Origin of the sequence: Rhodococcus sp. NPDC059969, from assembly GCF_042738325.1 — a bacterium.
Classification (GTDB): domain Bacteria; phylum Actinomycetota; class Actinomycetes; order Mycobacteriales; family Mycobacteriaceae; genus Rhodococcus_F.
In genome coordinates this window covers 260,026-316,134 of record NZ_JBHWUF010000004.1, presented here as the reverse complement: position 1 = coordinate 316,134, position 56,109 = coordinate 260,026, and the positions used below count along the sequence as shown (strand labels likewise).

The window sequence follows — 56,109 nt, the reverse complement described above, 5'->3', positions numbered from 1 at the left end:
GATCGAGATTGTGCAGCAGGGTTTTCCAACTCTGCTCGTCCAATTCCGGACGTGAATCGTAGCCGTCGGAACCCGTCGTGGCAGCGAGAACCAAAACCTCGGCACCCGAGGCGACAAAACCGTCGAGGATCGGGGAGATGCCTGGCACCGGATCATGATCGTGATCGTGCAGCAGAACCGGTGCGAACCCGCCGACTGCGCTCAGGTCGTGATCCGCGAGCACCTTGGCCATCTCGGCGGGTGCTGTCGGCAGAAAGCCCTCCGGACCGATTTCCGTTGCCGCGAGGCCGACTTCGCGCATTTCACGGAGAACCTGCGCGGGGTCGAGTTGGTAGCCCCAACCCGGGACTTCACACACACCCCAGGAGATCGGTGCGCCGGCGATGCGGGGAGTGCTCATGTGTGTGCCTCATTCTTGTTGTGTAGGAACAGATCTTTGACTTCGGTGATCGCCACGGGCCTACCCTGGTGCAGCGAGTACGTTGCAGCTTCGGAAATCCAGGCCGACTCGACTGCATCCGCGGGAGTACAGGGTGATTCCCGACGCCCGGCGACAACGCCGAGGAATGCTTCGAGTTCGGCACGGTAGGCGGAAGTGAAACGGTCCATGAAAAACGTGTACGGCTCCTTCGAGGGAAACGAGATTCCGGGGTCGAGCGAGCGGAGTGGCAAACGGTCGTCGAGTCCCGCAGCGACGGAGTCTCTCGAGCCGAGGACTTCGAGCCGGCAGTCGTGGCCACGGCCGTTGTAGCGAGTATTCGACACGACCGCGATGGTCCCGCCTTCGAACGTGAGAACCGTTGCAGCGGTGTCGACGTCACCGGCATCGGCGATCGCGCGATCACCCTGATTCGAGCCGGTGGCAAAGACCGTGGTGACTTCGCGGCCGCTGACCCACCTGACGATGTCGAAATCGTGGATCGAGCAGTCGCGGAAGATGCCGCCGGAGTGTTCGATGTACGAGATCGGTGGGGGAGCAGGATCGAGGGTGGTCGATCGGAGAGTGTGGATCCAACCGAGCTGTCCGGATCGAACTGCGTCGTATGCCGCCACAAATGACGGATCGAAGCGGCGCTGAAATCCGATCTGGACCGGTACCGAGGTCTGCTCGACAGCCTCGAGTACACGAACGGAAGATTCGATGGAGTCGGCGACCGGCTTTTCGCAGAACGTCGGGATACCCCGGCGGACAGCGGCTTCGATCAAGTCGGCGTGCGAACTCGACGACGCGGCGATCAGAACGCCGTCGACTCCCGAGGCGAGAAGAGACTCTGGGTCGGCGGCGGACTCCACGTCGAGTTCGGTTGCCACGTCGGAGGTGCGAGATGCGTCGGCATCGGTGACCACCAGCGAGTCGACGCCGTCCATCGTGAGCAGGTTTCGGGCGTGGAAGCTGCCGATTCTTCCGAGCCCGATGACTCCGATGCGAGCGCCCATCAGTCCAACCCTCCGAAGACGTTCTGGTCCCAGTCGACGATCGAACCCGTCACGACTCCGCTGCGATCGGAGAGCAGGAAGACGACGAAGTCGGCGATTTCGTCGACCTGTCCGAGCTTGCCCATGGGGAGGGTGCTGCCTGCACGTTCCTGCCAATCGTCACCGGCGTCGTGAAAAGCTCTCTGCGTGAGGTCTTCTCCCTCGGTCTGTGTCCACCCGATGTCGAGACCGTTGATCCGGATACGATCCCAGCGATGCGCATGGGCGGCGTTGCGGGTCAGACCCGCCAGCCCGGCCTTCGCTGCCACGTACGGCGCGAGATACGGCTGCCCGCCAAGTTCGGACGTGGAGATGATGTTGACGATGGACCCGGGGACCGCACGCTCGCGCATGTCTTTGACTGCTGCCTGCATCGTGAAGAACGGACCGCGAAGGTTCACCGCGATGTGCTGGTCGAAGAGTTCTTCGGTGGTGTCGAGCAGCGTGCCGCGCGAGGTGAGCCCGGCAGAATTGACGAGGGCATCCACGCGGCCGAAATGCGAGATCGTCTCGGCCACGCTGGCGAGTGCGGAATCCGTCTGTGCCACATCGGCTTCGATGAAATGGGTTCCCGGAAGTTCTGCCTCGAGAGTCTTTCCGACGTCAGGGCGTCGGCCGGTGAAAGCCACCTGAGCGCCCTCACGGACAGCGGCACGTACGACGCCGGCGCCGACGCCTTGCGAGCCGCCACTGACCAGTACAACAGTGTCGGCTAGGAGTGCGGGCCTGATTACGCCCGGCGGAGAAGTCATGGGTTTAGTCTGGCTGTGACGAAGACCTCGAGCAACAGCGAAAAACCATCAAATATCCATCATTGTGAGGTAGTTGTGGCGCATCGATTCAAAGTGCGGGAGATCGCCCAGCAGTCGGGCCTGAGTGAGGCCACCGTCGACCGGGTGCTCAACGACCGTCCCGGAGTTCGCGACGGCACACGATCGGAGGTTCGCCAGGCGATCACGGACCTGGAACGTCAACGCTCGCAACTGAAACTGGTCGGTCGCACGTTCATCGTCGACGTCGTGTTGCAAACTCCTGCAAGGTTTTCCGACGCCGTCCGCGATGCGCTCGAGGCTGAACTGCCGACCCTTGCGCCCGCTGTGGTGCGGTCCCGGTTTCACTTTCGTGAGACCGGTTCGGTAGAAGCGATGACATCGACGCTCGACAAGATTCGCCGACGCGGGTCCCACGGTGTCATCGTCAAGGCTCCCGATACTGCGGAAGTCGTGGCGGCGATCGATCGGCTCGTGGCGGCAAAGATTCCGGTCGTCACGTTGGTGACCGACGTTGCCGGCAGCAGGCGAGCCGCTTACATCGGAATCGACAACCGAGCCGCCGGAGCCACCGCCGCGTATTTGATCGATCAGTGGCTGGGGGATCGGGACGGCAACGTGCTGGTCAGCATGAGCAGCGGATTCTTTCGCGGCGAGGAAGAACGGGAGATGGGATTTCGCTCCGCCATGCGCGTTTCGGCTCCGCATCGACGTTTGATCGACATTCCGAACAGTGACGGTTTGGACCAGACGAGTAGGAAACTGGTGCGGGCAGCGCTCGAATCCGATCCGCAGATCCGTGCTGTGTATTCGATCGGTGGCGGCAACCTGGCCACGGTCGACGCGTTCGAAGAACTGAATCGAGAGTGCTCCGTCTTCGTCGCCCACGATCTCGACGGAGACAATCGAAAGTTGCTGGGGGAGAGGCGAATTTCGGCGGTGCTGCACCACGATCTGCGGGCGGATCTTCGCACTGCCGCTCAGGTGGTCATGAAAGAGCACGGCGCCATGGGCGCCCACTTCGGTTTTACGACGTCACCGGTTCAGGTCGTGACTCCGCTCAACATGCCCCCGACATAGCTGTGCGCGGTCAAGGAGTCCGGAGACTCCCTAACCGCGCACAGGCCGAAGGCCAACTATCGAGCGAAGAGCAGCGCTCGCTTGACTTCCTGAATAGCCTTTGTCACCTGGATGCCGCGGGGGCACGCGTCGGTGCAGTTGAACGTGGTGCGGCAACGCCACACGCCGTCCTTGTCGTTCAGGATGTCGAGACGCTCGGAAGCGGCCTCGTCACGGCTGTCGAAGATGAACCGGTGTGCGTTCACGATGGCAGCGGGACCGAAGTAGCTGCCGTCGCTCCAGTACACGGGGCACGACGTGGTGCAGCATGCACAGAGGATGCACTTGGTGGTGTCGTCGAAACGAGCACGGTCGTGCTGGCTCTGGATGCGCTCACGAGTGGGCTCGTTGCCACTGGTGATGAGGAACGGCTTCACGGCGCGGAATGCGTCGAAGAAGGGCTCCATGTCGACAACCAGGTCCTTCTCGACGGGCAGGCCCTTGATGGGCTCGACCGTGATGGTGACAGGCTTGCCGTCCTTGGGGAGCATGTCCTTCATCAGCAGCTTGCAGGCCAGACGGTTCACACCGTTGATCCGCATGGCGTCCGATCCACAGACTCCGTGTGCGCAGCTGCGACGGAACGTGAGGGTGCCGTCGAGGTAGCCCTTCACGTACAGCAGCAGGTTGAGCAGACGGTCGGTGGGCAGTGCCGGAACCTGGAAACTGTCCCAGTGCTGGCCCTCGCCCGATTCGGGGTTCATCCGCGCGATCTTGAGGGTGACCATGACGGCGCCCTCGGGAACAGCGGGGAGTTTTGGTGCATCTACAGCAGGCGCAGACATCAGTACTTACGCTCCATCGGCTCGTAGCGGGTCTGGATCACCGGCTTGTAGTCCAGACGGATGTCGGAGAGCAGGCCGTCACCCTCCTTGTACGCCATCGTGTGCTTCATGTACTCGGCGTCGTTGCGATCCGGGAAGTCCTCGCGAGCGTGGCCGCCGCGCGATTCCTTGCGGTTGAGGGCACCGACGACGGTGACCTCTGCCATTTCGAGGAGGAAGCCCAGCTCGATGGCCTCGAGCAGGTCGCTGTTGTAGCGCTTGCCCTTGTCCTGGACCGTGATGTGGTTGTAGCGCTCCTTGAGAGCACGCACATCCTTGAGTGCCTGGGTGAGGCGCTCTTCGGTGCGGAAGACGGAGGCGTTGTTGTCCATCGACTGCTGCAGCTCGGTGCGGATGTCCGCAACGCGCTCGTGGCCGTGATCGGACAGGATGACGCCGACCCAGTCTTCGACCATCGCGGCCGGGGTTTCCGGCAGGTCGACGAACTCGGTGGAGTTCGCGTACTCGGCTGCAGCGATGCCGGCGCGGCGGCCGAACACGTTGATGTCGAGGAGCGAGTTGGTGCCGAGGCGGTTTGCGCCGTGCACGGAGACGCAGGCACATTCGCCGGCGGCGTACAGGCCCTTGACGACCTCGTCGTTGTTGCGCAGAACCTCACCGTTGATCTTGGTGGGGATACCGCCCATGACGTAGTGGCACGTCGGGTAGACGGGCACGGGCTCCTTGACGGGGTCCACGCCGAGGTAGGTGCGCGAGAACTCCATGATGTCGGGGAGCTTCTCGTCGAGAACTTCCTCGGGGATGTGCGTCACGTCGATGTAGACGTAGTCCTTGTTCGGGCCGGCGCCGCGGCCTTCGAGAACTTCGAGGACCATCGAACGAGCCACGATGTCACGCGGAGCGAGGTCCTTGATGGTGGGGGCGTAGCGCTCCATGAAGCGCTCACCGTCGGCATTTCGGAGAATGCCACCTTCACCACGGACAGCTTCCGAGATCAGGATGCCGAGACCGGCGAGTCCTGTCGGGTGGAACTGGTGGAACTCCATGTCCTCGAGGGGCAGGCCCTTGCGGAAGATGATGCCCATGCCGTCACCGGTGAGGGTGTGCGCGTTTGACGTCGTCTTGTACATGCGTCCCGAGCCGCCGGTCGCGAAGATGATCGACTTGGCGTGGAAGATGTGCAGCTCGCCGGTCGAGAGCTCGTAGCAGATGACACCGGTGGCAACCGGGCCGTCTTCGGTCTCGGTGATGGCGATGTCGAGCGCGTAGAACTCGTTGAAGAACTCGACATCGTGCTTGACGCAGTTCTGGTAGAGCGTCTGCAGGATCATGTGACCGGTGCGGTCGGCTGCGTAACACGCACGGCGGACGGGTGCCTTGCCGTGGTCACGGGTGTGTCCACCGAATCGACGCTGGTCGATCTTGCCTTCGGGCGTGCGGTTGAACGGCAGGCCCATCTTCTCGAGGTCGAGCACCGCGTCGATGGCCTCTTTGGCCATGATCTCGACGGCGTCCTGGTCGGCGAGGTAGTCGCCGCCCTTGACGGTGTCGAAGGTGTGCCACTCCCAGTTGTCTTCCTCCACGTTCGCCAGTGCGGCACACATGCCGCCCTGGGCCGCGCCGGTGTGGCTGCGGGTGGGGTAGAGCTTGGTCAGTACGGCCGTGCGGGCACGGGGGCCAGCTTCGATTGCCGCACGCATGCCTGCGCCGCCGGCGCCGACGATGACCACGTCATAACGATGTTCCTGCATGAAGTCTGTGCTCCCCTAGCTCGCCGAGATATTGGGGTCGAAGGTGAAGATGACGTACGTGCCCAGGCCCATGATCAGGATCATCGAGAGAACGAGGATCGTGGTCAGCCAGAAGCGCGTGGAGTCCTTGCGGGAGTAGTCCGCGATGACCGTGCGCAGGCCGTTGCCGCCGTGCAGCTGTGCCAGCCACAGCATCGTCAGGTCCCAGAACTGCCAGAACGGGCTGGACCAGCGACCTGCGACGAATGCGAAGTTCAGACGATGAACGCCACCGTCGAGCATCAGCATGATGAACATGTGGCCCAGGACCAGAACGATCAGGGCGACGCCGGAGAAGCGCATGAACAGCCATGCGTACAACTCGAAGTTGTTCCGAGCCTTCGCACGCGGGGACCGCGGGTTGTCCAGGCTTGCGGGACGGTCGTATGAGGTGCCCAGGCTCTTGGCTTCGGGTCCGTGAGTAGTCGCCATGTCAGTGCTCCGCAAACATGTTGATGAGGATGCGTCCGGCGCCTGGGATCATCACCAGGAACCAGATCGTCAGAATGGTCCAGAGCATGACGCGCTGGTACTTCGGGCCCTTCGACCAGAAGTCCACCAACATCACGCGCACGCCGTTGAGGGCGTGGTAGAGGACTACTCCGACGAGGCCGATCTCCATGAGGCCGACGAGGGGGTTCTTGTACGTGTCGATGACGGCGTCGTACGTATCGGGATTGACCCGAACGAGTGCCGTATCGAGAACGTGTACGAATAGGAAGAAGAAAGTAGCGACGCCTGTGATCCGGTGTAGAACCCAGGACCACATTCCGGGGTCGCCCCGGTAAAGCGACCTCGTGCGCTCCTTCTGAGGAGCGGCTTCAGTCGTAGTACTCATCGAGTGCTGTGCCTCCAACGTCATTGGTGGACGCGTCGAGCCTGCAGAGAGCTTCGATGTACCTCAGCCCGGGCTCGACGGGATCCTGAACCGACTTGACTCAGACTCTAAACCTATGTGAAACCGGGAACTAATCAGATGCGGGATTCGTACGCGTACCAAACTCTTTGTAAGGTTTGCCTTTCCAATCTCCGTGAGACGGTTACGGCGTGGTTTCTGCATCCATTCAGTCCGCGTGATTGGATAACGAACCATGGGTGACATCGACTGGAAGTTGTTGCGGCACAACGCGCAAGTGGTCATGCGGCAGGCCTATGCGCCGTACTCGGGGTATGCGGTGGGTGCAGCGGCCCTGGTAGACGATGGTCGAATCGTCTCAGGATGCAATGTGGAAAATGTCTCATACGGTTTGAGCCTGTGTGCCGAATGTGGACTCGTCGGTAACTTGGCCGCCACCGGGGGTGGGCGGCTGGTGGCCTTCACATGCTGCGACGCGAAGGGGTCGATTCTGATGCCCTGCGGCAGGTGTAGACAGCTTCTTCTCGAGCATGGCGGGGGTGAGATGCTTGTCGACACCAGCAGCGGCTTCAGGCCGCTGAGCGAGCTGTTGCCCGATGCTTTCGGGCCGGAACAAGCAGAGGGGCTCCGCCATGTTTGACGCAGTTTCCATCATCGGCGCCAAGCGTGACGGCCGCGAATTGTCGGGGACCGAGATCGACTGGATAGTTCAGGCGTTCACGCAGGGGGTCGTCGGCGACGAACAGATGTCGGCGCTCGCGATGGCGATCTATTTCCGCGGAATGTCGCGGGCGGAGACCGGTCGATGGACCGATGCGATGATCGAATCCGGCGGGAGGATGGACTTTTCGGACTTGCCGCTGCCCACCGTCGACAAACATTCGACCGGTGGAGTGGGGGACAAGATCACCCTTCCGCTCGCGCCCCTCGTCGCTGCGTGCGGTCTTGCAGTCCCGCAGTTGTCGGGACGCGGACTGGGCCACACCGGTGGAACACTCGACAAGCTCGAGGCCATTCCGGGTTGGCGCGCAGACCTCACGGCGGCGGAGATGGTCGACATTCTTTCGGACCCGAAAATCGGTGCCGTGATCTGCGCTGCCGGAGCGAACCTGGCCCCGGCCGACAAGAAGCTCTACGCGCTGCGCGACGTGACCGGAACAGTGGAATCCATTCCGCTGATCGCAAGTTCGATCATGAGCAAGAAGATCGCCGAGGGGACCGGCGCCCTGGTGCTCGACGTCAAAGTCGGTTCCGGAGCGTTCATGAAGGACCTCGGCGACGCGCGCGAGCTGGCTCGCACGATGGTCGAATTGGGCAACGACGCCGGTGTGCGCACTAGCGCCCTCATCACCGGGATGGACACTCCACTGGGACTGACGGCCGGCAACGCTCTCGAAGTACGAGAATCCGTCGAGATGCTGGCCGGCGGGGGTCCGTCGGACGTCGTCGAGCTGACCCTTGTCCTGGCGCGGGAAATGCTGTCCGCGGCCGGGATCGACGGTATCGACCCGGCAGACAAACTTGCCGACGGCACGGCCATGGACCGGTGGCGCGCGATGATCTGCGCACAAGGTGGGGACCCGCACGCAGCGCTGCCGGTGGCTAGGCACAGCGACGTCGTCACCGCGGACCGAGACGGTGTGCTGACCCGACTCGACGCCATGGCGGTGGGCGTCGCAGCCTGGAAACTCGGAGCCGGACGCGAACGGCAAGGTGAAGCCGTGCAGGCCGGTGCCGGCATCGAGATGCACGCAAAGCCGGGCGAAGTGGTTCGCGCCGGGCAGAAGCTGATGACTTTGCACACGGATACCCCCGAGAGATTTGACGCAGCGCGTCGCAGCCTCGGTGGTGGCTGGTCCATCGGGACCGAATCCGACACCGTTTCGCGGCCGCTGCTCATCGAGCGAATTGTGGGTGATTCGCGTTAGCGTTGGCGAATGAACGCACCGGAGTTGACCACGATCCGCAGCGCACCCAAAGTTCTTCTCCACGACCATCTCGACGGAGGACTCCGACCCGAGACCGTTCTCGAACTGGCCGCGCAGTGTGGCTACGACGAGCTGCCGGCGAATTCGGCATCCGAACTGGCACAATGGTTCCGAACTGCCGCTGACAGCGGTTCACTCGAGCTCTACCTCGAAACGTTCGCGCACACAGTCGCCGTGATGCAGACCCCGGAAGGGCTCGCACGGGTGGCACGTGAGTGCGCCGAGGATCTGGCCGACGACAACGTCGTCTATGCCGAAATCCGTTTTGCGCCCGAGCAGCACCTGGAACAGGGCCTGAGTTTGGACGAGGTCGTCGAGCACGTGCTCGAGGGCTTCCGAGCCGGCGAATCCGCCGCCAGGGTCGCGGGACGGGAGATCCGAATCGGGTGTCTCCTGACGGCGATGAGGCATGCCGCCCGGTCGCGCGAGATCGCCGAACTCGCGGTGCGATTCCGGGACCGCGGAGTGGTCGGGTTCGACATCGCCGGCGCCGAGGCCGGAAACCCACCGAGCCGGCATCTCGACGCTTTCGAATACATGCGTGATGCGAACGCTCACTTCACGATCCACGCGGGCGAGGCCTTCGGATTGCCGTCGATCCACGAAGCGATCGCGTTCTGCGGAGCGGACCGGTTGGGACACGGCGTGCGGATCGTCGACGACATCGAGGTAGGCGGCCACGGTGGGGCAGAGCTGGGTCGGCTCGCGAACTACGTCCGTGACATGCGCATTCCCCTGGAACTGTGCCCGAGTTCGAACGTACAGACCGGAGCCGTAGCCGCCCTGGCGGACCATCCGTTCGGACTGTTGGCGGACTTGCGCTTCCGCGTGACCGTCAACACCGACAACAGGCTGATGAGCGACACCAGCATGAGCCGGGAAATGGCGGCGTTGGTCGAGACCTTCGGTTACGGCTGGAGCGATCTGGAACGCTTCACCATCAACGCGATGAAGTCGGCCTTCATCCCGTTCGACGAGCGCCTCGCATTGATCGACGACGTCATCAAGCCGGGTTACGCCGTGCTCATCGGCTAGATGACGTGGACCCGACTACTCAGGTCGCAACCGGGCCTCGAACTCACGCTCGAGTTCACGCCAGGCCTCGGATTCCTTGGTGAACGGCGCACTCGGGGCCATCCGGGACGGATCGGGATTGAGAAGGTAGGAGACGTACCAACCCAGCTCGTTCGACGCGGACAGAACTTCCTCGGTGGAGTCGTCGTCGGCGAAATCCGCTGCATCGGTGAACAATTCGACGGCAAGCTCCAACTGCTCGGCATCGACCACGTCCGGGCCCTGCGCGAGGTCGTCGGCGATGCCGGGCAGAACGTAGACGTTCTCGTCCGTGACTTCGATTTCGAGTGAACCGTCGACGGCAGCATTCTGAATCTCGCCGTACGTGCTGACCTGCGAGAGATCGTGTTCGTGGTTGTCCGCGAGATAACGAGCGAGTGCGCGCTCGCTACGGAAGACGGTGATCAGTCCGTCCTTGCCGAGGAAGATCGCCTGATCTCCCATGTAGCAGCGCAGAGTGTAGAACGTCTCGGCCGAGGTGATGATGCGGATCGGGTCGACGCCGACCTCGCCCCAGAAGGTCTCGACTTCGTCTTCATCCTCGTCGAGGTCGTCCTCGTCGAATTCCTCGTCCTCGCCCTCCTCGGCGACATCGTCGGCGTCGACGGTGTTCTCGGCAGCAGCGAGCAGTTCAGCTTCGGCGACCGCGACGGCGGCAGCGTCGACCTTCGGGGAGGTGACCACCTTGTCGATGGCGTCGAGAACGGCGTCCCAGTCCTTGACGATTGCGGCGCCAACCTGATCCCACAGCTCCAGTCCTTCGCGACCTTCGAAGGTGCCGGCGCCGGTGGCCAGCGCGCCGAGTACCGGATGGCCGCTGAAGAAGCGGATGACCGCGTCGAGTTCGCACACCTCACCGATGTTGCGAGCCATGTTCAGGGTGTCTTCGAGTTCCGAGACCACCAGTGGCTCAGGGTCACCTGCGGCCAGCTCGGGCACGCCGACGAAGTCGAAGGTGAAGTTCTCTTCCGGCTCGAGTTCGGCTGCCGACAGTCCGGAGACGACGGCCCACGCCGGATGCTCGACCAGGTCGTTGTCCGAGTCGGTGCGGATGAATGCCGCGAGCTCCGCGACGGAGGAGAACCCGTAGAGGTCTTCCTCATGGCCGAGAAACGCTTCCCACTCGTCGTCGCCCTCGCGCCAGCGGGGTGCCCACAAAGTGACGAGGTCTCCGTCGGTGAGTCCGATTTCGATAGGGACGATGTCTCCAGCCATGGGCGGAAGCCTATCCACCGCGGAGCGAAAGGCATAGCGGGGGTTGGTCACGTTTGTTTCAGCGACACGCGGAGCTCACCCACCAGCCGTTCTCGTTCATCATTGGACTGCTGAACTGCCTGGTGAATGGTTGCCACCGTCAGTGCGGCTACCGTGCGCGAATCCATGGCGGTGATCGCATCGGTGATCCGCAAGTCGACCAGAGCGCCCAGCCCGTCGACAGTCGCTGTCACTATCCCACCTTCACTCGCGACGACTGCCCGCAGAGCGGTGACCCCGTCGACGGCGTCCTGCAACAGCCCGGTCCGGTGTTTCGCCAGCTCCATGATTCGATCCATCTCGTTCATATCGAACGCATCCAGCTCGACGGCAGGCTCTGGTCCTCTGTGGCGTCGACATCAGCGAGTTCGTCTCGCGTCGCGAGACCGAGTCGATCGAGGATCGCCGCCGGCACGCCGGTCTGATCGAGCTCCACACGATGGCGGACACCGGCTTCGATTGCAGCTTTCGAGGACAGAGCGAGTATCTGCTGCGCCAACCGTGCGCCGCCGTACCGCAGTTCGCCCTGGCTGATCCGCAGGTCCACGGGGACAGCATGCTCCGTGGCGCGGACCGCGATGGTTCCGGCGCGGTTGACGGCGACGGCTGTGATGATCGGCGGCGATTCCCGGAGGTTCTCGGACATGTTTCCTGTCATTCTGTCGGGCGGTAGAAGCCGTGAAAGCCCATGCCGCTGTTCGTGGTTCGGATGGAACTGACTTCGACAGGGTCACCGGCCTCCACCATCTGACCGTTGCCGATCACCATGGCGACGTGTCCGTCCCAGACTGCGAGGTCGCCCGGCATCAGATTGTTCTGATCGACCTGGTTCCCGATTCCTTGTTCCTGGGCCAACCTCGGAATATCGACTCCGGCTTGGCCGTACGCCCATTGCGTCAACCCGCTGCAATCCAGACCGACTCCGGGTGTCGTGCCTCCCCAGGCGTACGGGACTCCCTGTTGAGTGAGCGCGTTGCGTACGGCGGCAGCGGCCTCGGCGTTCGGTGCGGTCGCGATCGAGCCGTCGGGGAGTTCGACCTCTACACCGCCTGCGGAACCGGAACCACCAGCGGAACCCGAACCACCTGCGGAACCGGAAGTACCCGCCGAACCCGAGGCGCCTGGCGCGGGTTCCGGTATCGGGACGGGTGGGATCAGCGCGGACATCTTGTCGGTCGACCCGGCCAGTTCACCGCGTACCCGCTCGACTACCGAGACCGCCCGCCCGAGGTGCTCCAACGCGGCCGACAGCAACATCAATTGCCCCATCGGTGTCGCGAGCGTCGGCCCGGCCTTGACGGCGAGCGTCAGGAAGGACTGAAGAATCTCACCGAGTTCGGTCATTCCCGCGGACACGGACGTTGTGGCTTCGTCCACGACGCCGGCGATGTTGCTCCCACGATCGGCGAGGTTTCGCGTCGACGTCTGCGTCTGCTCGGTTTTGGTCACCGCGGCGGTGAGGGCATTCGACGAACTCTGGGTGGATGCCAGTTCGCTCAGTGCGGCGCTTCCCAATTGGTACGCGATCTCGAGGGCGTCCGAAGCGATGCGGATTCCGACGTCGGGTCCGCCCGGGTCGGCGACACCGGTCCCCACGACGTCGACCAGATCGATGATCGGTCGAGCGAGAGCGTCGACGTCGATCATGATCGTGCGGCTTCGACGAGAGCCGTTCGGACAGATTCTTCGGAGTCGAGATAGACGGCATGAGCGTCGCGGGCGGCCGACCGGACACTGGAAATTACAGCGGACAGTCGATCGATGTCCTCGACATGCGCTTGTTGTGCTCGGCCCGCGACGCGAACGAAGTCTCCGCCGATCAGCCCCAGCACAGCGGACAGAGCGGTGTGATCGCCGCCGGACGCATCCTGTCGGGCTTGCGCGACGTTGTCTGCCACGGTGCCCAACCGCGCGGCGAACTCCGCGATGCTTTCGGTGTGTAGATCCAGATTTGTCAACTTGTCTTCCCCCCGTTGCGCTTACTCCTTCTTGGACGCCGCGCGGGGTGCTTCGGTTCCCGAGGAACTATTCTGATGGTCATGCAAACGCACGTAGTCGACCATCCGCTCGCGGCGGCCCTCTTGACGACAATGCGTGATGCACGCAGTGAGAACGCGACGTTTCGTTCCGCACTTCGCAGGCTCACGCACATGCTGGTCTACGAGGCCATGCGTGACGCGGAGGTAGAGGAGTTCCCGGTCGACACCCCGGTAGCAGCGACGACGGGCATCCGGCTCGCGAAGCCTCCATTGCTGGTTCCGGTGCTGCGCGCGGGTCTGGGCATGGTCGAACAAGCCAGTGCACTGATCCCGTCGGCCGGGGTTGGCTTTGTCGGAATGGCCCGTGACGAAGAGACACATCAGCCGGTTCCGTACCTCGAATCCCTGCCCGCGGATCTGTCCGGTATCCCGGTATTCGTGCTCGATCCGATGCTCGCGACCGGTGGTTCGATGGTGCACACCATCGACTTGCTGGTTGCGCGTGGCGCGACCGATGTCACGGCAGTGTGCGTCGTAGCTGCTCCGGCCGGCGTCGATGCGCTGGCAGCCTCCGGACACCCGGTGCGTCTGGTCATCGCGAGCATCGACGACGGACTCGACGAGAACGCATTCATCGTCCCCGGACTCGGTGACGCCGGCGATCGGCAGTTCGGACCCCGCTAGAGCGAGAGGGCGAAGGTTCGGAGTTCGGCCAGCCGGGCCTTCGCCTGCTCGCGCGCGTTCGCGAGATCGCTGCGGTCGGCTACCGGGACCACGACTTCGAGATAGCACTTGACCTTGGGCTCGGTGCCGGACGGTCGCACAACCACGCGGATCGACGGTCCGTCGAATATCACTGCGTCGGTGCGCATACCGCCGCGAACCAGGGACAAGTCTTCGACGGTCACCGGCTCACCCGCGAGCTGGCCGGGCGGATCGGCGCGTAACCGATTCATCATTTCGGTGATGTCGCTCGAGTCCTCGACGCGGCGGGATACTTGGTCCCCGCAATGCAGTCCGAATTCGACGGCATAGTCGTCGAGAACATCCAAGAGGGTTCTGTTGCTGCCCGCGAGGGTGGCAGCCAGATCGGCCACCAGTACGGCAGCCGAGATTCCGTCCTTGTCGCGCACCACATCCGGATCGACGCAGTGCCCGATCGCTTCTTCGTAGGCGTAGACCAGTCCGTCGCCGGCACGCGTGAGCCACTTGAACCCGGTGAGTGTCTGCGCAAACCTGGCTCCGCGGGCTCTCGCCAACTTCGAGAGCAGGGTCGAGGAGACGATCGTCGTCGCCACCAACGAATCTTCGGGCGCCGTGCTCAGCACGTGGTCGGCCAGAAGCACCCCGGTTTCGTCGCCGCGCAGCATGCGCCACTGATCACCGTCGCGAACTCCGACGGCGCAGCGGTCGGCATCCGGGTCGAGTGCGATCGCCAGATCCGCGTCGACACGTCGGGCGAGTGCGAGAAGCCGGTCTGCGGCGCCGGGCTCTTCGGGATTGGGAAACTCGACGGTCGGAAACGTGGGGTCGGGATCGAACTGCTCCGCCACGACGTGCAGGTCCTCGAATCCAGCTGCTCGCAGAGCAGCTGTCGCAGTCTCGCCGCCGACGCCGTGCATTGCCGTGAGCGCAATCCGGATCGAGCGGGCGTCGCCGTGCGGGAGGGTCGCGATGCGGGCGATGTACTCCTCGACCAGAGAATCGTCGGCCGGAATCACCGATGCTCGCGCGACGTCGGCGGCACTACCGATGCGGGCGATCTCGCTCTCGATTTCACGATCGGCGGGGGAGACGAGTTGCGCTCCGCCCGAGAGATACACCTTGTAACCGTTGTCGGCGGCAGGATTGTGGGAGGCAGTGATCTGGATACCTGCCGCTGCCCCGAGCCTGCGCACCGCGAACGCCACCAGCGGTGTCGGCAGTGGGCGGGGGAGCAGGGTCACCTCGAACCCGGCCGCCGCCATGACTTCAGCGGCGGCGAGAGCAAATTCCTCGGAACCGCGCCGGGCGTCGCGGCCGACGACAACGCGGGAGCCGCCCTGGCAGCGAGCTGTCAGCCAGGCCGCCAGACCGGCCGTGGTCCGGATGACGACCGCGAGGTTCATGCCGTTGGGGCCGCCGCGCACCGGCCCGCGAAGCCCAGCGGTGCCGAACGCCAGTGGCGCGGAAAAGCGTTCGGCCAGTTCATGTTCCGAAAGGACTGTCAGTTCTGCGCGGGTGACTGGGTCCGGATCGGCATCGATCCACTCGGTGACGTGGGTAGGTGTCACAGTTGCTCGACCAGTTGACGCAACAGCACTCCCATCCGGGCTGCCGACGCTTTGCCTGCCACCAGCACCTCCTGATGGTCCAGCGAGGCCCCAGTGATTCCGGCGGCCAGGTTGGTGACCATCGAGATGCCGAGAACGCGGGCGCCGAGCGCGCGGGCCGCAATGGTCTCGTGAACCGTCGACATGCCGACCAGATCGGCGCCGAGTGTACGAAGCATTCGAATCTCGGCCGGAGTCTCGTAGTGCGGACCGGGAAGCCCGGCGTAAACACCCTCGGCAAGGTCCGGGTCGATCGAGCGAGCCAGCGCGCGCAGTTCCGGCGAGTAGGCGTCGACCAGGTCGACGAACTCCGCGCCGACGAGCGGGGACCTGGCCGTCAGGTTCAGATGGTCGCTGATCATTACCGGTTGGCCGACGGCGTAGTTTTCAGCAATACCGCCGGCCGCGTTGGTGAGGATGACCGTGTTGGCGCCGGCAGCGATGGCCGTTCGGACCGGGTGGACGACGGTGGCGAGATCGTGGCCCTCGTACGCATGCGCGCGCCCGAGCAGCAGCAGGACTTCCGTGTTCCCGACGCGCACCGAACGGATGGTGCCCGCGTGCCCGAGCGCCGACGGTGGGGCGAAGCCAGGCAGATCGGCCATCGAGACTTCAGCCGTCACGTCCGCACCGGAATCGCCGAACACGTCTGCGGCGTCGGTCCACCCCGACCCGAGCACGATGGCGACTGACGGTGACGAAGAACCCGTCATAGCGGACAGAGCAGCGGCGGCGGCCTCGGCGATCGTTCCCATGTGAGCAACCCTACTGAGGAGTCGGGTCGGTTCGCCGGGTGAGTTGGCGGGCGTTACTCTCCCATCCATGCCTTATCTCGAACGCGACGGCGACGTATTCATCCTGTACCTCGGCAACGAGGGCGAAACGGACAACGAGAACCGCTTCGGCCCCGAGTGGATCGACGCTGTTCACAGCAAGCTGGACGAGGTCGAAGCGCACGAGGGGCCGGCAGCCCTGGTGACCACGGCGACGGGCAAGTTCTACACGAACGGCCTGGACACGACGTGGATCTTCGGCAATCTCGACGGTCTTCCCGGCTACCTGGACAAGGTCCACACCATCTACAGCCGGCTGCTGACCTTCCCGATGGCCACGGTCGCGGCCGTGCAGGGGCACGCATTCGGCGCCGGTGCCATGCTCGCGTCCTCGCACGATTTCCAGATCATGCGCGCGGACCGCGGCTTCTACTGCCTTCCCGAGGTCGGACTGAACATGCCGTTCACAGTCGGGATGTCTGCATTGCTGAACAGTCGTCTGCCCAAGCCGACGGCGGTCGACGCGATGACGACGGGGCGTCGATTCGGCGGCGCCGACGCGCTTGCTGCCGGCATCGTGCAGGAAACGGTCGACGGCGACGGAGTGCTCGCGGCAGCAGTGGCCAAGGCGTCGGCATTGACGTCGACTCACGGCAAGAACTTGGCGGGAATCAAGGCAGGTATCCACCGCGATGCACTTGCAGACCTCGCTCAGGTGACTGACAAGAGCAACTTCTCCTTCGGGTGAGACAATGATCGCGTGAATCAGAATGTCGACAGTGCAGTCAGGTCTGTAGAGGCCGATCTGATTGCGCTGTCGCATTCGATTCACAGCGACCCGGAACTCGCCTTCGAAGAGTTCCGCAGCGCTGCCAAAGTGTCGGACCTGCTGGCGCAGCACGGTTTCGCGGTCACTCGCGGGATCGTCGATCTGCCGACGGCTTTCGATGCCACCTACGGCAGCGGAGAGTTGGTCATCGCGATCTGCGCCGAGTACGACGCGCTGCCCGAGATCGGTCATGCCTGTGGGCACAACATCATTGCCGCAGCCGCGGTCGGAGCCGGCATCGCGTTGGCTACCGCGGCCGATGAACTGGGGATCACCGTCCGGGTGATCGGTACTCCGGCGGAGGAAACCGGTGGCGGCAAAGTTCTGATGCTCGAGCGTGGTGCATTCGACGGCGTCGGCGCGGCCATGATGGTTCATCCAGGACCGATCGACATCATCGGTGCCACCTCCCTGGCCCTGGCGGACATCGCGGTCAGCTATCACGGTCGCGAGGCGCACGCGTCTGCTGCGCCTGAATTCGGTCGTAATGCCGCCGACGCGGCGACGCTCGCTCAGGTGGCGGTCGGGCTGTTGCGTCAGCACCTGCAGCCAGGCCAGCAGATTCACGGAATCGTCAGTGACGGCGGCACGGCTCCCAACATCGTTCCGGCCCGGTCCGAACTGCTTTACTACCTGCGTGCCGAGACGGCCGCGTCGTTGGCCAATCTGTCCGAGCGTGCCGACGCCTGCTTCGCCTCGGGCGCACTCGGCACCGGATGCACCCACGAAATCCGCACGGTATCGCCCACTTACACCGAGTTGACCCCCGATCCGTGGCTGGCGGCGGCGTACCGTGAACAGATCGTCGATCTCGGACGGGTGCCACTGGCGGTGGAATGGGAGCGCTCCCGTCCGCTGGGTAGTACGGATATGGGTAATGTGACCAATGTGATTCCGGGAATTCACCCGGTCATAGGCTTGGATTCATCGGGGGCAGTGACACATCAGCCGGAGTTCGCGGCGGCGTGTATCACCACCTCCGCAGATCGAGCGGTAGTCGACGGTGCAATTGCGTTGGCCCGCACTGCTGTCCGGGTAGCGTCCGATCCAGAACAACGCGCCCGTCTGTTGGAAGGGGTAGATCGCCGGTGAACGCGGCAATCGATACGTGGATTCACGCGCACACCGACGACCTCGTCGCGTGGCGCCGACACATCCATGCCAACCCGGAGTTGGCTCGCCGCGAATACGCGACCACCGAATTCGTCGCGACCCGCCTCACTGCCGCTGGGCTGTCGCCGAAGATCCTTCCCGGTGGTACCGGCCTCACGTGCGACATCGGACCGGAAGGTCCACGAATCGCACTCCGCGCCGACATGGACGCTTTGCCGATGCAGGAAGCGACAGGGGCGACGTATTCGTCCACGGTCCCCGGTGTGTCCCATGCGTGCGGGCACGACGCCCACACCACCATCCTGCTCGGCGCCGGACTGGCTCTGGCCACGCTGCCCGAACTTCCCGTCGGGGTTCGGCTGATCTTCCAGCCCGCCGAGGAAGTCATGCCAGGCGGAGCGCTCGACGTCATCGCGGCCGGCGCGCTCGACGGTGTGTCCAGAATCTTTGCTCTGCACTGCGATCCGCGACTCGAGGCAGGCCAGGTGGGCATGCGTCTGGGCGCGATCACCTCTGCTGCAGACACCATCGAGGTCGTCCTCGATTCTCCGGGTGGGCACACGTCGAGGCCGCACCTGACCACGGATCTGATCTACGCACTCGGCACAGTCGTGACCGGGCTGCCTGGAATGCTCAGCCGTCGTATCGATCCGCGTACCGGCACCGTCATGGTGTGGGGCGCGGTCAGTGCAGGTCAGGCGCCCAACGCGATTCCGCAGACCGGCATGATGACGGGCACGGTACGTACCGGCGATCACGACACGTGGGAGTTGCTCGAACCGCTCGTGGAAGAAATCGTCCACGGACTGCTCGCACCCACCGGCGTCCGCTACCAACTCAACTATCGTCGCGGAGTGCCACCGGTCGTCAACGACGAGGTGTCCACCCGGATGTTCGAGGACGCCATCGCGACCGTCGGACAAGATGCTCTGGCGGACACCCCGCAATCCGGTGGTGGCGAAGACTTTTCGTGGTACCTCGAAACCGTGCCGGGTGCCATGGCGCGGCTCGGTGTGTGGTCGGGTGAAGGCGATCAGCTCGACATCCACCAACCCACTTTCGATCTCGACGAGCGTGCACTCGGCGTCGGTGTGAAGGTTCTCACGAGCCTGGTTCTGGGATAGTTCCGGTTCCCGTCGGGGGTACCGTTTTTCGTTCGTTCGAGTGAAGGTACGGGCATGTCCATAGGTGTGGGAGTGCGAATCGGCACATTAGTGTCGACGGCTGTCGTTGCGTCGAACGATCCGGGTTCGGCCGATCCGGTGGTGTTGGTTCGGGACACGATCCTCAATCAACGCAAGGACGGAACGACGGTGCTCGGAGGCACCGAGCAACTGGGTGCCGGTCGTGAGTTCGCCGAGAGCTGGTCGGGTTTTGTCGGTCGCGTCGGGGACCCGAGTGGCGTCGCAGGAACGGCCGATACTCGTTACCGCGCCGAGGATTTGGTGGCGACCTCGATTCGCTGTCTGTTGCAGGAATGTGAGCCGCTGCCCGATCGCGGTGGCCGGAGCGGGGGAGCCCCCGACATCGTCGCCACATACCCGTCGCGCTGGGACTCGTCCACTGCCGCCCTCATGCAGGATTCTCTCGTCTACGCGGGCCTCGAACGAGTCACACTCGTCTCGGATGCCGAGGCGGTTTCGGCGTGGTTCGAGTCGGAAATCGCGGCGCTCGCCGGCACGCTCATCGGCATCTATCACGTGGACGACACCGGAGCAGCGGTCACGCTGGTGCGTTCGGGTGTCGCCGCGGGCCGCGCATTCGGCTTTGCCGGCGACGGGAGTTCGCCGAGTTCACGCCTCGCGACGGCACTGGGTGCGTTCGGCTGGATGCCGGAGAACCTGGACGCCGTAGTCGTCACCGGTGACGGAGAACCGGCGACGGACAAAGCGGCAATGATGTCCATAGCTGCCGGGATTGCCGAAAAGCTCGGTGTCAGATGTGAACTCGGCCCCGGACCCGAGCAGTCGGCCGCGCTGGGAGCTGCGATCCTCGCTGCCGGATTCACCTCGACGTCGCACACGATCGTGCCGATCGGGTTGCCGCCTTCACACGACGTGACCGAGGTGTTCGACACTCTGGGACGCGAGAAGGTGGCGGCTGAAACCGCAGCCGGGGTGGCAACAGCCGAGCCGGAAACTGCGGTTGTCGCAGGCGAATCGGCGTCGCGCGGTTCGAAGCGCATTCTCGTCGGAGTCGCGATTGTGATCGTGCTCGCGGCACTCGCGGTGCTCGCGTATTTCCTGCTGCTTTGAGCCGAGCATCCGGCTAGTCGGTAACTCCGTTACCCGGACCAACGTTGCGGCTGTTTCGCGTCCGCAGTTCACGCACGTACTCGGCCGGCGCTCCGGCAATCTCGGCAGCGTCGGCCATCACGCCGATGTAGCGGGCGGACGGCAGTCCACCTTCGTAGGCATCCATGACATAGAGCCACGCGAGGACTGCATCGCCGGCTGTGTCGACCCGCACTCGGATCTTGCGGTGCAGACCCAGTTCGGCGCCTTCCCAGCGGTCCAGGCTTACTTCGTCCTCTTCCGGGACGTCGTAGAGAACCACGAAAACACTGGAGTCGGGATCTTCGACGACGGTGGCGAGAGCGCCCTCCCAGCCGAGGTCCTCGCCGCTGAAGGTCAGGCGCCAGCCTCGCAGCCACCCTGTCCCGGACATGGGCGAGTGTGGGCAGCGCAACAACATCTGCTCGGGATGCATGTTGGAACCGTAAGCGGCATAAATCGACACGGGCGCAAGCCTAAACCGTGGTCCGAGGGTGTGGCGAAGCGGACCACCGGACGCAAGTAATCTGGTACAAGCACTGCGCGACACGTAGTGCTCGAATAGCGTGACACTGGTCGACGGGAGACCCCTGCCGGCCACGCGAGGACTTGGAGGACACATGACCCGGATCGTGATCATCGGTGGCGGACCCGCCGGCTACGAGGCGGCACTGGTAGCCGCGCAGCACGGGGCCACGGTCACCCTGGTCGATTCGGACGGCGTCGGCGGTGCGTGTGTGCTGTTCGACTGTGTTCCGTCGAAGACATTCATCGCGTCCACCGGAATCCGCACCGACATGCGTCGTGCATCCGATCTCGGCATCACCTTGGATCCGGAGCAGGCTTCGGTTTCATTGCCGAAGATCCACTCCCGAGTCAAGAGTCTCGCGTTGTCCCAGTCCTCGGACATTCGCGCACGGTTGCAGACGGTTGGTGTCGAGGTTCTCTCCGGTACCGCCGAACTCACCGATCCGCTCCTCGGAATGGCGGCGCACCAGGTTCGCGCGACGCTCGGAAGCGGCGAGCAGAAGACCATCGACGCAGACGTCGTGTTGATCGCCACCGGCGCCAGCCCCCGCATCATCCCGGGAGCCGAGCCCGACGGTGAGCGAATCATGACGTGGCGTCAGCTCTACGACTTGGACGAGCTGCCCGAGCACCTGGTCGTGGTCGGTTCCGGTGTCACCGGTGCCGAGTTCGTCTCCGCGTACACCGAGATGGGCGTCAAGGTCACTCTCGTGTCCAGTCGTGACCGTGTTCTGCCCGGCGAGGATGCCGATGCGGCACTCGTACTCGAGGATGCCCTCGCCGAGCGCGGGGTCTCCCTCGTCAAGCACGCCCGCGCGGACGCCGTCGAGCGCACCGAGAAGGGCATCGTCGTCAAGCTCTCCGACGGCCGCACGGTCGAAGGAAGCCACGCCTTGATGACCGTCGGTTCCGTCCCCAACACCAACGGTCTCGGCCTGGAACGGGTCGGCATCGAGTTGGACAAGGGTGGATACCTGCGTGTCGACCGGGTTTCGCGCACCACGGTTTCCGGAATCTACGCAGCCGGTGACTGCACCGGGCTGCTTCCGCTCGCCTCAGTGGCTGCGATGCAGGGACGCATCGCGATGTACCACGCGCTCGGTGAAGGCGTCAGCCCGATCAAGCTGAAGACTGTCGCGTCGGCCGTCTTCACGCGCCCCGAAATTGCAACGGTGGGTGTTTCGCAGGCGGCGATCGACAACGGAGAGGTGCCTGCTCGCACCGTCATGTTGCCGCTCAACACCAACCCGCGTGCCAAGATGTCCGGTTTGCGTCGCGGTTTCGTGAAAATCTTCTGCCGCCCGGCTACCGGCGTGGTCATCGGCGGTGTTGTGGTCGCACCCACCGCTTCGGAATTGATCCTGCCGATCGCGATCGCCGTGCAGAACAACTTGACGGTCAACGACCTGGCTCAGACGTTCTCGGTGTACCCGTCGTTGACCGGGTCGATCACCGAAGCTGCTCGTCAGCTCATGCGTCACGACGACCTGGACTGAGAACGGGCCAGAATGTTCTTACAATGTGAGAACTCTGTTTCATATACTGGAGTATTGGTGAGATAGTCGAGATACCGACCGAATCAAGGGTCGGTATCTCGGCGCTCTCCCGCCCCGTTGACCCAGGACGGCTCAGGGTGTTCTTCCTCTGACCTTCATTCTGCGTGCCTGGGAGCTTCACATGACACACGCCGCGCTGTCCGCTCGTATGGACGGACTCCGTAGTTCTGCAATTCGCGATCTACTCACCCTGACTGCCCGACCCGACGTCATCAGTTTGGCCGGCGGGCTACCCGACCCTGATTTCATTCCGCGGGAACGAATCTCGAAGGCAGCACACGGCGCACTCGGTGACCCCTCGTCCGTCCAGTACGGCGAGACGTCTGGTCTGCGGCGCCTCCGTGAGGTGATCGCCGAGCGCGAATCCACGAAAATCGGGCGATCACTCGACGCGTCCGAAGTTGTGATCACCCACGGTTCTCAGCAAGGTTTGAGCTTGCTCGCGCAGGTGCTCCTCGATGTCGGTGACGTCGTTGTCGTGGAGGAACCGGCGTATACCGGTGCGCTGCAGGTCTTTCGGACGGCGCAGGCCCGTCTCGTTCCGGTCCGGCTGGACGAGGACGGGATGGACATTGCCGCGCTCGAGGCGAAACTCGACGCCGGTCTTCGGCCCAAAGTTGTTCACACCGTGAGCAATTTCCACAACCCGCGCGGCGCGGTGCTCTCCGCGCAGCGCCGAACGCACCTGGCCGCACTGGCCGACCGATACGGATTCTGGGTTCTCGAGGACGACCCGTACGGCGAGCTGTACTTCGGCGACCAACCGCCCGCGCCGCTGGCTGCACTGTCGGACAGGGTGATTCGGCTGTCCAGTGCCTCCAAGGTGTTGGCGCCGGCGCTGCGCGTCGGCTGGCTGCACGGCGATCGGCGAGTCTGCGAGGCCGTCGAACTGATCAAGCAAGGCGCTGATCTGTGCGGTTCTTCGCTCACCCAGCAGATCGCCGCTGACCTCTTCTCCGACCGCGAGTGGTTCGACGCGCATCTCGACAAGCTCCGGGCGGGGTACGGAGCCAGAGCGAAGGCAATGGTCACAGCCGCCGAGACGGAATTGGGTGGTCGTGCACGCTTTTCCGAGGTCCGCGGCGGCATGTTCTGCTGGATGGATTTTCTCGACGACGTCGATACCACCGAACTCCTGGGGGTCGCACTGAAATACGGAGTCGCTTTTGTCCCAGGTTCGGCGTTCGCAGTCGAAGCGGACCTCAGCCGAAGCGCTCGACTGTGTTTCGCGACGTATCCCGAAGCCGTGCTGGTCGATGCCGTCGGCAGGCTCCGGGACAGTGTCAGCGCAGGTACAGCCTGACCTTGTCGATCGTGTTGCGGAGCAGATCGATCTCCGCGCTCGACGGTGGAGTGGTGAGGGTGACATGGTCGGCGACGGCCAGGTCCCATCCCGTCGACTCCCGTACCTGATCGACAGAGATTCCCTCGTGGACGCTGGTCAACTCCAGTTCGCCGCCGGGGCCCTGGTGTGTCAGGACGCCGAGGTTGGTGAATACCTTTCTCACTCCTGCACCTGCCGGCATGATGCCCTTTCCGCTGGCGAGGGCGCGGGCGGGGCTTGGCGAGGTGCAGAAGTCGAGCTCGGCCGGAAAGGAACTGAGGTCGTGGCGACGCATCACGACGAAGATTTCGGCGGCGTTCGCGATGATCTCGACAGCCCCGCCCGCCCCGGGCAGTCTGACCGTCGGATTCTTCCAGTCACCGATGAAACTCGTGTTCAGACTGCCCGTTCGATCGATTTGAGCGGCCCCGAGAAATCCGACGTCGACGTTGCCACCTTGCAGGACATAGCCGAAGAGCGCGGCCATGCTCAGCACGGATTCGGCACCGGAGACAACCACGGAGTCGGCGATACCCTCGGCCATGGCTGACGGGTGCGCGCCGCACACCCCGGACTCGTAGATCAGCTCGACGTCCGGATTCGACGTGTGCCTCGCGAGATCGACTGCGAGCGTGGGTAGCCCAACTCCGGCAAAGACTCGGCGCTTACCGGCCAATTCGCGTGCCGCGACGGCGACGATGGTCTCGGTGGAGGTGGCAGCCCCGGTGTCGATCGTGGTGGTCATAGTCTGCTCCCGTAGTCGACAGGTGTGGAAAGTTTTGATCCGACTTCGAGATCGGTCCAGTAGTCTGCTCCGAGTTTGGTGAGATACTCGCTGTGACTGTCGAGTGCGTACACCCAATCGTCGAGCCAATCTCTCAGCCGTGAAGGATCTTTGGAGATTTCGGTCCAGCGTCGGTAGAAGCCGCAATCGCGGTCGTAGTATCCCTGTGCGTACGACGGGTGCGCGCCGCGCGGGCAGACGACAACCGCGTCGACCGCGTGCGAGGGAATCAGAGTTCGGCTGGGGTCGGACCTGATGACCTCGTCGTCGACCAGTTCTTCGACAACGACGATCGCCTTCTTCGCGGCGTACACGGCTTCTTGCTGCACACCGGCGATGCCCCAGATCTGTGCGTTCCCAGACGAATCCGCCCGCTGTGCACCGATGATCGTCACATCCGGATTCAGTGGCGGCACGACGTAGACGCTCCCGCCGCCGTACGGGTCGTCGACGAGTCTCAGTTGCGGGTTGAGCGCGGGCAGATCACTCCCGGCGTACGACCGTAGAGGGAAGAAAGGAAGCCTGGCGGCTCCAGCCTGATACCGGCAGACCATGCCGTAGTGGCTGTATTCCTCGACCTCGAGGGGGAGCGGGTCCTGGTTCTCGATGCGTCTGCGTAACTCGTACAGAGACCCCGCGGACCCGCTGGCGAAGAACGATGCAACCAGCTTTCGGACGCAGCCGGCGGCGACGAGCTGATCGGAAACGATGTCCGGCGTCATTCGGCACAGCGTGAGGTCCTTCCTGCCCTGCCGGATGATCTCGTGTGCCGCGGCAAAGGGGATGAGATGCGAAAATCCCTCCAGCGCAACAGTCATGCCGTCTCCGACGTATCGACCGATGGCCTCTTTCATCGAGAGGGTCTTGTCCACGTGTGTACCTCTTCTTGTTCTCTCGCGCACTCGGTCGGTTTCGGAAACTTGACAGGGTCGGCCGGCGTGGCGCAACAATGTCGGGTGGAAATTCATCAGATCAACGCATTTCTCGCGGTGGCTGAGGAGCTACATTTCGGCCGTGCGGCGCAGCGGCTTCGGATTGCGCAACCTCCACTGAGTCGAACGATCAGGCAATTCGAGAAACAGCTCGGTTCGCCGTTGTTCGATCGAAGTACTCGAACCGTGCGGTTGACTGCTGCCGGCGAAGCGCTGCTGCTTCCGGCGCGCGAGATACTGGACGCGTGCCGGATGGCCGAGATCGCGGTGTCCGCGGCAGGCAAGGGAACGACAGGTCGCGTTCGCCTGGGTTTTGCGGGTACCTCGTCGCATCTGCTCGTCGGGCGGTGGGCGAAATTGGTGAGAAAGACCAATCCCGGTATCGAATTCGTGCTCGACAGTTCCGCTTTCGCGAACGAGGCGTTGTTGATGCTGCTCGATCGACGACTCGACATCGGGATGGTGCGGTGGACCGTCCCACCGCTCGGGATCACGTCGAGGCTGATCGCTGAGGAGGACTTTTTGGTTGCCATGTCGAAAGACCACCCGTTGGCGTCGAGGGACTCGGTTCGGTTGATCGAATTGGAGTCCGAGAATTGGGTGACGCTTCCGGCGGAACCGGGGTCGATTCTGCGGGAATCTCTGCTCACCGCGTCGAAGAACGCAGGGTTCCTCGCCCGAATCGTGCAGACGGCACCGGATTCGATGTCGTTGATCGCGCTGGTGTCCGCGGAAATCGGATGCTCGTTGACCATTTCCTCGGTAGCCCAGAGCATCGTGAACCCGGATGTGGTCTTTGTTCCGGTCATGGATCCACCTCCTCCTCTTCAACTGCGTATCGCCTGGCGAGAGGGAGACGACAGACCTGCTCTTCTCGAAGTGTTGAAATTGTCCGAGCAGGCGCTGCCGTCCCTGGCTTAGACGGTTGCCCGACCTGAAGGAATTTCACCCGCTTCGGATTTCGACGAGTTCGCAGTTTCGGCAAGGGTGTTCTCGAGTTCGAGTTCGTCGTAATCCGCCTGCTCGGCCGTCGAGAGTTCGCTTGCGTTGTATCCGGTACGGCGGAGCAGGAGAAGGGTGCAGATCAGCGAGACAAGTGCGTACAGCCCGGACACGATCGCGACCCCGACGATGTTGCCGGACGTGTTGAGCATCCACTGCGCCAGTACCGGAGTTCCGCCGCCGACGATGAGGGAACACAGTTGGTACGCCGTCGACAGGCCTGTGTAACGGATGTTGGCGGGGAAGGCCCGAGCGAGAACGCCGGCGATGGCGCCGTAGAACATCGAGTGCGGGATCGTGGCCAGACACATCGCGACGACTGCGATGGTGAAGTTCCCGGTTCTGATGGCGAAGAACATCGCGGGCATGAGAACGAACTCCGGTATCACCATCAGACACATGGCTTTTCGCATGTCGATCTTGGAGACCAGGACGGCGCCGAACGGTTGGACGATGAACTGCACGACAAGCGCGATCGCGATGGCAGCGAGGAAGGTTCCTCGGTCGTATCCGAGTTCTTTCGTAGCCCAGGACAATGCGAAGGTGTTCTTGAAGTAGGTGACCTGTGCGAGGGGGAGTGCGCCGGCGCCGAGGAGAACCAGTACCCAATGCTTGCGCAACACTTCGGCGAGCGGAAGTTTGACGACCTTCTTGCGGGCGAGAACGGCTTTCATCTCGTCGGACTCTTCGAGTTTGAGGCGAATGATCATTCCGAGAATGACCAGCACCGCCGAGATGATGAACGGGATTCGCCAGCCGTAGAGGAGGAATGACGGCGTCGGCATCGACGACAGCAGGAAGAATGCGATGGTGGCCAACAGATTTCCGGCGGGGGAGCCCTGTTGGGCGAACGCGGAGTAGAGGATGCTCTTGCCCTTCGGCGCGTTCTCGCTGGCGATGAGTACCGCGCCACCCCACTCACCACCGACCGCGACTCCTTGGATGACGCGAAGGGTGACCAGGCCGATCGGCGCCCAGATCCCTACCTGTGTGTAGGTGGGGAGGAGTCCGATGCCGACGGTGGCGACGCCCATCATCATCAAGGTGATGACCAGAGTGTTCTTGCGTCCGATCCGGTCGCCGAGGTGACCGAAGATGATCCCGCCGATCGGCCGGGCGAGGAAGCCCGCCCACAGAGTGATGAAGGCGAGGAGCGTTCCGACTCCGCTCGGAAGAGTGTCGGAGAAGAAGATGTCGCCGAATACCAAGGCAGCCGCGGTGCCGTAGATGTAGAAGTCGTACCACTCGATAGTGGTTCCGATGAACGAAGCGATACCGGCTCTTCGTGCCTTGGCGTTGATCTCCTCGGAACTGCGAGTGGGTGAACTCATGCGTGGCGACCTTTCTCTGCATCATTCGCGGCGCCGAAACGTGGCGCGCCTGAATGAGATTCGCAGAGTGGTGTAGGTCACGTCCAATACCAAGTTGGTCGCCTATTGATACCTCTGGAGTATCAATAGGCGACCAGGATCAGCTTTTCCGGTATTGAAGACGCCTGACGGGTGATCCGGTGTCAGCCCGGGAGATCGGAGTGATTACTCGGACCAGTTGTACGTCCTCTCGACGGCCTTGTTCCACTCCGCGTACAGCCGTGCCCGTTCGGACTCGTTCATCGCCGGTTCCCACGTTTGGCCGACGGCCCAGTTGTTGCGGATGTCTTCGGTGTCCGCCCAATAACCGATGGCAAGGCCCGCTGCGTATGCGGCACCGAGTGCTGTTGTTTCGTTGACCACCGGACGGATGACGGGAACTCCGAGGATGTCCGACTGGAACTGCATCAGGGTTTCGTTGACCACCATGCCGCCGTCGACCTTCAGGGCGGACAGTTCGACGCCCGAATCCGCACGCATCGCGTCGATGACCTCGCGGGTTTGGTATGCCGTCGCCTCGAGTGCCGCGCGGGCAAGGTGTCCCTTGTTGACGAAGCGCGTCAGGCCGACGATGACGCCGCGTGCGTCCGGTCGCCACCGAGGTGCGAACAGTCCCGAGAACGCGGGCACGAAGTAGGCGCCGCCGTTGTCCTCGACACTTGCGGCGAGCGGCTCGATGTCCTTGGCGTTCTGAATGATTCCGAGATTGTCCCGAAGCCACTGGACCAAGGATCCCGTCACCGCGACGGAACCTTCGAGTGCATAGACGGCGGGGGCTTCGCCGAGTTTGTAGCAGACGGTGGTCAGCAGTCCGTGCTTGCTGTGAACCGGCTTCGTTCCCGTATTGAGGAGCATGAAATTGCCGGTGCCGTAGGTGTTCTTGGCTTCACCCTCGGAGAGGCAGGCCTGACCGAAGGTCGCTGCCTGTTGGTCACCGAGAATTCCGGCGACCGGTACTCCGGCGAGATTGCCGCGAGGGCGGCCGGTGCCGTACACCTCGGAAGAACTACGGATTTCCGGGAGCATCGACATCGGGATTCCGAAGTCCGCACAGATCGATTCGTCCCACTGGAGGGTCTCGAGATCCATGAGCATCGTGCGTGACGCATTGGTGACATCTGTCACGTGAACACCCTCGGTCAAGTTCCACACGATCCACGTGTCGACAGTGCCGAAGCACAGCTCCCCGGCCTCCGCTTTGTCTCTCGCTCCGTCGACGTTGTCGAGAATCCAGCGGATCTTTGGCCCGGCGAAGTAGGTCGAGAGCGGTAGTCCGGTCTTGTCTCGGTACTTGTCCGGCCCCTCGTCTCCGCCCAGTTCGACGCACAGTTGATCGGTGCGCGTGTCCTGCCACACGATCGCGTTGTAGACCGGCTTGCCCGTCGAACGCTCCCAAACGACGGTCGTCTCACGCTGATTCGTGATTCCGACGGCACCGATGTCGGCGCGTGTGAGATCGACCTTCGCGAGCGCTCCGGCGACCACCTCTCGGGTGTTGATCCACAGCGCAACCGGGTCGTGCTCGACCCAACCGGCGCGCGGGAAAATCTGTTCGTGTTCTTTCTGCGCAACGCTCACCACAGCGCCGTCGTGATCGAAGATCATGCAGCGGCTCGACGTCGTGCCTTGGTCGATGGCGGCGATGTATTGATTCACTGTGCTCCTAGGTTCGGGCGCGTTCGTGGTAATCCGTGCGCTGTCGCAGTATGTGGATCAAGCTACTAGCCTGTAAACGGATTCGTCGTCGACTTACAGGAGACCGGGTTGAGTAAGCAGCAAGGTGCGCAGTTTCTCGGCCCGCAGCAGCGTGAAGCTGCTTGGGAACAACTTCAGACCGAGCAATTCGACGTCGTCGTGGTCGGTGGCGGTGTGGTCGGTGTCGGAGCTGCACTCGATGCGGCAACCCGCGGACTCAAGGTTGCGTTGGTCGAGGCTCGTGACTACGCATCCGGCACGTCCAGCCGCTCGTCGAAGATGTTCCACGGCGGTCTCCGCTATCTCGAGCAACTCGAATTCGGTCTCGTTCGTGAGGCGTTGCGTGAGCGCGAACTCTCGCTGACCACGCTGGCGCCGCACCTGGTCAAGCCCCTGAAGTTCCTCTTCCCCTTGGCTCACCGCGTGTGGGAACGCCCGTACATGGCCGCGGGAATCTTCCTCTACGACCGGATGGGTGGCGCAAAGTCGGTCCCCTCCCAGAAACACCTCACCCGGGCGGGCGCACTGCGCATGTCGCCGAGTCTCAAGCGCAGTTCGCTGACCGGTGGCATCCAGTACTACGACACGGTCGTCGACGATGCTCGGCACACCATGACCGTCGCACGCACCGCTGCACATTACGGCGCAGTCGTTCGAACGTCGACCCAGGTCGTGGGCTTTCTGCGCGAGGCGGACCGGGTCTCGGGAGTTCGTGTTCGCGACTGCGAAGACGGACGTACCGCCGAGGTCAAGGGGCATGTCGTCATCAACGCGACCGGTGTCTGGACGGACGAGATCCAAGCGCTCTCACGTCAGCGTGGACGGTTCCGGGTGCGGGCCTCGAAGGGCGTACACATCGTCGTCCCACGCGATCGCATCGTCAGTGAAGCCGCCATCATCCTGCGTACCGAGAAGTCGGTGCTGTTCGTCATTCCCTGGGGCAGTCACTGGATCATCGGAACCACCGACACCGACTGGAACTTGGATCTCGCCCACCCCGCGGCAACGAAGGCAGATATCGACTACATCCTCGGCCATGTGAACTCCGTCCTGGTCACGCCGTTGACGCACGCCGACATCGACGGTGTGTACGCAGGCCTGCGTCCGCTGCTTGCCGGTGAGAGCGACGAGACGTCGAAGCTGTCGCGCGAGCACGCCGTTGCCCGTGTGGCTCCCGGCCTGGTCGCCATCGCCGGTGGAAAGTACACGACGTATCGGGTCATGGCGGAAGACGCCGTCGACGTCGCAGCAGAAGACATTCCGGCGCGAGTGGCGTCGTCGATCACGGAGAAGGTGCCGCTCGTCGGCGCCGACGGATACTTCGCGTTGATCAATCAGACTGTGCAACTGGGCGAGCAGTACGGCTTGCATCCGTATCGCGTCAAGCACTTGCTCGATCGGTACGGTTCGCTCATCACCGAGGTCCTCGAACTCGGCCGGCAGACGCCGGAGTTGTTGCAGCCCATCACGGATGCGCCCGACTACCTTCAGGTCGAAGCTGTGTACGCGGCTGCGGCCGAGGGGGCACTGCACCTCGACGACATCCTTGCCCGCCGCATGCGCATCGCCATCGAGTACCCGCATCGCGGTGTCAACTGCGCGCAACAGGTTGCCGGATTGGTTGCCCCGATTCTCGGTTGGGATGCCGCCACCGTCGAGCGCGAGGTCGACACGTACCGAGCGCGCGTCGAAGCGGAGATCGAGTCGCAGACCCAGCCGGACGACGAGTCGGCCGACGCCTTGCGCGCCGCAGCGCCGGAGTCTCGGGCCGAGATCCTCGAGCCTGTCGTCGTGGTGCCGGATCGGGTTTGATTCGCCTGTCGTTTGTTCTCGGTCCGCCGTGGGTAGACGGGTGTCGAATCACCACCCGTGTCAGCACAGACCGGTCGAGCGTCGCCCAGGAGGATCCCAATGTTCGGTAATCGGTCGAGATCTGCTGAGGAACACATAGCCACCGGCTATCTGGTCACTCACCTGTGCGGGGCGATGGTAGGGCTGCAACTCTCGCGGTCACTCTCGGACTCGTACGGCGCCTGGGCTGACGGTGAGCTCGATTCGTTGCCGGGCGAGCTCGAGTACGAGATCGAACAGCTGCTCCAACTGATCGAGGACACGCAGGGCATATCGCTACCGCGGTACTCGAAGATCGACGCGACGGTCAATCGGATCAGACGTCTCGTCCACGTCGACGCCATCTGGCGCAACCGCCTCGTGAAGCTGGCGACACTCGAGATCATGCGGACGGCTCTGTGTGGCAAGAGTGCGATGTGGGAGGTCTTGCGAGACGTTCCGGCCGGGGAGACGGAGGAGCAGTACCGCGAGCTCAACGACCTGGTATCCAAGCAGATCACCACCGTGACGGCTCTGCATCACCGCGCAGCCACGGAAGCTTTTCAGGGGACGGACGGCCGGGAATCGGCCAGGGGCGGCGACCCTATCCGCTCGAGTAAGTAAGGTTTGTACCGTTCGATGAAGAATTCGATGAACGGTAGACCCCGAGGTGTATGGAGATGGCTGAGCGCGACCAAGCACTGACAGATCCCAAGGCAGTGTTCGCGGCGTTGGCGGAGATCCTCTACTCCGCAGCAGACAGCGCCGAGGTGTACTCCGCGATCTGTTCGGCGGCTGTCGAGTTGATTCCCGGTTGTGATCACGCAAGCCTGATGCTGCGACGGGGGAACACCAACGTCACGGTAGCGGCAAGCGACGAGATTGCCGAACACGCAGACGATCTCGAACGGGCCACGGGGGAGGGGCCGTGCATCGACGCCCTCGACACGGAGGCGCCGCAGCTCGAGTCGGACCTTCGCACACCGAGTCAGTGGCCCGAATTCGCGCGGAAAGTAGTGGCGGAGACACCCATTCGCGGTTCGATGGGGTTCCGACTGATGGTCGATCGTCAGAAGTTCGGTGCCCTCAACCTCTTCTCGGATACTCCGGGGGCTTTCACGGAATCCGCTGCCGACCACGCGATCATGTTGGCGTCATTTGCGTCCGTGGCAGTCACTGCGCTCACGCGAGGCGAGGATGCCGATTCGCTGCGGCGCGGTCTGGCCAGCAGCCGAGAAATCGGTCAGGCAGTTGGTCTGTTGATGGGACTACATCGTGTGTCCGACGACGAGGCCTTCGACATCCTGGTGCGAACCTCGCAGAACATGAACGTCAAGATCGCCGAGTTGGCACGTAAGGTCATCGTTCAGCATCGTTCGACGCTTGACTGAGCGCTTCGTTCGTCCGGGGCGAGCCGAGTAGTTGAGATCGCTTGCGATCCACAGTCTCTCGGAGAGTCGTCACCACAGCTGCCACTTCCGGGCGTCGCAAGGATTCCGAACGGGCCACCAACCAGTAGGAAAGTTTGACCTCGATGTGAGCCGGTAGCACGCGAACCAAATCGTCGTGCTGCTCGGCCATGAAGCAGGGGAGCAGGCCGATGCCCGCGCCGGCCCGCGTTGCCTCGATGTGCACGAACACGTTGGTGGACGTGACGGCCTCCCTCATGGAGACCGTGAGCTTGCGAGCCAGATCGAGTTCGTCGACCTGCAGCATCGAGTCGATGAAGTACACGAGCGAGTGATCGGCCAGATCTGCGGCACTTTCGGGAACAGCATTCTGACGTAGATAGTCTCGGGATGCGTACAAGCCCAGCGCATAGTCGGCCAGATGGACTGCCTCGGCGCGGTGAACTTGAGGCTTGCCGACCACAACCTCGATGTCGAGCCCCGAGCGTATCTGCGACGCCTTTCTGGTTGCGACAACTATCTCCACGCTGACACGGGGATGGCGTCTGCGAACCGCGGCGCCGGCGGGGGCCGCGATGTAGGCGCTGAAGCCGTCGGTGGCCGAGACCCGCACGACGCCGTCGAGTTGCTGCTGACCGGTGGAGTCGAGTGCCAGTTCGTTCACTGCGGCCTCGATGCGCTCGGCTGCGCTGAGGGCCTGTCTGCCCAGGTCGGTCAACTCCCATCCACCGGACGAGCGAACCAGGACACGGCCGCCGAGGCTCTTCTCGAGCGAGCTGATGCGGCGCGAGATAGTGGTGTGATTGAGGCCCAAGTCGTCGGCGGCGGTGTTGAAGCGACCGGTGCGACCGACCGCGAGTAGCACCAGCAGGTCATCCGGGCTCAGTCCGAGATTCATATCTGCATTTTTGCACCTATATGGTGCGAGATTTGTCATTGTCGTGCCAAGAATCTGCACTGATACTCATCGAGTCACAAAAAATGTGCGAGCGGTCACATTCCTGATCGTGAAGAGCAGGCGAATCGCGAACTGAAGACGAGGGAGTCCACGATGAGCGTCGACAACATGCCGAAGCCCGAGAGCCAAGCCCCACCATCGGGGCTGAAGAAGGTGGTCGGCGCCTCGATGGCGGGCACCGTCGTCGAGTGGTACGAGTTCTTTCTGTACGGCACGGCGGCCACGCTGGTCTTCAGCAAGGTCTTCTTTCCCGGCGGCGGCAATGAGCTGGATGCGATCATCGCGGCTTTCATCACCTACGCCGTCGGATTCGCCGCCCGACCACTCGGCGGGATCGTCTTCGGATACTTCGGAGACAAGTTCGGTCGGAAGCAGTTGCTGCAGTTCAGTTTGCTGCTTGTCGGTGCCGCGACATTCCTGATGGGCTGTCTGCCGACCTACGGTCAGATCGGCTACTGGGCACCGGCACTGCTGGTCACGCTGCGCTTCATTCAAGGATTTGCAGTGGGCGGTGAATGGGGTGGGGCGGTACTCCTTGTCGCCGAGCACAGCCCGAATCGATCTCGCGGGTTCTGGTCGTCCTGGCCTCAGGCCGGCGTGCCGATGGGCAATCTGGTCGCGACGGTTGTGCTGTTGATCCTGACGTCGACGCTCTCGGACGAATCCTTCATGAGTTGGGGTTGGCGCGTGGCCTTCTGGCTCTCCGCGGTCATCGTTCTGGTCGGGTACTACGTTCGGACCAAGGTCACCGACGCTCCCATTTTCATTGCGGCACAGAAGGAAGCAGAGCTGGTCAAGGCAACCTCGTACAGTGTTTTCGAGGTGGTCAAGCGCTACCCGCGTGGAGTGCTGACCGCGATGGGCCTGCGTTTCGCCGAGAACGTCATGTACTACCTCGTGGTGACCTTCTCGATCACCTATCTCAAGGTCGTCGTCCATGCGGACACGGCGCACATTCTCTGGTGGATGCTGATGGCACACGCCGTACACTTCGCGGTGATCCCGTTGGTAGGCAAGCTGTCCGACACGATCGGTCGACGCCCGGTGTACATGATCGGCGCCGTCACAGCCGGAACGTGGGGATTCTTCGCCTTCCCGATGATGAACAGCGGGCACAACGCCGTCATCCTGTCGGCAATCATCATCGGACTCGTCTTCCACGCCTTCATGTACGCCGGACAACCCGCGATCATGGCCGAGATGTTCCCGACCCGGATGCGCTATTCCGGTGTCTCCCTGGGGTATCAGGTGACTTCGATCGTCGCCGGCTCGCTGGCTCCGATCATCGCGACAGCACTACTGAGCAAGTTCGACTCCTCGGTCCCCATCGCGATCTATCTGCTGCTGGCCTCCCTGGTCACCATCGTCGCAGTCATTTTCGCGCGTGAGACCAAAGGAATCTCGCTCGAGTCCGTCGACGCCGCTGACGCCCGTGTTCTCGCCAACGAGCGGGCCGGTGTTCCCGCGTGACGCTCTCTGGCAAATCGGCTCTGGTCACCGGTGGTGCGAGCGGGATCGGCGAGGCTTGTGTACGGATGCTCGCTGCCCGCGGCGCCCACGTCACCGTCGCTGATCTCGACGACGTCGCAGCGACGGCGCTGGCCGAGGAGATCGACGGCACTGCGTGGGCGGTGGATCTCCTCGACACCGACCAACTCGTAGATCTGGCACTCGAGACGGACATCCTTGTCAACAATGCAGGTATTCAACGGGTCAGTCCCATCGAGGATTTCGACGTCGAGGACTTCCGGAGGATCCAGCGCCTCATGGTCGAAGCGCCGTTCCTCCTCGCTCGGTCTGCCCTGCCGTACATGTACCGCAACGGTTTCGGCCGCATCGTGAACATTTCCTCGGTCCACGGGCTCCGCGCTTCGGCCTTCAAGAGTGCATACGTCACGGCGAAGCACGGACTCGAAGGACTGTCGAAAGTTGTTGCGCTCGAAGGCGCCCCACACGGTGTCACCAGCAACTGCGTCAATCCGGGCTACGTCCTGACACCCCTCGTCCAATCCCAGATTGCCGACCAGGCAAAGGTTCACGGCATCAGCGAATCCGAGGTTGTCGAGAAGGTGATGCTCACCGAGAGCGCGATCAAACGGATGGTCGAGCCGGCGGAGGTGGCATCCCTGGTGGGATGGCTGACGTCGACCGAGGCGTCGATGGTGACGGGGGCGTCGTACACCATCGACGGTGGCTGGAGCGCCAGGTGAACCACTCAGGCTGCTGAGTTGTTCAGGCTGCCGGGTTCAGGCTTCGGGGATCTCGATTCCGAACTTCTCGCGGGTGATGACCTCGGGCTCGGGACCGCCGCGCACTCCGGTGTCGAGTGCGTCGATTGCGGAGAGTTCTTCGGCTGTGAGTTCGAAGTCGAACACGTCGAAGTTCTCCGCGATGCGCGAGGGAGTCACCGACTTGGGGATCACCTGTCGGCCTTGCTGAAGGTGCCAGCGCAGCATCACCTGCGCGGGAGACTTTCCGTGAGCGGCCGCGATCGCTGCGATGGTGGCGTCTTCGAGAGTCGAACCGTGGGACCCGTCGCGGTAGAACGTGATTCCGCCGATCGGTGACCATGCCTGCGACAGAATGCCGTGATCGGCGTCGGCCTCGAGCAAGGCCGACTGCCTGAAGTACGGATGGACCTCGATCTGGTTGACCGCCGGCACCACGGACGTTGCGCCCAGGAGCCGGGTGAGGTGGTCCGGCATGAAGTTACTGACTCCGATGGCACGGACCTTGCCGTCTGCCAGCAGCGTTTCCAGTGCCTTGTACGCGTCGATGGTGCGTTCGAACTCGCTCGGCAAGGCTTGGTGGAGGATGAGGAGGTCAAGGTGTTCGACACCGAGCTTGCCTGCGCTCTTGTCGAAGGCGTGCAGAGTCTCGTCGTATCCGTAGTCGGTGATCCAGACTTTCGTTTCCACGAAGATCTCGTCGCGATCGAGGCCGGATCGCCGGATCGCCTCACCGACGCCCTTCTCGTTGCCGTAGGCCGCAGCAGTGTCGATATGGCGATAACCCGTCGACAGCGCGGACTCGACGGCGGCGACTGTTTCGTCCGGCGGTGTCTGGTAGACGCCGAAGCCCAACGCCGGAATGTCGAGACCGTTGTTCAGTTTCAGACTCGGAATGCTCATGTCGTCCACGGTAGCGACGGACCGGGTTCCGCGGGAGTGACTGCTCAGCCGGGTAACGGCAGTACCCCTTCAGGCCAGGGAATTCGCGATCGGGAGACTCGTCAATGAGTGAGCACTATCTTCAATCCGACGATCAGAGTTGCGACGGCGGCCAGGGCAAAGGCCGCGAGGTGTGTGTTGGTACCGACTTTCTCACCGTGAAGTCGGCTGATCACGTAGCTGGTGGAACCGATCCGCAGGATCAAGACGATCTCCGCGATCAACTGCGCCGTCCGCGGTTCCAGGATGTTGAACCACGCCGTCGCGAGAATGACGACAGGAACAACCGCGGAGGTGAGGATCGGGACGGAATCGCGAAGCGAGTCGATTCTTTCCGCGGTGGTCAGGCGGCGGTCGTTGCGAATGCTTTCGCCGACGCTCTCGGCGAATGTGTGGGCGATATACGTCGACAATGCCGTGCCAACCACGATCGCGGCGCCCAGCGATTCCTGAGATTTCGTCACCGGTATGAGTGCGGCGAGGACAAGAATGTTGCCGTAGATGTACGCGGTGGTTCTCGCCGCCACACGTTCTTGTCCCAGCGGCGAACCGTGAGAGGTGATCGGCCGGTTCAGCAGGGTTCGCAGGTCCCACTCCATGCTCAGAGCATGGCAGATCAGACCCTCGGGCTGTAGTGCATCGGATTATCTCGCTGTTCGAGCGGGGGCAGATTGCGCGCCGGCGTGTGGACCAGTGGTGCGTCGGCGGGGATCCGGCCGCTCGCTCGATCCCATCCTGCGCGAGCGCGTGGCTGAAACCGGTATCGCCACGGTACCAATCGGAAGACGGCGTTGACGCTTCGGCCGACAGCGGTGTGAATTCTCTGATCTCGGCTACTCCACGAGTAACCGAGAAGGTCGCGAACAGGTTGGTCGTACATGCCCACCGTCAGCCACACGAATCCGCGTGCGAGGGGAATCCGCGCGAGTCGCCACAACGGATCGGGAAGCCAGGTCATGTACGGGGGCTTTCCGAGGCCGGACAGGTCCAGGACGTCGCGGGTTGCCTTGTTGTCTTCGAGTACGTTGCGGCACATGTGGTCCCAGTACTCCTGAAATGCTTCCCAGGTCTCGGGAACCGGGCGCATGCTCATTCCGTACAGGCGATACCACTGAATGTGTTCGGTGAAGAGCTGTCGTTTCTGGGCCTCGGTCAAGCCACCGGAGAAGTTGTCGGCCGTGACGATGGTGCCCATGAAGAATGTTGCATGCGCCCAGTAGAAGGTGTCGGGATCGAGGGCGTGGTATCGGCGCCCCAACTTGTCGATGCCCTTGATTCGCGTGTGATATCCGCGGACTTCTTCGGCTGTCTGCTGCGCGCGATCGCCGTCGAACACCACGCCCGCAATGGGATACAGCGATCGGTACAGCCGTTCCCAGCGCTCGTCGAAGAACTGCGAGTGCTCCTCGACGCCGGCGCCGAGCCCTGGGTGCATGTTCTGCATCGAACCGGCCCAGACGCCTTGGAGCATCCCGCGCCAGTCGCCGAAATACTTCCAGGTCAGGGAATCCGGGCCGAGAGGAACCGGGGTGCTGCTGTCGTCAAGTTGACTACGCATGTTGTCAGATTAGGATCGACAACAGCGGTAGTCAAGGATCGAATACCGGTTGAATCGAATTCCGGTTGCATCGAAGAGCCAGTATCGGCGAAGTGGGGAAGTTGTGAGCATCGAAGAACGCAGGGCCACTCGAAAGGCGACGTTGTTCGACGTCGGAGTGACACTGCTCGGTGCGGTCGACGGTCCGGCCGTCAACGTGCGTGCGGTCTGCAAGGCCGCCGGTCTGACCGAGCGGTATTTCTACGAAAGCTTCACCGATCGCGATCAGTACGTTGTTGCGGTCCACACGTTTGTCGCCGAGCGCGCGCAGTCGGCGCTTGCGTCGGCAGTGGAGTCGGAGACGACATCCGAGGCCGTCGCCACCGCTGCGGTCGACGCTTTCGTCAAGCTCATGGTCGACGATCCGGCGATGGGGAGAGTGCTCCTGATCGCCCCGCTCTCGGAACCTGTCTTGAGTGGACGCGGTATCGAATCGATGCCGGCGTTCGTGGATCTGGTGTACGACCAGTTGTCCGAGATCGCTGATCCCGTGGACAAGCAACTGGTGGCCGTCGGACTGGTCGGGGCGTTGTTCACGCTGTTCATCGGTTACCTGGACGGCACGATCGTGGTAGACCGCGAACGATTTGTCCGCCACTGCGTCAGGCTGCTGATCAACGCTAACCGGGCGTGAAGGGCTGGCAGGCCGGGCAGAAGAAGATATTTCGCTCGGTGAGCTGATCCGGTCCGAGGGTATCTTCTCTGATGCGGGTTCCGCATCGGCGGCACGGTTTTCCGCGCCTGCCGTACACCCACGTCTGCCTACCTGGACGGGTGTCGCCGGTCGTGACCCGGATGCGACGCGCCTTGTTGACGTTGATGGTGCGGAACGACAAGTCCACTATCGCGTCGAGATTTCCGGCGAGGCGCGTCGGTGTTTTCGGATGAATGCCTCGTAGGAAGCAGATCTCGTTGCGGTACACGTTGCCCAGTCCGGCCATCACCCGCTGATCCAGGAGCGCGATTCCGATCGGTTCGGAGTCGGCAGCCCGAAGATTTCGGGCGGCCACGGAACTGTCCCAGTCGGTCCCGAGCAGATCCGGTCCGAGATGCCCGAGCGCCTCCTGTTCCTGCCCGAGTTCGAGGATCTCGGTGATTCCCAGTGAAAAACCCACTGCTACAGAGTCTTCGGTGGCCAAGATGATGCGCGCTTGGTGGGCTGGTCTGCGCCAGCGCTCGCCGGGGCGATAAATCTGCCACTGACCTTCCATCTTCAGATGCGTGTGAATGGACGCCTCGCCCACTCTGATCAGGAGATGCTTTCCGCGGCTGGCGACGGAATCCACGCGATGGCCCGACAGATCAACGGTGGCATAACGAGGAACGCGGACGTCGCAGGTGGTGAGTACCTTCTCGGCTAGGGCCGCTCGCAGTTCGTTGGCGGCCCGCCACACGGTATCGCCCTCAGGCATGGTCGCCGCTCCCACACTTCAGGATCTCAACTGCCACGATCTCAATCATCATGACCCCAATCCTCATGACCGCAACCGGAATCCGCGAGGGGTGGCCGCGAAGCCGGCTTCGACCAGGACCGGAGCGAAGTCGTTGCCGTGGATGGTCTCTCCGTCGACCTTCTCCACTACCAACTTGTCGATAGCGCGAGAAGTCACCTTCTGAGCAAGTGACAGTGCTGCCAGGCGCAACGTTCCGCCGTCGTCGGTGAATGTCAGGATCGTGCGACCGCCGCGCTCGACGAACAGAACCAACTCACCCTCCACCAGAACTACCAATGCGCCGGCTTTTCGTCCGGGCCGGTGCCCAGGGGATTCCTCGCCCCCCGACGCCGGCCACGGCAGCGCCGCGCCGTACGGGTTTGCCGGATCGCACGCCGCGAGAGTGACTGCAGCCGAGGAGGTGTGGCGTCCCTCGATGGAATCACCGAACGTGCGCAAGCGGTCCACCACGGGAGGCGTGGAGAACTGGGCGCCGCCCAAGGTGTCCACGAAGTATCCGCGTCGAGCGCGGCCGTTGTCCTCGAACGTGCTCAGTACCTTGTAGATCAACGCGAAACCGCCCGGCACGTTCTCACTCATCACCGAACCGCGGGTGACCACGCCGTACCGTTCGAGCAACAGATCGGCCGTGGCGTGCGCCCGGATGGTCGGATCCGGTTCGACGGCTGGCAGTTGGAACCACCGACCGGAGGCAGTTGCCGGTCCGGTGCGAGCGGGCGTGGAAGCGCGGGCCATTCCGCGGTACGGACGGGCCCGCGGAACACGGCGAGGTGATCGGTGACTGGTTGTTGTTCTAGTGGTGTCGGAGAGAAGTGCGCGAAGCGGTGCGACGGTGTCGTTTCCGATGTGTCCGAGCCACACCAACTCCCACAGTGCCGTCGTCACCGCGCTGTCGACCGTGTCCGCAGCCGACTCCGTAGTTCGCAACGCGTCGACCAACTGTCGGAAGAAGTAGGCACCGCCGCCGGACAACAGGTCGAGGATGCGCTTCTGCAACTCCGAGACGTCGGTGTCGGCGGGCGAATTGAGCGTGATCGGTGCCAGGTCGGCGGGGTGCAGCACTACCCACCCGTCCTTGCCGGAGATTGCTCCGGATCCGGACCACAGGACTTCACCGGTCGACGTGAGTTCGTCCAACATCGCGGGAGAGTAGTCGGCGACACGACTCGGCAGGATCAACGATTCGAGAGCCGACGCCGGAATCGGAACTCCGGCGAGTTGATCGACCACCGTTGCAAGACCGTCGATTCCGCGAAGCGTGCCGCCCACGTGCTGCCAGCTGGGAAGGAATCGTCCGAGCGTTGCGGTACTGACCGGCTCGACCTCTTGGCGTGCAGCGGCGAGCGAGCGGCGGCGTAGGCGGCGCAGGACCTCGGCGTCGCACCATTCGCTTCCGGTTGACGCCGGACGGAATTCGCCTTCGAGGACACGCTTTTCGAGTGCGAGTCGACCGAGAACGTCACGTGCGACGGAAACCCCGATACCGAACCGTGCGGCAGCGTCGGCGAGGGTGAAGGGGCCGTGGGTGCGGGCATAACGGCTCAAAAGATCGTCGAGAGGTTGATCGACCGGCTCGATGAACGCGGCGGGAACGCCGATCGGTAGGGGAACGCCGAGTCCGTCGCGAAGGCGCGCGGCGTCTTCGACGACGGTCCACCAGCTCTCGCCCGCATACGAGACGTGGAGGGCACGTTTGTCCGTAACCAACTTCTCGAGCCACGAGAGCGGGTCCTCGAGACAACGATCGGTGACTTCTTCGGTGGTCAGCGGGCCGAGCATGCGCAGGAGGTCGGCAACACCCTCGAGATCCTTGGCCTTGCGGTCGGGCGCGAGCCGTTGCAGCTCACTTTCGGCCTGCTCGATCACTCCGGCGTCGAGTAGCTCGCGCAGTTCGACGCGCCCCAGCAGTTCGGCCAACAGCGTGGAGTCCAGCGACAGTGCGGCAGCGCGTCGCTCGGCGAGGGGACTGTCGCCCTCGTACATGAATGCGCCCACATAGTTGAACAGGAGCGCACTCGCGAACGGAGACGGCGAGGCCGTCTCCACCTCGACGATTCGGATCTGCCGTTTCTCGATCTTGCCGAACAGTTCCTTCAGCGCAGGCAGGTCGTAGACGTCCTGCAAACACTCCCGCACCGTCTCGAGCAGGATCGGGAATGTCGGGAACTTTCGGGCGACGTCAAGCAGTTGTGCTGACCGCTGACGCTGCTGCCACAGCGGTGCACGTTTTCCGGGATTACGGCGCGGGAGAAGTAGTGCGCGGGCGGCACATTCGCGGAATCGGGAAGCAAACAGCGCGGAGCCGCCCACCTCCTGGGTGACCAGATCTTCGATGTCTTCGACGTCGAAGGTGAACAGTTCGGCGCCGGGAGGTTCGTTCTCGGTGTCCGGGAGCCGGATGATGATGCCGTCGTCGGAGGCTGTCGGGCTGGAATCGACCCCGTATCGTTCCTGGAGGCGCGCGCCGATCGCGAGCGCCCACGGCGCGTGAACCCGTTGGCCGTACGGGGAATGCAGCACCAGACGCCAGTCACCGAGTTCGTCGCGGAAACGCTCGACCACCAGCGTGCGATCCGACGGTACCTGCCCGGTGGCATTCTTCTGCTCACCGACGAGTTGGATCAGATTGGTGGTCGCATTGTGATCGAGCCCGCCGACTCGGCAACGCTCGACGACGTCGGCCTCGTTACCGAGGGCCGTCTCGCGGACGAACTGTCCCAACGCCTGCCCGAGTTCGGCGGGGCGGCCGAGTCCGTCGCCGTGCCAAAAGGGCAAACGACCTGGCATGCCGTAGGCGGGGCTGACCAGAACCCGATCGAAGGTGATCTCCTCGATCCGCCAACTGGTGGCGCCGAGCGCAAAGACGTCGCCGACCCGGGATTCGTAAACCATTTCCTCGTCGAGTTCGCCGACGCGTGACGCTTTCTCGCCGACCATGTAGACGGTGAAGAGGCCGCGGTCGGGGATGGCGCCGCCGGAAGTGACGGCCAAACGCTGCGAACCCGGGCGCCCCGTCAGAGTATTGGACTCACGATCCCACACCAGGCGCGGACGTAATTCGGCGAACTCGTCCGAGGGGTACCGCCCGGCGAGCAGATCCAGAGTCGACTCGTACGCCGAACGGGGAAGTGTTGCAAAGGAACCGCTTCGGCGCACGGTCTCGAACCAGTCGTCGACGTCGATCGGTTCGAGTGCGGTGGCCGCAACAGTTTGCTGGGCGAGGATGTCGAGGGGATTGGCCGGAACGGCCATCGCTTCGATCTTGCCTTCGACCATGCGCTCGACCGTCACCGCGCAATGAATCAGGTCGGTGCGATGCTTGGGGAAGACAACGCCTCGCGATATCTCACCGACCTGGTGGCCGGCGCGACCGACACGTTGCAGCCCGCTGGCAACCGAAGGCGGTGCCTCGACCTGAATGACCAAGTCGACGGCGCCCATGTCGATTCCGAGTTCGAGACTGCTGGTGGCGACGACGCATCGCAATCGACCCGATTTGAGGTCGTCTTCGATGAGGGCGCGCTGGTCCTTGCTGACCGATCCGTGGTGGGCGCGAGCAAGGAGAGGTTCCGCGCCGTAGTTGACCTCGGTGGGAGCCCCGATCTGCGCGGGTGGTCGTGGCAACTTGTCGAGGACGAGGCCGGCGCGCTCGGCATGAATTTCGTTGAGTCTGGCCGTCAATCGTTCTGCGAGGCGGCGAGAGTTGGCGAACACGATGGATGATCGGTGATCGAGAACGAGGTCGACGATCTGTTCCTCGACGTGGGGCCAGATCGAACCGGCTTGCGGGGTGGGGGATTCGGAACCCTCGGCCGGCGTCGCAATACCCAATTCCGTCATGTCCTCGACGGGAACACGGACGGTGAGGTCGAAGGTCTTGGCGGCAGGCGGCGCCACGATCCGGATGGGTGCCGAACCAGCGAGGAAGCGCCCGACCTCCTCGTGCGGACGAACCGTGGCCGACAATCCGATGCGCTGCGCCGGACGGTCGAGCAAGCCGTCCAGACGTTCCAGGGAGAGCGCAAGGTGTGAACCCCGCTTGGTACCCGCCACCGCGTGAACCTCGTCGACGATCACGGTGTCGACGCCGACCAGTGTTTCCCGGGCAGCGGAGGTGAGCATCAGGAACAACGACTCCGGCGTGGTGATCAGGATGTCCGGAGGCCGCTTGATCAAAGAGCGCCGATCGGCCTGGGAAGTGTCACCGGAACGGACACCGACGGTGATCTCGGGCGGAGTGAGGCCCAGACGCTTCGCAGTCTGTGTGATGCCGACCAGCGGTGCGCGAAGGTTTCGTTCGACGTCCACACCCAGCGCTTTGAGCGGCGAGATGTAGAGGACTTTGGTGGTGCGTTCGCCCTCGTCCTTGGCTGCGAGCTGATCGAGCGCCCAGAGAAAGGCGGACAATGTCTTGCCGGAGCCGGTGGGTGCGACGACAAGTGTGTGAGAGCCACTCGCGATGGATTCCCAGGCACCGAGCTGCGCAGCGGTGGGAGCGCTGAAAGCACCGCCGAACCACTCGCGTGTTGCGGGCGAGAATCTGTCGAGGACATTGGTCACGACCACCATATTGCCCCTTCCCACCGACAGCGTGTTCGTGCCCGCAGCCGAAGTGCAGAGCATACTATTTGCCCTGTTATAGCGATTCTCTTGTTATCGAGAAGGCGAGTGCCTGATGGAAGCAGTCAAGATTGTCCTCGAGCTGGCGGTAGTGCTCGGGGCGATTGTCATGGGTACCAGATCGAGCGGTGTCGCTCTCGGTCTGTGGGGCGGCGCGGGTGTTGCCGTCCTCGTGTTCGTCTTCGGAGAGGACGTCGGCAGTCCGCCGGTCGACGCTCTACTCATCGTCCTGTCCGTCGTTCTCGCGTCGTCGATGATGCAAGCGGCCGGTGGTATCGACTGGATGGTCACCATCGCAGCCAAACTGATCGAATCCCGACCGAAACAGATCACGCTGATCGCGCCGTTGGTGTCGTTCCTGTTCTCGGTCGGTGCCGGTACGTCCAACATCCTCTACCCGCTGCTTCCCGTCATCTACGACGTCTCGTACAAGAACGGTGTGCGGCCGTCACGGCCGCTGTCGCTGTCAGTCGTCTCCACCGGCGTGGCGTTGGCGTGTAGCCCGGTGTCAGCGGCGATGGCGGCCATGGTCACGCTCACCGATGTCGCGCCCTACGATTTCGAACTCATCGACATCATCAAGATCACCTTCCCGGCGGCCGTGGTCGGCATCGTCCTCTCGTCCATCGCGGTCAACCGCCTGGGCAAGGACCTCGACGACGACCCGGAGATACAGGCGAAGTTGAAGTCGGGCGAGTTGGCGGGACCGGGTGCAGCGTCCAAGACCGAACTCGTCTCGACGAAGACCGGACGAAACGCGGCACTGATCTTCCTGGCCGGCGTTCTGGTCATCGTGATCTTCGGTCTGTTCAAGGGAATTCGCCCCGAGGCCGCCGACGGCACTCCGATGGGGATGACACCGATCATCGAGATGCTGATGTTCGTCGTGGGTACGTTGATCCTGTTGGTGTGCCGCCCGAATGTCGCCGACGTGCCGTCCTCGACAGTGTTCCGTGCCGGTATGGTCTCGGCCATCGCGTTGTTCGGTCTGGCATGGCTGACGGACACGTTCATCAGCGCCCATTCCGAGCTGATCACGAGCACTGTCGGCGACTGGGTCAACGCCGCGCCGTGGATCTTCGCGCTCGGTGTTTTCCTGGTCTGTGTACTGACGACCAGTCAGTCGACAGCGACCAGGACCATTGTGCCGATCGGTCTCGCAGCGGGGATCGCACCCGGCCTCGTGAGCGGCATGTGGGCCGGAGCGTTTGCCGGCGTCTATCTGTTGCCGACTAACGGTTCTCAGATCGCGGCTGCGAACTTCGACCTCTCCGGCAGCACGAAGCTCGGTTCCAAGCTTGTCGACCACTCGTTCTTCCTGCCGACCATCATCTTGGCCGTCACGACGATTGCGGCCGGCGCGTTGTTCGGAGTGGTACTCGGCTGAGTATTGCGGCTGAGTCAGCCGTTGCGGTAGTGGTCCCAGCTCGCCTTGCACGCGTGGGCGAGCTGGTCCACCCGCTCGGCATCGGGTGTCGGCCAGTCGACGCCGGGTTCCATGATGTAGGCAGCCAGTTCGTCTCCCAGTAGGAATTCTCGTTTGAATTCGGCCTGTACCGCACTCAACGTGATTCCTGCCTCGGCTGCGCGTGTATTCAACTCGGCGAATCTGGCTCCGGCCGCGATGATTTCGAAACTGCCGAGGTATGGCTGATTGAGCGCTACCGCGTCCGGATCGTCGACCTGAAATCCCTTGCGATGTGAGACCGCGAGTGCGCGAATGAGCTCCGGATCCATCGTGACGGGATTGTCTCCGCGTCGATTACCTTCGTGATCGCCACGATTGGAGAGCGCGACGACGTCGGGGAGTCGATCTGCTTCCGGCCGTTCGACATTGACGGCGCCGTCGCGGCGAGTGGTGTGGTTCATCGTGTCGTGGAACGACAACGTCGTGAACGAACGGCCGAGTTCGAAGCTCTTCTCGACCATGGTTTCGATCAGTGCGTCGCGAGTTCTCTCGTAGACGCCCAAACCGTGTTCGGCTGTCTCGGTGAAGGTCTCGGCGAGGTTCTTCCAGCCCGCGTCGTCGGTCGGCTCGAGCAGTAGTGGGTAGAACGAAAAGGTGACAGGGCGAACTGCGTCGACACCGGTGAGGTCCGCCTTGTTTCCCGCTCCGGCCTTGTGCACGCGGGCGAAGGCTTCGCGTAGTGACGCCTCCAGGTTTTCGGGCTTTGCACGGTTGGGATCACGAATCATGCGGGGGTGCGGGTTCTCCACGTACACGATGCGCGAATCGATTTCGGCCCAGCGGCGCACGATGGGACTGGTGGACATATCGGTGAAGTCGAACTGCAGTCGCTGGGTGAACTCGGGTGCGAGAAAGCGTGAGAGTTCTGCCGGAATCGCGGAACCCGAGTGTGGGCAACTGACAAGAAGGTCGGCTTCGGCGATGGCGTCGTCGAGACTGCGGGAGTCACGATCGGCATAGAACGTCAGGTCCTCCGGCGTGAACACGGTTCCGGCCGGGATGAGTACTGGTTCTCCACTGGTCATGATCCCCAGCGTAATCGAGCACGACCGTGCATACTCAATATCCGCTGAGTCGTTCCACAAGAGCAGTTTTGATCTCCGGTCGACCAGCCGCGACCAGAGTGAAGGTGGCTTCACGCATGAGCCGCTCGGGGGTGTTGCTGCCGACCAGGGCGCGGCTTCCGGTCGCAGTCACGAGTGCGGCCGACGCTCGTATCGCAAGTTCCGACGCTCGGGCGCGGGCGGCTGACATGTCGCCTCGATCGCGCAAAGCGGAATCAAGTTCTGTGCGAGCCCTGGCGGCTTGTTCTTCGAAAGCGCCGGCGTCGACGCCGAGATCCGCAAGTTCGGTAACAGCGCGGCGGGTGATGCCCATGGCCATCGCGCCGTTCAGCCATAGGCCGGGTAGCTGGGTGCTCTGGAATTGTTCGTCGCTGACGACGGAACAGACGTCGGTATCGGGGATTTCGAAAGCGTCGAACACGATTCGGACGGTGTTGCTCCCGCGCGCCGCGATCAGGGGAAGCTCCTCGGTCGTCAGGCCCGGGGCTTCGCCAACCGGTACAACGGAATGAACGATGGAATTGTCGAACTCGTCCCGCGCCGACACCAAGAGAACATCGACGATGCCCCAACCGGTGACGAAGGGTGCGATTCCGTCGAGGACGTAGCCGTCGTTCACCCGTTTCGCCCACAGGAGCGGCGGGCGGGGGATGGCGCCGGCATACGCAACTCCGCCGCGAATCGTGCCGGAAACGAGGCCGTCCCAGTATTGTTCGCGCAGAGACATATTGGGACTGGCTGCGAGGGCTCCGACGACGCCGTGATGCTGCATCCAGGTGAACGTCGTCGCGAGGCAACCGCCACACAAGGTTTCGAGGACGTCGACCAGTTCTTCGCCGCTGGGGCCACCGTCCCCGAGGGCAGCGATGCCGTAGAAGCCGTCGGCGGCGAGCGCGTCGAAATGGCTGCTGGGGATTTCTCCGTCGGCGTCGACGCTGTCGGCGACGGGAAACAGAACGGTGTCGGCGATTTCGCGCGCAAGTTCCGGCCACATGGTCACGCTGTCAGGGTAAGCCGTGAGCGGGGGTTGTGGTGTGGAACTACAGCCGCGCATCTAGAACGAGGGAGGTGAGCTCACGATGAGGAATCTCGCGACCGCATCGGTGCGATTGAACCACCGGTGCGGGATGGTCGAGGTGTAGAGGAGGGTGTCGCCGACGTGAAGAACGTGATGCTCGTCCAGTCCAACCTCGACCTCGACAGATCCCTCGAGAACATGAATGAACTCTTCGCCGGCGTGCTCGGTGTGCTCACCTGCCTCGGAATGAGGTGCTGCCGTGATCTCGTTGGGTTCCATGGTCCGTGAGCCGGTGGAGCAGAATCGAATCACCGAATCGTGTGCCAGTTCGAAGGTTCGCCCCTCGCCGGCGCGGACGAGGCTGGACGGAGTTCGCTCACCCTGTGCCAAGAGTGCGTGCGCCGTGGTGCCGAGCGATTGCGCGAGGCGATGAAGGTTCATGACACTGGGTACTGCGTGGCCGTTTTCGGTCTGGCTCAGGAAGGGCTGCGACAAGCCCGACTTCACGGCAACCTCGCGCAACGTCAGTCCGGCTTCTTTTCGCGCCGTCCGCACGGCAGCCCCGATTGCGGTCGCTATCGCCTTCTGGTCGTCGTCCATGTGCCGAAGATAGCAGTGCTCTGGTGAAAGTTTTGATTACACAGACGAAACAAATTCGACCACGGTAAGAAATTATCGACGTGCTGAATAGTCCCGTACACGAAACACTTCCAGCTTCGGACGGAGATCGGCGCATGGCCATCCATCCTGTCGACCAGCGGCTCCCCATTGCCCGCCAGTCTGCTTTTGCTCTTCAGCACGTCCTCATCATGTACACCGGCTGCATCACGGTTCCGCTGGTTTTCGGTGCCGCCGTAGGGCTGGACCGCAGCACAGTCGCGATGCTGATCAGCGCGGACTTACTCGTTGCAGGCATCATCACGATCATTCAGAGCCTGGGCGTCGGGAAGGTCGCCGGTGTCCGGCTGCCGATCGTCTGCGGGGCGACGTTTGCCGGGCTGACGCCGATGATTCTGATCGCCAAGGAGTACGGCCTGCAGGCTGTGTACGGGTCCATGCTGGTCGGTGGCGTGGTCGGCATCGCCTTGGCCGTCCCGTTCGCCAAGATCGTCCGATACTTCCCACCCCTGGTCACCGGCGTCGTCCTCACAGTCATCGGCATCTCGTTGATCGGTGTCGCGGGAGGACTGATCGTCGGAAACGACCCGACCTCCCCGTCGTTCGCCGATCCGAAGAATCTGGCGCTGGCTGCCGCAGTCGTTGTGGTCGCGGTGGCGTTCATCTGCCTCGGTCGCGGGATGTGGACGCAACTCGGTGTACTGATGGCACTGGTGATCGGTACCGTGATCGCCATCCCGATGGGTCTGATCGATCTGAGTGGCGTCGGCGGCTCGGCCTGGGTGGGCTTCCCGATGCCGTTCCACTTCGGCGCTCCGGAGTTTCCCGTCACCGCCGTGGTGGCGATGAGTATCGTCATGGCAGTCGTCTTCGCCGAATCGACGGCCAGCATGCTCGCCGTCAGCGAGATCACCGGAAAGCCTTTGAAGAAAGCAGATCTCGCACGAGGGCTGGTGGCCGACGGTATGTCGGGAGTTCTGGGCGGGATCTTCAACGCGTTTGTCGACACCGTCTTCTCACAGAATGTCGGCGCCGTTGCCACTACCCGGGTGTACAGCCGGTACGTGACCGCTACCAGCGGCGCCATTTTGATCGTCCTCGGTCTGATCCCGCGAATGGGTGAAGTGGTTGCCGCCCTTCCTGATCCGGTGGTCGGCGGCGTGGGAATCATCTTGTTCTCGACGGTCGCGGTCGTCGGAATCAATACACTGCGCAAGGTCGACCTCAGCGACCCGATCAACACCACGATCGCCGCCGTATCCGTGGGGATCGGTATCTTGCCGGAATTTGCGGAGGGCATGTTCGAGCGCTTCCCGTCCTCGGCCCAGATCCTCCTCGGTAGCGGCATCACCTTGGCTGCGGCCTCGGCTTTTTCGCTCAATCTACTGTTCAACCACACCAGGCTCGGTGAACTCGCCAGGCGATCACGCGAGAGCCTCCACTCCACTGCACATACTGAACCCGCTACCAGCTCTGCAGGAGACGCCAGTGCCATCGTCACAGTCTGAAATTTTCGAAGTTCCCGTCGTCGACATCTCGCCTTACGTGCTCGGAGGCGCCGACGAGGACAGGGCGCGAGTGGCTGTCGAAGTCGACCATGCCTGTCGGGCTGTAGGTTTCATGCAGATTCGGGGCCACGGTGTTCCGGCCGCTGTTTCTTCCGGCCTCGCCGAAGCGATGGACGACTTCTTCCGGTTGCCGATGGAGACGAAGTCGGGCTACCGAATCGAGGGCGCGAATCGTGGGTACAGCCCGCCCAAGAGCGAGTCGCTGAGCCTGAGTCTCGGCGTCGAATCCGAGACTCGGATGAACGACTTCTTCGAGGCGTTCAACGTAGGAACCGAAGCTCGATTGTTTACCGAACTCGAACTCTCGGAGGAGGATTACGGAATCAACCTGTGGCCCGCTGTTCGCGGATTCAGGGAGCGCGTAGAGGACTACTACGCCCACGGCGTGCGGGTGGCACACACACTGACCACCATATTCGAAGATGCGCTGGGTCTGGCCCCGGGATTCTTCGAGTCGATCACCGACCATTCCATCGACGTACTGCGGATGAACAACTACGCATTGCCGCAGGGGACGGTGACATTGGACGGCGAGTTGAAGGGAATGGGGGAACACACCGATTTCGGGCTGGTCACCGTGTTGTGGGCGGATCAGGTCGAGGGTTTGCAAGTGCTCGGGAGCGACCGACGCTGGCACGACGTCTGGCCGGAAGACGATGCGCTGTTGGTCAACCTCGGGGATCTCACCGCCCGACTGACCAACGATCGGTGGATGTCCACTCTGCACCGGGTCGCGCCGCCGGTGGTGAACGGCACCATCAAGCGTCGGCGATCCGCGGCCTTTTTTCACGACGGAAACGTCGACGCGGTCATTGCGACTCTGCCGAGTTTTCAGGACGACTCAGGCTTGGAATACGAACCCATCACCGTTCGCGATCACATCAAGGCCAAACTGGCCGGGTCGAGGCAGGGAAGGTCCAATACCGCCGCAGTTCGTGAGGCGGCTCGGGTGCTTGCGGCGGCAGAGTTCGAGGTCAAGCAGTGAGCGCTCGGAACATCTTGTTGATACACGGCGCCTGGGCAGGTGGTTGGGTCTGGGAGCGTGTGTGTGGCCCTTTGAAGACCGCCGGTTTCGATCCTGTCGTGGTGGAGCTTCCCGGCACGGGGAGTTGGAACCCCGACGACGTGATCGATCTTGCCGCTGTTACCGAACATGTTGTGGCAGTGGTCGAGTCATTGGACGGGCCGGCAGTCCTGGTCGGCCACTCGGGCGGCGGCATCGTGGCCTCACAGGTGGCCGAGCGGATACCTTCGCAAGTAACGGGTCTCGTGTATGTCGCAGGGATGATGCTGCCGTCGCAGATGGATTTCGGAACGCTTTGTGCAGAAGTCGGTTTGGCAAGTCCGGTCGGAATCTCGCGTTGGCTGGTTCCCGTCGGCGACGGCGACGCAACGGCAGTTCCGCCGGAAGCCGGTGCCGCCGTGTTCTTCCACGAAGCGCCGGTCGCCGATGCGATCGGTGCAGCGCGCATGCTGGTCCCACAATTGGAGTCCGCCCGCCTGATGGCCCCGGTCTGGACCGAAGAGCGGTTCGGAACCGTGCCGAGGCGCTATGTCGAGTGCACCCTGGATCGAACCGTGCCGATCGAGGCTCAACGTGCCATGCAGAGACTTGTCCCCGGCGCCCAGGTGGTCAGCCTGGACACCGATCACGCACCGCAGTTGTCGGCGCTCCCGGAGCTGATCGACGCGATCACCGATTTCGCCCAGCAGGCGTTCAGCCGAACTCGACGCCTTGAGCCAGCGGCAGTTGGTCCGAGTAGTTGACGGTATTGGTGGCTCGGCGCATGTAGGCCTTCCACGAATCCGAACCCGACTCGCGACCGCCACCGGTCTCCTTCTCCCCGCCGAAAGCGCCGCCGATCTCCGCACCCGACGTTCCGATGTTCACGTTCGCGATACCGCAATCGGAGCCGTCGGCGGCGAGAAAACGCTCGGCTTCACGCTGATCGAGTGTGAAGATCGAGGATGAAAGTCCCTGAGGTACACCGTTGTGCAGCGTGATGGCCTCGTCGAAATCGGCGTATGTCAAGACGTAGAGAATGGGTGCAAACGTCTCCGCCCGTACCACCTCGGTCTGTGCGGGCATACGAACGAGAGCGGGCGTCACGTAGAACCCGGAATCGCCGACGCGGTCGCCGCCGCACACCACGGTGCCGCCGTCGGCGCGCGCGGCCGAGAGGGACTTCTGCATCGCTTCGAACGCAGCCTCGTTGATCAGCGGCCCGACCAGAACACCGGAATCGAAGGGACTGCCGACCCCTAGCTGGGCGTACGCGGCCGCAACGCGCTCGACGATATGATCGGCGATCGACTCGTGCACGATGAGCCGACGAAGTGAGGTGCAGCGCTGCCCCGCAGTTCCGGCGGCGGAGAACACGATTCCGCGTACGGCAAGCTCGAGATCTGCCGACGGTGTGACGACTGCGGCGTTGTTGCCACCCAACTCGAGGAGGCTTCGCCCGAAGCGTTCGGCGACCCGCGGAGCCACGGCGCGGCCCATTCGCACGGAACCGGTGGCGCTGACCAAGGCCACCAGTGGGTTGTCCACCAAGGCCTCACCGACATCGCGTCCGCCGATGATCAACTGGTGCACGTCGATCGGTGCATCACAGTCGGCGAGGGCGCGTCGTAGGAGGGCGTCACATGCCAGTGCAGTCAGCGGCGTGGTCTCCGAAGGCTTCCAGACGACGGCGTCGCCGCACACGAGAGCGATGGCGGTATTCCAGGACCACACCGCGACGGGAAAGTTGAACGCGGAGATGACTCCGACAACGCCGAGAGGGTGCCACGTTTCCGTCAACCGGTGTCCGGGACGCTCGGACGGCATGGTGCGTCCGTAGAGCTGCCGGGAGAGACCGACGGCGAACTCGCAGATGTCGATCATCTCCTGTACCTCGCCGAGAGCCTCCGAGGTGACTTTGCCTGCTTCGAGGGTCACGATCTCCGCGAGGTCCTCCTTGTGCTCGGTAAGAAGGCTGCCCAGCCGGCGCACGACCGCGCCGCGCGCCGGAGCGGGGACGGTGCGCCAGGTGAGGAACGCGCGATGCGCCGCGTCGACGGCGTCGTCGACTTCTCTAGCGGAGTGCTGCCGAACGGTACGCAGTTGCGTACCGGTGATCGGGGTATGTGCGCTCAGGTCGCCGGTGGGCCACTCGACACCGCACGCGGCAAGGGCGCTTTCGGCGCGATCGGCGAGGCTCGAAGAATCAGGCAGGTTCACTGGGGAGTCCTCTGTTGTTGTAGGCGGCAGTGGTTATGGGCGGCTGTGGTTGTAGGCGGGAGAAAGCGCGGCACGTGACGCCTCTTGTTGTGCGTGGTACAGCTCGAACGGATCTTCGATGGTGCGGTCGATGGCGCCCTCCAATCGATCCTGCCCGTATTCGGCGCCGGGCGCATCGGAAACGAATCCGGTCACCGAATCGAGATTGGATGCGAAGATGCCGGCCGCGGAGGCCGGTAGGAAGTCCTCGTAGACGATGGGATCGCGGACGAGCGTCGATCCTTCGTTTCGGTACGTGAAGTAGGCCAACCCCGCCGCATCGAGCCCGTCTTCGGAGTGCGGAAATTCCCTGTCCCAGTGTGCATCCTCCGGCCTGGTGATCAGTCGGTCGTAGATCTCTCGACCGCTGCGGGTCAATGCGATACCGCGGGCCTCCACCTCACCGAATCTGACGCGGACCGGTTCTGTGGTGATCGATCCGTCCGGCCGGCGGAAGCGCCTGTCTTCGGCCAATGCGCGAAACGACGTCTGCCGCAGAAGCAGTGGCGGTCCACTCCATCTCGGCGGGCCTTGAGTGCGGTCGATCATGGTGATGCCGCGCTCGGTCATTCGGCGGTACAACTCGTCGATGTCGAGTACCCGCGGGGTGAGGTGATTGACATGTGTCGAGCCCTGCCCCGCAATGTCTGCAGCGACCGGTGAGATCGCGGCAAGTTCGCGGTACCAGGCCGCGTCGATGGGGTCGGTGCCGAGCCGAAACGCGGAGGTCGCCGCGTCGACGAAGTGTGTCGCCTCGGGCTCTGGCAGGCCGCCCTCGCGGCTCGATTGCCGTGCCCATTGAAGAAGTTCGGGAGAGAACAGGGTGCGGCGACGCAGAAACGCAGTGATCCGACGCTCGAGGTCGGAGTCGAAGAACCTGGAATCGGAGATGGTCAGTACCGAGGTGAAAACGCGAAACGGGTTCCGGGCGAGTTCGGCGGGATCGGTCGGACGAAATGCTGTCGAGACAACAGGAATAGGGGAGTCCGTGAGCCGGAGGTCGTAGTAGCCGACCGGAAACATACCGAATCCGCCGAAGACGATGGCCACGTCACGCAGTTCGTCGAGGGTGCCCAGCCTGATGGCCCCGTGACGCTCGGCACTGACCCGCGCGAGAGTGCCCAGACGCTCCGCAGAATCCGGATGTGCCGCGGCAAAGTTACGGTTCACCTGCAGCGTTACGTCAACCAGCGTGTTGTAAGCGGGGACCTCCTCGCCGTACATCCGTGCAAGTGTCGCAGCGAACCGTGCACGTAGCTCCCAGGTTTCAACCATACGAATGTCCGATTGCGTTAGCCTGCGCAGGTGCGAGAAACAGAAACCAGTGACGTTGCCGGTGTTCCGGTCGACGAAACCGATCGTCTTTTGATGCGCGAATTGGTCTTGGACGGGCGTGCCACTCTCGCGAGTCTTGCTGAGAAGGCTGGACTCTCGATCTCCGCAGTCCAGTCGAGAGTGCGTCGTTTGGAATCTCGCAAGGTGATTCGTGGGTACTCGGCGAAGATCGATCCGGAGGCACTCGGTCACAATTTGTCCGCATTTGTCGCCATCACTCCTCTCGATCCTTCGCAGCCCGACGATGCGCCTGCTCGCTTGCGTCATCTGCCGGCGGTCGTCTCGTGTCACTCGGTAGCCGGGAGTGAAAGCTACGTCCTCCTGGTCCGGGTGGCGTCACCTCGGGCGTTGGAGCGATTGCTGCAGGAGATCCGTACGGCAGCCAACGTCAACACACGAAGCACCATCATCCTACAAACTTTTTACGACGAATGACGGGTGTTCAGTAACTTTTACGGTCTTCTATCGACACTTTCGTAAAATTGACATAATCTTCGCGTATGAGTACTGCGATGCGAGACTTCGGTGACAGTGCGCTCTTTCCGGTCTACGAGGTGTTGAAGGCCAGCATCCTCGTCGACGGATTCGATCTGATTCTCGACGTCGAAGGGTCGAGGGGTTCCTATCTCCGCGACCTGCGGGACGGAACCGAGTTTCTGGACATGTTCGGTTTCTTCGGCTCTTCCGCCCTGGGGATGAATCACCCGGCGATCACAGGCGACGAGGAGTTCCAGCGGGAGTTGGCCGTCGTGGCCTCCAACAAGCCGAGTAATTCCGACATCTACACCGAACCCATGGCGCGCTTCGTTGCGGCTTTCGCTCGCGTCCTGGGGGATTCGGCACTTCCACACTTGTTCTTCGTCGACGGCGGAGCCCTTGCGGTGGAAAATGCGCTCAAGGTTGCCTTCGACTGGAAGAGTCGGTTGAACGAAAGTCGTGGATTGTCAGGAGATCTGGGGACGAAGGTCCTGCATCTGAGCGAGGCTTTTCACGGCCGCAGTGGATATACGATGTCGCTCACCAACACCGAACCGGGCAAGGTTGCGAGATTCCCCAAGTTCGACTGGCCACGTATCGACTCGCCGTACCTGGCAGACGGCCGCGATGTCGAAGCTGCCGAGAGGCAAGCTCTGGGGCAAGCGCGCCGAGCTTTTGC

General features: G+C 63.1%; 54 protein-coding genes (2 of these 54 cut by a window edge). 24 read left to right on the top strand and 30 right to left on the bottom strand.

All coding sequences use genetic code 11. The features are described from left to right. The 3 genes in view from ACFWAD_RS15270 to ACFWAD_RS15260 are tightly spaced (each overlapping or abutting the next) and all read right to left on the bottom strand, a layout consistent with a single transcriptional unit that may run on beyond the window. Positions 1-400, bottom strand: partial view of a TIM barrel protein gene (locus ACFWAD_RS15270; RefSeq protein WP_378545089.1) — the beginning only. It extends 467 nt beyond the left edge of the window; 400 of the gene's 867 nt are visible here — the first part of the coding sequence; the start codon lies at positions 398-400; the stop codon falls past the left edge of the window. Then, on the bottom strand, positions 397-1,437 hold the full coding sequence (locus tag ACFWAD_RS15265; RefSeq protein ID WP_378545086.1) for a Gfo/Idh/MocA family oxidoreductase: 1,041 nt from the start codon (positions 1,435-1,437) through the stop codon (positions 397-399). Before ACFWAD_RS15265 ends, ACFWAD_RS15270 begins: the two co-directional genes overlap by 4 nt. Further along, positions 1,437-2,228, bottom strand: coding sequence for an SDR family oxidoreductase (locus ACFWAD_RS15260; RefSeq protein ID WP_378545083.1), 792 nt, complete (start codon positions 2,226-2,228; stop codon positions 1,437-1,439). The genes ACFWAD_RS15265 and ACFWAD_RS15260 overlap by 1 nt, the downstream gene beginning before the upstream one ends. Positions 2,229-2,303: 75 nt before the next feature. Here ACFWAD_RS15260 and ACFWAD_RS15255 point away from each other — a divergent pair, with 75 nt between their 5' ends. Further along, complete coding sequence (locus tag ACFWAD_RS15255) at positions 2,304-3,326, top strand: LacI family DNA-binding transcriptional regulator (protein ID WP_378534225.1); 1,023 nt, start codon at positions 2,304-2,306, stop codon at positions 3,324-3,326. Positions 3,327-3,382: 56 nt separating this feature from the next. Here the strand turns inward: ACFWAD_RS15255 and ACFWAD_RS15250 are convergent, their stop codons facing one another. Genes ACFWAD_RS15250 through sdhC form a run of 4 tightly spaced genes read right to left on the bottom strand, consistent with a single transcriptional unit; the run spans position 3,383 to position 6,778 of the window. Further along, positions 3,383-4,150, bottom strand: a complete 768-nt coding sequence (locus tag ACFWAD_RS15250; RefSeq protein WP_003940925.1) for a succinate dehydrogenase iron-sulfur subunit — start codon at positions 4,148-4,150, stop codon at positions 3,383-3,385. Continuing rightward, entirely contained in the window at positions 4,150-5,901 is a 1,752-nt protein-coding gene (gene sdhA, locus ACFWAD_RS15245; RefSeq protein WP_019747692.1) for a succinate dehydrogenase flavoprotein subunit, read from the bottom strand. Before sdhA ends, ACFWAD_RS15250 begins: the two co-directional genes overlap by 1 nt. 15 nt (positions 5,902-5,916) lie before the next feature. After that, positions 5,917-6,372 carry a succinate dehydrogenase hydrophobic membrane anchor subunit gene (locus ACFWAD_RS15240; protein WP_003940699.1) on the bottom strand — a complete coding sequence of 152 codons (456 nt, stop codon included), beginning with the start codon at positions 6,370-6,372 and terminating at the stop codon, positions 5,917-5,919. A 1-nt stretch (position 6,373) separates the two neighbouring features. Then, positions 6,374-6,778 carry a succinate dehydrogenase, cytochrome b556 subunit gene (sdhC, locus tag ACFWAD_RS15235; protein ID WP_020969155.1) on the bottom strand — a complete coding sequence of 135 codons (405 nt, stop codon included), beginning with the start codon at positions 6,776-6,778 and terminating at the stop codon, positions 6,374-6,376. A 253-nt stretch (positions 6,779-7,031) separates the two neighbouring features. On the opposite strand from sdhC, the gene ACFWAD_RS15230 reads away from it, so the two are divergent. The 3 genes from ACFWAD_RS15230 to ACFWAD_RS15220 are packed head-to-tail and all read left to right on the top strand — an operon-like array spanning position 7,032 to position 9,819. Then, positions 7,032-7,436, top strand: coding sequence for a cytidine deaminase (locus ACFWAD_RS15230; RefSeq protein WP_378447696.1), 405 nt, complete (start codon positions 7,032-7,034; stop codon positions 7,434-7,436). Further along, positions 7,429-8,724, top strand: a complete 1,296-nt coding sequence (locus ACFWAD_RS15225) for a thymidine phosphorylase (protein ID WP_378545080.1) — start codon at positions 7,429-7,431, stop codon at positions 8,722-8,724. Before ACFWAD_RS15230 ends, ACFWAD_RS15225 begins: the two co-directional genes overlap by 8 nt. Positions 8,725-8,733: 9 nt before the next feature. After that, a complete protein-coding gene (locus ACFWAD_RS15220; protein ID WP_378545077.1) occupies positions 8,734-9,819 on the top strand; it encodes an adenosine deaminase in 1,086 nt (361 codons plus the stop codon). 15 nt (positions 9,820-9,834) lie between these two features. Here ACFWAD_RS15220 and ACFWAD_RS15215 read toward each other — a convergent pair whose 3' ends face one another. Genes ACFWAD_RS15215 through ACFWAD_RS15195 form a run of 5 tightly spaced genes read right to left on the bottom strand, consistent with a single transcriptional unit; the run spans position 9,835 to position 13,070 of the window. Continuing rightward, positions 9,835-11,073 (bottom strand): primosomal protein, encoded by a 1,239-nt coding sequence (locus tag ACFWAD_RS15215; protein WP_378545074.1) that lies wholly within the window; start codon positions 11,071-11,073, stop codon positions 9,835-9,837. Positions 11,074-11,120: 47 nt separating this feature from the next. Beyond that, positions 11,121-11,399 (bottom strand): YbaB/EbfC family nucleoid-associated protein, encoded by a 279-nt coding sequence (locus ACFWAD_RS15210; RefSeq protein WP_378545071.1) that lies wholly within the window; start codon positions 11,397-11,399, stop codon positions 11,121-11,123. Positions 11,400-11,416: 17 nt separating this feature from the next. After that, positions 11,417-11,758: a hypothetical protein gene (locus ACFWAD_RS15205; protein ID WP_378545068.1), complete on the bottom strand. Its 342-nt coding sequence runs from the start codon at positions 11,756-11,758 to the stop codon at positions 11,417-11,419. 8 nt (positions 11,759-11,766) lie between these two features. After that, positions 11,767-12,759, bottom strand: a complete 993-nt coding sequence (locus ACFWAD_RS15200) for a C40 family peptidase (protein WP_378545065.1) — start codon at positions 12,757-12,759, stop codon at positions 11,767-11,769. Further along, the gene (locus ACFWAD_RS15195; protein ID WP_378545062.1) at positions 12,756-13,070 is read right to left on the bottom strand and encodes a type VII secretion target; all 315 of its coding nucleotides are present in this window, start codon (positions 13,068-13,070) and stop codon (positions 12,756-12,758) included. The genes ACFWAD_RS15200 and ACFWAD_RS15195 overlap by 4 nt, the downstream gene beginning before the upstream one ends. A gap of 81 nt (positions 13,071-13,151) precedes the next feature. Here ACFWAD_RS15195 and upp point away from each other — a divergent pair, with 81 nt between their 5' ends. Beyond that, a complete protein-coding gene (upp, locus tag ACFWAD_RS15190; protein WP_007727319.1) occupies positions 13,152-13,775 on the top strand; it encodes a uracil phosphoribosyltransferase in 624 nt (207 codons plus the stop codon). On the opposite strand, the gene ACFWAD_RS15185 is transcribed toward upp, so the two are convergent. After that, positions 13,772-15,364: a phospho-sugar mutase gene (locus ACFWAD_RS15185; RefSeq protein ID WP_378545059.1), complete on the bottom strand. Its 1,593-nt coding sequence runs from the start codon at positions 15,362-15,364 to the stop codon at positions 13,772-13,774. The two genes, upp and ACFWAD_RS15185, sit on opposite strands and share 4 nt — an antisense overlap. Further along, positions 15,361-16,158, bottom strand: coding sequence for a purine-nucleoside phosphorylase (locus tag ACFWAD_RS15180; protein ID WP_378545054.1), 798 nt, complete (start codon positions 16,156-16,158; stop codon positions 15,361-15,363). The genes ACFWAD_RS15185 and ACFWAD_RS15180 overlap by 4 nt, the downstream gene beginning before the upstream one ends. A gap of 67 nt (positions 16,159-16,225) precedes the next feature. Between ACFWAD_RS15180 and ACFWAD_RS15175 the strand changes: the two genes are divergently transcribed. The 4 genes from ACFWAD_RS15175 to ACFWAD_RS15160 are packed head-to-tail and all read left to right on the top strand — an operon-like array spanning position 16,226 to position 20,373. After that, positions 16,226-16,924: an enoyl-CoA hydratase-related protein gene (locus tag ACFWAD_RS15175; protein ID WP_378545051.1), complete on the top strand. Its 699-nt coding sequence runs from the start codon at positions 16,226-16,228 to the stop codon at positions 16,922-16,924. 12 nt (positions 16,925-16,936) lie between these two features. Beyond that, positions 16,937-18,097: a M20 family metallopeptidase gene (locus ACFWAD_RS15170; RefSeq protein ID WP_378545048.1), complete on the top strand. Its 1,161-nt coding sequence runs from the start codon at positions 16,937-16,939 to the stop codon at positions 18,095-18,097. Then, complete coding sequence (locus ACFWAD_RS15165; protein WP_003940741.1) at positions 18,094-19,242, top strand: M20 family metallopeptidase; 1,149 nt, start codon at positions 18,094-18,096, stop codon at positions 19,240-19,242. The genes ACFWAD_RS15170 and ACFWAD_RS15165 overlap by 4 nt, the downstream gene beginning before the upstream one ends. Before the next feature lie 54 nt (positions 19,243-19,296). Further along, entirely contained in the window at positions 19,297-20,373 is a 1,077-nt protein-coding gene (locus ACFWAD_RS15160; protein WP_378545045.1) for a hypothetical protein, read from the top strand. 13 nt (positions 20,374-20,386) lie between these two features. Here the strand turns inward: ACFWAD_RS15160 and ACFWAD_RS15155 are convergent, their stop codons facing one another. Next, complete coding sequence (locus ACFWAD_RS15155; protein ID WP_003940753.1) at positions 20,387-20,857, bottom strand: gamma-glutamylcyclotransferase; 471 nt, start codon at positions 20,855-20,857, stop codon at positions 20,387-20,389. 154 nt (positions 20,858-21,011) lie between these two features. Between ACFWAD_RS15155 and ACFWAD_RS15150 the strand changes: the two genes are divergently transcribed. Together ACFWAD_RS15150 and ACFWAD_RS15145 are read left to right on the top strand one after the other, a co-directional pair. Beyond that, positions 21,012-22,415 carry an NAD(P)H-quinone dehydrogenase gene (locus tag ACFWAD_RS15150; RefSeq protein ID WP_230812434.1) on the top strand — a complete coding sequence of 468 codons (1,404 nt, stop codon included), beginning with the start codon at positions 21,012-21,014 and terminating at the stop codon, positions 22,413-22,415. 181 nt (positions 22,416-22,596) lie between these two features. Next, positions 22,597-23,778, top strand: coding sequence for a PLP-dependent aminotransferase family protein (locus ACFWAD_RS15145; RefSeq protein WP_378545042.1), 1,182 nt, complete (start codon positions 22,597-22,599; stop codon positions 23,776-23,778). Here the strand turns inward: ACFWAD_RS15145 and ACFWAD_RS15140 are convergent. Together ACFWAD_RS15140 and ACFWAD_RS15135 are read right to left on the bottom strand one after the other, a co-directional pair. Next, positions 23,759-24,544: a CoA-transferase subunit beta gene (locus ACFWAD_RS15140; RefSeq protein ID WP_378545039.1), complete on the bottom strand. Its 786-nt coding sequence runs from the start codon at positions 24,542-24,544 to the stop codon at positions 23,759-23,761. The two genes, ACFWAD_RS15145 and ACFWAD_RS15140, sit on opposite strands and share 20 nt — an antisense overlap. Continuing rightward, positions 24,541-25,455 (bottom strand): CoA transferase subunit A, encoded by a 915-nt coding sequence (locus ACFWAD_RS15135; protein ID WP_378534174.1) that lies wholly within the window; start codon positions 25,453-25,455, stop codon positions 24,541-24,543. The genes ACFWAD_RS15140 and ACFWAD_RS15135 overlap by 4 nt, the downstream gene beginning before the upstream one ends. Positions 25,456-25,539: 84 nt before the next feature. Here ACFWAD_RS15135 and ACFWAD_RS15130 point away from each other — a divergent pair, with 84 nt between their 5' ends. Next, entirely contained in the window at positions 25,540-26,436 is an 897-nt protein-coding gene (locus tag ACFWAD_RS15130; RefSeq protein ID WP_230812442.1) for a LysR substrate-binding domain-containing protein, read from the top strand. Here ACFWAD_RS15130 and ACFWAD_RS15125 read toward each other — a convergent pair. Both ACFWAD_RS15125 and glpK read right to left on the bottom strand, forming a co-directional pair. Further along, positions 26,433-27,848: an MFS transporter gene (locus ACFWAD_RS15125; protein WP_378545036.1), complete on the bottom strand. Its 1,416-nt coding sequence runs from the start codon at positions 27,846-27,848 to the stop codon at positions 26,433-26,435. The genes ACFWAD_RS15130 and ACFWAD_RS15125 overlap by 4 nt on opposite strands. 204 nt (positions 27,849-28,052) lie before the next feature. Continuing rightward, positions 28,053-29,543 carry a glycerol kinase GlpK gene (gene glpK / locus ACFWAD_RS15120; RefSeq protein ID WP_378545033.1) on the bottom strand — a complete coding sequence of 497 codons (1,491 nt, stop codon included), beginning with the start codon at positions 29,541-29,543 and terminating at the stop codon, positions 28,053-28,055. 108 nt (positions 29,544-29,651) lie between these two features. On the opposite strand from glpK, the gene ACFWAD_RS15115 reads away from it, so the two are divergent. From ACFWAD_RS15115 to ACFWAD_RS15105, 3 genes are all read left to right on the top strand, one after another. Next, positions 29,652-31,394 carry a glycerol-3-phosphate dehydrogenase/oxidase gene (locus tag ACFWAD_RS15115; protein WP_003940825.1) on the top strand — a complete coding sequence of 581 codons (1,743 nt, stop codon included), beginning with the start codon at positions 29,652-29,654 and terminating at the stop codon, positions 31,392-31,394. A 99-nt stretch (positions 31,395-31,493) separates the two neighbouring features. Beyond that, positions 31,494-32,036 carry a hypothetical protein gene (locus ACFWAD_RS15110; RefSeq protein ID WP_378545030.1) on the top strand — a complete coding sequence of 181 codons (543 nt, stop codon included), beginning with the start codon at positions 31,494-31,496 and terminating at the stop codon, positions 32,034-32,036. Between the two features lie 50 nt (positions 32,037-32,086). Continuing rightward, complete coding sequence (locus ACFWAD_RS15105; RefSeq protein ID WP_378545027.1) at positions 32,087-32,803, top strand: GAF and ANTAR domain-containing protein; 717 nt, start codon at positions 32,087-32,089, stop codon at positions 32,801-32,803. On the opposite strand, the gene ACFWAD_RS15100 is transcribed toward ACFWAD_RS15105, so the two are convergent. Continuing rightward, complete coding sequence (locus tag ACFWAD_RS15100; RefSeq protein ID WP_378545024.1) at positions 32,772-33,719, bottom strand: LysR family transcriptional regulator; 948 nt, start codon at positions 33,717-33,719, stop codon at positions 32,772-32,774. The two genes, ACFWAD_RS15105 and ACFWAD_RS15100, sit on opposite strands and share 32 nt — an antisense overlap. Before the next feature lie 153 nt (positions 33,720-33,872). Here ACFWAD_RS15100 and ACFWAD_RS15095 point away from each other — a divergent pair, with 153 nt between their 5' ends. After that, the gene (locus tag ACFWAD_RS15095; RefSeq protein WP_378447674.1) at positions 33,873-35,249 is read left to right on the top strand and encodes an MFS transporter; all 1,377 of its coding nucleotides are present in this window, start codon (positions 33,873-33,875) and stop codon (positions 35,247-35,249) included. Continuing rightward, positions 35,246-35,989: a 3-hydroxybutyrate dehydrogenase gene (locus ACFWAD_RS15090; RefSeq protein WP_378545021.1), complete on the top strand. Its 744-nt coding sequence runs from the start codon at positions 35,246-35,248 to the stop codon at positions 35,987-35,989. Before ACFWAD_RS15095 ends, ACFWAD_RS15090 begins: the two co-directional genes overlap by 4 nt. 36 nt (positions 35,990-36,025) lie before the next feature. On the opposite strand, the gene ACFWAD_RS15085 is transcribed toward ACFWAD_RS15090, so the two are convergent. The 3 genes from ACFWAD_RS15085 to ACFWAD_RS15075 all read right to left on the bottom strand — a co-directional run bounded on the left by ACFWAD_RS15085 (position 36,026) and on the right by ACFWAD_RS15075 (position 38,507). After that, positions 36,026-36,910, bottom strand: a complete 885-nt coding sequence (locus ACFWAD_RS15085) for an aldo/keto reductase (RefSeq protein WP_378545018.1) — start codon at positions 36,908-36,910, stop codon at positions 36,026-36,028. A 101-nt stretch (positions 36,911-37,011) separates the two neighbouring features. Then, positions 37,012-37,548 carry a hypothetical protein gene (locus tag ACFWAD_RS15080; RefSeq protein WP_378545015.1) on the bottom strand — a complete coding sequence of 179 codons (537 nt, stop codon included), beginning with the start codon at positions 37,546-37,548 and terminating at the stop codon, positions 37,012-37,014. Positions 37,549-37,565: 17 nt separating this feature from the next. Continuing rightward, positions 37,566-38,507, bottom strand: coding sequence for an oxygenase MpaB family protein (locus tag ACFWAD_RS15075; protein WP_378545012.1), 942 nt, complete (start codon positions 38,505-38,507; stop codon positions 37,566-37,568). 103 nt (positions 38,508-38,610) lie between these two features. On the opposite strand from ACFWAD_RS15075, the gene ACFWAD_RS15070 reads away from it, so the two are divergent. Continuing rightward, the gene (locus ACFWAD_RS15070; protein ID WP_378545009.1) at positions 38,611-39,180 is read left to right on the top strand and encodes a TetR/AcrR family transcriptional regulator; all 570 of its coding nucleotides are present in this window, start codon (positions 38,611-38,613) and stop codon (positions 39,178-39,180) included. Here the strand turns inward: ACFWAD_RS15070 and ACFWAD_RS15065 are convergent. Both ACFWAD_RS15065 and ACFWAD_RS15060 read right to left on the bottom strand, forming a co-directional pair. Continuing rightward, entirely contained in the window at positions 39,167-39,958 is a 792-nt protein-coding gene (locus ACFWAD_RS15065) for a DNA-formamidopyrimidine glycosylase family protein (RefSeq protein WP_378545006.1), read from the bottom strand. The two genes, ACFWAD_RS15070 and ACFWAD_RS15065, sit on opposite strands and share 14 nt — an antisense overlap. Positions 39,959-40,021: 63 nt before the next feature. After that, positions 40,022-44,569 (bottom strand): ATP-dependent helicase, encoded by a 4,548-nt coding sequence (locus ACFWAD_RS15060; RefSeq protein WP_378545003.1) that lies wholly within the window; start codon positions 44,567-44,569, stop codon positions 40,022-40,024. A 106-nt stretch (positions 44,570-44,675) separates the two neighbouring features. Here ACFWAD_RS15060 and ACFWAD_RS15055 point away from each other — a divergent pair, with 106 nt between their 5' ends. Then, a complete protein-coding gene (locus ACFWAD_RS15055) occupies positions 44,676-46,007 on the top strand; it encodes an anaerobic C4-dicarboxylate transporter family protein (protein ID WP_378545000.1) in 1,332 nt (443 codons plus the stop codon). 14 nt (positions 46,008-46,021) lie between these two features. On the opposite strand, the gene ACFWAD_RS15050 is transcribed toward ACFWAD_RS15055, so the two are convergent. Genes ACFWAD_RS15050 through ACFWAD_RS15040 form a run of 3 tightly spaced genes read right to left on the bottom strand, consistent with a single transcriptional unit; the run spans position 46,022 to position 48,770 of the window. Next, positions 46,022-47,113, bottom strand: a complete 1,092-nt coding sequence (locus tag ACFWAD_RS15050; protein ID WP_378534148.1) for an N-formylglutamate amidohydrolase — start codon at positions 47,111-47,113, stop codon at positions 46,022-46,024. A gap of 34 nt (positions 47,114-47,147) precedes the next feature. Next, positions 47,148-48,146: an acyl-CoA dehydrogenase family protein gene (locus tag ACFWAD_RS15045; RefSeq protein ID WP_378534577.1), complete on the bottom strand. Its 999-nt coding sequence runs from the start codon at positions 48,144-48,146 to the stop codon at positions 47,148-47,150. 60 nt (positions 48,147-48,206) lie between these two features. Beyond that, on the bottom strand, positions 48,207-48,770 hold the full coding sequence (locus ACFWAD_RS15040) for a helix-turn-helix domain-containing protein (protein ID WP_007727247.1): 564 nt from the start codon (positions 48,768-48,770) through the stop codon (positions 48,207-48,209). 134 nt (positions 48,771-48,904) lie between these two features. Between ACFWAD_RS15040 and ACFWAD_RS15035 the strand changes: the two genes are divergently transcribed. From ACFWAD_RS15035 to ACFWAD_RS15025, 3 genes are read left to right on the top strand one after another with little or no spacing between them, the layout of a single operon-like run. After that, a complete protein-coding gene (locus tag ACFWAD_RS15035) occupies positions 48,905-50,296 on the top strand; it encodes a uracil-xanthine permease family protein (protein WP_378544996.1) in 1,392 nt (463 codons plus the stop codon). Further along, positions 50,277-51,341 (top strand): isopenicillin N synthase family dioxygenase, encoded by a 1,065-nt coding sequence (locus ACFWAD_RS15030; RefSeq protein ID WP_378544993.1) that lies wholly within the window; start codon positions 50,277-50,279, stop codon positions 51,339-51,341. Before ACFWAD_RS15035 ends, ACFWAD_RS15030 begins: the two co-directional genes overlap by 20 nt. Then, positions 51,338-52,123, top strand: a complete 786-nt coding sequence (locus ACFWAD_RS15025) for an alpha/beta fold hydrolase (protein WP_378544990.1) — start codon at positions 51,338-51,340, stop codon at positions 52,121-52,123. Before ACFWAD_RS15030 ends, ACFWAD_RS15025 begins: the two co-directional genes overlap by 4 nt. Here the strand turns inward: ACFWAD_RS15025 and ACFWAD_RS15020 are convergent. Then, positions 52,074-53,579: an aldehyde dehydrogenase family protein gene (locus tag ACFWAD_RS15020; protein WP_378544987.1), complete on the bottom strand. Its 1,506-nt coding sequence runs from the start codon at positions 53,577-53,579 to the stop codon at positions 52,074-52,076. The genes ACFWAD_RS15025 and ACFWAD_RS15020 overlap by 50 nt on opposite strands. Positions 53,580-53,612: 33 nt before the next feature. After that, entirely contained in the window at positions 53,613-54,893 is a 1,281-nt protein-coding gene (locus ACFWAD_RS15015; RefSeq protein ID WP_378544984.1) for a 2-oxoadipate dioxygenase/decarboxylase family protein, read from the bottom strand. 30 nt (positions 54,894-54,923) lie between these two features. Here ACFWAD_RS15015 and ACFWAD_RS15010 point away from each other — a divergent pair, with 30 nt between their 5' ends. Continuing rightward, the gene (locus tag ACFWAD_RS15010) at positions 54,924-55,388 is read left to right on the top strand and encodes an Lrp/AsnC family transcriptional regulator (RefSeq protein WP_003940830.1); all 465 of its coding nucleotides are present in this window, start codon (positions 54,924-54,926) and stop codon (positions 55,386-55,388) included. A gap of 65 nt (positions 55,389-55,453) precedes the next feature. Further along, positions 55,454-56,109 carry the 5' portion of an L-lysine 6-transaminase gene (lat, locus tag ACFWAD_RS15005; RefSeq protein WP_378544981.1) on the top strand. Its footprint extends 673 nt past the window's final position, so the window shows 656 of its 1,329 coding nt (coding positions 1-656); the start codon lies at positions 55,454-55,456; its stop codon lies off the right edge, out of view.

Coding starts and splice junctions, on each gene's coding strand:
- upp (WP_007727319.1), top strand. CDS start 13,152: ATGCAAACGCACGTAGTCGACCATCCGCTCGCGGCGGCCCTCTTGACG.
- ACFWAD_RS15105 (WP_378545027.1), top strand. CDS start 32,087: ATGGAGATGGCTGAGCGCGACCAAGCACTGACAGATCCCAAGGCAGTG.
- sdhC (WP_020969155.1), bottom strand. CDS start 6,778: ATGAGTACTACGACTGAAGCCGCTCCTCAGAAGGAGCGCACGAGGTCG.
- ACFWAD_RS15175 (WP_378545051.1), top strand. CDS start 16,226: ATGCCTTATCTCGAACGCGACGGCGACGTATTCATCCTGTACCTCGGC.
- ACFWAD_RS15035 (WP_378544996.1), top strand. CDS start 48,905: ATGGCCATCCATCCTGTCGACCAGCGGCTCCCCATTGCCCGCCAGTCT.
- ACFWAD_RS15065 (WP_378545006.1), bottom strand. CDS start 39,958: ATGCCTGAGGGCGATACCGTGTGGCGGGCCGCCAACGAACTGCGAGCG.
- ACFWAD_RS15075 (WP_378545012.1), bottom strand. CDS start 38,507: ATGCGTAGTCAACTTGACGACAGCAGCACCCCGGTTCCTCTCGGCCCG.
- ACFWAD_RS15240 (WP_003940699.1), bottom strand. CDS start 6,372: ATGGCGACTACTCACGGACCCGAAGCCAAGAGCCTGGGCACCTCATAC.
- ACFWAD_RS15230 (WP_378447696.1), top strand. CDS start 7,032: ATGGGTGACATCGACTGGAAGTTGTTGCGGCACAACGCGCAAGTGGTC.
- ACFWAD_RS15095 (WP_378447674.1), top strand. CDS start 33,873: ATGAGCGTCGACAACATGCCGAAGCCCGAGAGCCAAGCCCCACCATCG.
- ACFWAD_RS15140 (WP_378545039.1), bottom strand. CDS start 24,544: ATGACCACCACGATCGACACCGGGGCTGCCACCTCCACCGAGACCATC.
- ACFWAD_RS15260 (WP_378545083.1), bottom strand. CDS start 2,228: ATGACTTCTCCGCCGGGCGTAATCAGGCCCGCACTCCTAGCCGACACT.
- ACFWAD_RS15160 (WP_378545045.1), top strand. CDS start 19,297: ATGTCCATAGGTGTGGGAGTGCGAATCGGCACATTAGTGTCGACGGCT.
- ACFWAD_RS15210 (WP_378545071.1), bottom strand. CDS start 11,399: ATGGAGCTGGCGAAACACCGGACCGGGCTGTTGCAGGACGCCGTCGAC.
- ACFWAD_RS15145 (WP_378545042.1), top strand. CDS start 22,597: ATGACACACGCCGCGCTGTCCGCTCGTATGGACGGACTCCGTAGTTCT.
- ACFWAD_RS15150 (WP_230812434.1), top strand. CDS start 21,012: ATGACCCGGATCGTGATCATCGGTGGCGGACCCGCCGGCTACGAGGCG.
- ACFWAD_RS15215 (WP_378545074.1), bottom strand. CDS start 11,073: ATGGCTGGAGACATCGTCCCTATCGAAATCGGACTCACCGACGGAGAC.
- ACFWAD_RS15180 (WP_378545054.1), bottom strand. CDS start 16,158: ATGGGAACGATCGCCGAGGCCGCCGCCGCTGCTCTGTCCGCTATGACG.
- ACFWAD_RS15250 (WP_003940925.1), bottom strand. CDS start 4,150: ATGTCTGCGCCTGCTGTAGATGCACCAAAACTCCCCGCTGTTCCCGAG.
- ACFWAD_RS15040 (WP_007727247.1), bottom strand. CDS start 48,770: ATGGACGACGACCAGAAGGCGATAGCGACCGCAATCGGGGCTGCCGTG.
- ACFWAD_RS15205 (WP_378545068.1), bottom strand. CDS start 11,758: ATGTCCGAGAACCTCCGGGAATCGCCGCCGATCATCACAGCCGTCGCC.
- ACFWAD_RS15220 (WP_378545077.1), top strand. CDS start 8,734: ATGAACGCACCGGAGTTGACCACGATCCGCAGCGCACCCAAAGTTCTT.
- ACFWAD_RS15225 (WP_378545080.1), top strand. CDS start 7,429: ATGTTTGACGCAGTTTCCATCATCGGCGCCAAGCGTGACGGCCGCGAA.
- sdhA (WP_019747692.1), bottom strand. CDS start 5,901: ATGCAGGAACATCGTTATGACGTGGTCATCGTCGGCGCCGGCGGCGCA.
- ACFWAD_RS15100 (WP_378545024.1), bottom strand. CDS start 33,719: ATGAATCTCGGACTGAGCCCGGATGACCTGCTGGTGCTACTCGCGGTC.
- ACFWAD_RS15050 (WP_378534148.1), bottom strand. CDS start 47,113: ATGACCAGTGGAGAACCAGTACTCATCCCGGCCGGAACCGTGTTCACG.
- ACFWAD_RS15080 (WP_378545015.1), bottom strand. CDS start 37,548: ATGGAGTGGGACCTGCGAACCCTGCTGAACCGGCCGATCACCTCTCAC.
- ACFWAD_RS15045 (WP_378534577.1), bottom strand. CDS start 48,146: ATGTGGCCGGAACTTGCGCGCGAAATCGCCGACACCGTTCTGTTTCCC.
- ACFWAD_RS15200 (WP_378545065.1), bottom strand. CDS start 12,759: ATGATCGACGTCGACGCTCTCGCTCGACCGATCATCGATCTGGTCGAC.
- ACFWAD_RS15085 (WP_378545018.1), bottom strand. CDS start 36,910: ATGAGCATTCCGAGTCTGAAACTGAACAACGGTCTCGACATTCCGGCG.
- ACFWAD_RS15265 (WP_378545086.1), bottom strand. CDS start 1,437: ATGGGCGCTCGCATCGGAGTCATCGGGCTCGGAAGAATCGGCAGCTTC.
- ACFWAD_RS15015 (WP_378544984.1), bottom strand. CDS start 54,893: ATGGTTGAAACCTGGGAGCTACGTGCACGGTTCGCTGCGACACTTGCA.
- ACFWAD_RS15125 (WP_378545036.1), bottom strand. CDS start 27,848: ATGAGTTCACCCACTCGCAGTTCCGAGGAGATCAACGCCAAGGCACGA.
- ACFWAD_RS15110 (WP_378545030.1), top strand. CDS start 31,494: ATGTTCGGTAATCGGTCGAGATCTGCTGAGGAACACATAGCCACCGGC.
- ACFWAD_RS15060 (WP_378545003.1), bottom strand. CDS start 44,569: ATGGTGGTCGTGACCAATGTCCTCGACAGATTCTCGCCCGCAACACGC.
- ACFWAD_RS15055 (WP_378545000.1), top strand. CDS start 44,676: ATGGAAGCAGTCAAGATTGTCCTCGAGCTGGCGGTAGTGCTCGGGGCG.